The organism is Streptomyces sp. NPDC050439 (assembly GCF_040655335.1).
Taxonomy (GTDB): Bacteria; Actinomycetota; Actinomycetes; order Streptomycetales; family Streptomycetaceae; genus Streptomyces.
The window spans coordinates 1-55,324 of record NZ_JBFAJT010000001.1 but is presented as its reverse complement, the minus strand read 5'-3'; the positions used below and the strand labels follow the sequence as shown (position 1 = coordinate 55,324).

At 69.1% G+C, this 55,324-nt stretch carries 56 protein-coding genes and 5 pseudogenes (1 of these 61 cut by a window edge); 21 read left to right on the top strand and 40 right to left on the bottom strand.

Translation table 11 applies throughout. The annotated features are described in order from the left end of the window. The 12 genes from AB0I66_RS00305 to AB0I66_RS00250 form a co-directional block, all read right to left on the bottom strand. Positions 1–903: the 5' portion of a hypothetical protein gene (locus tag AB0I66_RS00305; protein ID WP_363205413.1), read on the bottom strand. It extends 2,478 nt beyond the left edge of the window; the window shows 903 of its 3,381 coding nt (coding positions 1–903); it begins with the start codon at positions 901–903; the stop codon falls past the left edge of the window. Between the two features lie 36 nt (positions 904–939). Further along, positions 940–1,398 (bottom strand): pilus assembly protein TadG-related protein, encoded by a 459-nt coding sequence (locus AB0I66_RS00300; protein ID WP_363205412.1) that lies wholly within the window; start codon positions 1,396–1,398, stop codon positions 940–942. Continuing rightward, entirely contained in the window at positions 1,395–1,919 is a 525-nt protein-coding gene (locus tag AB0I66_RS00295) for a hypothetical protein (RefSeq protein WP_363205411.1), read from the bottom strand. The genes AB0I66_RS00300 and AB0I66_RS00295 overlap by 4 nt, the downstream gene beginning before the upstream one ends. After that, entirely contained in the window at positions 1,916–2,329 is a 414-nt protein-coding gene (locus tag AB0I66_RS00290) for a TadE family protein (RefSeq protein ID WP_363205410.1), read from the bottom strand. The genes AB0I66_RS00295 and AB0I66_RS00290 overlap by 4 nt, the downstream gene beginning before the upstream one ends. Continuing rightward, positions 2,326–2,547: a hypothetical protein gene (locus AB0I66_RS00285; protein ID WP_363205409.1), complete on the bottom strand. Its 222-nt coding sequence runs from the start codon at positions 2,545–2,547 to the stop codon at positions 2,326–2,328. Before AB0I66_RS00285 ends, AB0I66_RS00290 begins: the two co-directional genes overlap by 4 nt. A 50-nt stretch (positions 2,548–2,597) precedes the next feature. Then, positions 2,598–3,470 carry a hypothetical protein gene (locus AB0I66_RS00280; RefSeq protein ID WP_363205408.1) on the bottom strand — a complete coding sequence of 291 codons (873 nt, stop codon included), beginning with the start codon at positions 3,468–3,470 and terminating at the stop codon, positions 2,598–2,600. A 29-nt stretch (positions 3,471–3,499) separates the two neighbouring features. Beyond that, a complete protein-coding gene (locus AB0I66_RS00275; RefSeq protein ID WP_363205407.1) occupies positions 3,500–4,474 on the bottom strand; it encodes a type II secretion system F family protein in 975 nt (324 codons plus the stop codon). Beyond that, positions 4,471–6,021, bottom strand: coding sequence for an ATPase, T2SS/T4P/T4SS family (locus AB0I66_RS00270; protein WP_363205406.1), 1,551 nt, complete (start codon positions 6,019–6,021; stop codon positions 4,471–4,473). Before AB0I66_RS00270 ends, AB0I66_RS00275 begins: the two co-directional genes overlap by 4 nt. Beyond that, positions 6,014–6,892 carry a hypothetical protein gene (locus tag AB0I66_RS00265; protein WP_363205405.1) on the bottom strand — a complete coding sequence of 293 codons (879 nt, stop codon included), beginning with the start codon at positions 6,890–6,892 and terminating at the stop codon, positions 6,014–6,016. Before AB0I66_RS00265 ends, AB0I66_RS00270 begins: the two co-directional genes overlap by 8 nt. Before the next feature lie 52 nt (positions 6,893–6,944). Beyond that, the gene (locus tag AB0I66_RS00260) at positions 6,945–7,496 is read right to left on the bottom strand and encodes an SAF domain-containing protein (protein ID WP_363205404.1); all 552 of its coding nucleotides are present in this window, start codon (positions 7,494–7,496) and stop codon (positions 6,945–6,947) included. A gap of 154 nt (positions 7,497–7,650) precedes the next feature. After that, entirely contained in the window at positions 7,651–8,481 is an 831-nt protein-coding gene (locus AB0I66_RS00255; protein ID WP_363205403.1) for an ATP/GTP-binding protein, read from the bottom strand. A gap of 38 nt (positions 8,482–8,519) precedes the next feature. Then, positions 8,520–9,140 (bottom strand): hypothetical protein, encoded by a 621-nt coding sequence (locus AB0I66_RS00250; protein ID WP_363205402.1) that lies wholly within the window; start codon positions 9,138–9,140, stop codon positions 8,520–8,522. 1,191 nt (positions 9,141–10,331) lie between these two features. Here AB0I66_RS00250 and cutA point away from each other — a divergent pair. Next, complete coding sequence (gene cutA / locus AB0I66_RS00245; RefSeq protein ID WP_363205401.1) at positions 10,332–10,661, top strand: divalent-cation tolerance protein CutA; 330 nt, start codon at positions 10,332–10,334, stop codon at positions 10,659–10,661. Here cutA and AB0I66_RS00240 read toward each other — a convergent pair. Beyond that, complete coding sequence (locus tag AB0I66_RS00240; protein ID WP_363205400.1) at positions 10,658–11,953, bottom strand: XRE family transcriptional regulator; 1,296 nt, start codon at positions 11,951–11,953, stop codon at positions 10,658–10,660. The two genes, cutA and AB0I66_RS00240, sit on opposite strands and share 4 nt — an antisense overlap. A gap of 154 nt (positions 11,954–12,107) precedes the next feature. On the opposite strand from AB0I66_RS00240, the gene AB0I66_RS00235 reads away from it, so the two are divergent. Both AB0I66_RS00235 and AB0I66_RS00230 read left to right on the top strand, forming a co-directional pair. Continuing rightward, positions 12,108–12,458 carry a DUF6415 family natural product biosynthesis protein gene (locus AB0I66_RS00235; protein ID WP_363205399.1) on the top strand — a complete coding sequence of 117 codons (351 nt, stop codon included), beginning with the start codon at positions 12,108–12,110 and terminating at the stop codon, positions 12,456–12,458. After that, positions 12,455–12,652 carry a hypothetical protein gene (locus AB0I66_RS00230; RefSeq protein WP_363205398.1) on the top strand — a complete coding sequence of 66 codons (198 nt, stop codon included), beginning with the start codon at positions 12,455–12,457 and terminating at the stop codon, positions 12,650–12,652. The genes AB0I66_RS00235 and AB0I66_RS00230 overlap by 4 nt, the downstream gene beginning before the upstream one ends. Here the strand turns inward: AB0I66_RS00230 and AB0I66_RS00225 are convergent. From AB0I66_RS00225 to AB0I66_RS00215, 3 genes are all read right to left on the bottom strand, one after another. Further along, positions 12,583–13,026, bottom strand: a complete 444-nt coding sequence (locus tag AB0I66_RS00225) for a phosphotransferase (RefSeq protein ID WP_363206631.1) — start codon at positions 13,024–13,026, stop codon at positions 12,583–12,585. The genes AB0I66_RS00230 and AB0I66_RS00225 overlap by 70 nt on opposite strands. A gap of 45 nt (positions 13,027–13,071) precedes the next feature. Beyond that, positions 13,072–13,416, bottom strand: a complete 345-nt coding sequence (locus AB0I66_RS00220) for a hypothetical protein (protein WP_363205397.1) — start codon at positions 13,414–13,416, stop codon at positions 13,072–13,074. A gap of 496 nt (positions 13,417–13,912) precedes the next feature. Next, the gene (locus AB0I66_RS00215) at positions 13,913–14,500 is read right to left on the bottom strand and encodes a GNAT family N-acetyltransferase (protein ID WP_363205396.1); all 588 of its coding nucleotides are present in this window, start codon (positions 14,498–14,500) and stop codon (positions 13,913–13,915) included. An 81-nt stretch (positions 14,501–14,581) separates the two neighbouring features. Here AB0I66_RS00215 and AB0I66_RS00210 point away from each other — a divergent pair. Beyond that, positions 14,582–15,150, top strand: a pseudogene (locus AB0I66_RS00210) (winged helix-turn-helix domain-containing protein). Positions 15,151–15,191: 41 nt separating this feature from the next. Here the strand turns inward: AB0I66_RS00210 and AB0I66_RS00205 are convergent. After that, positions 15,192–16,436: a helix-turn-helix transcriptional regulator gene (locus AB0I66_RS00205; protein WP_363205395.1), complete on the bottom strand. Its 1,245-nt coding sequence runs from the start codon at positions 16,434–16,436 to the stop codon at positions 15,192–15,194. A gap of 135 nt (positions 16,437–16,571) precedes the next feature. Here AB0I66_RS00205 and AB0I66_RS00200 point away from each other — a divergent pair, with 135 nt between their 5' ends. After that, on the top strand, positions 16,572–16,871 hold the full coding sequence (locus AB0I66_RS00200; RefSeq protein ID WP_363205394.1) for a hypothetical protein: 300 nt from the start codon (positions 16,572–16,574) through the stop codon (positions 16,869–16,871). Next, complete coding sequence (locus tag AB0I66_RS00195) at positions 16,868–17,218, top strand: hypothetical protein (protein ID WP_363205393.1); 351 nt, start codon at positions 16,868–16,870, stop codon at positions 17,216–17,218. The genes AB0I66_RS00200 and AB0I66_RS00195 overlap by 4 nt, the downstream gene beginning before the upstream one ends. Before the next feature lie 657 nt (positions 17,219–17,875). On the opposite strand, the gene AB0I66_RS00190 is transcribed toward AB0I66_RS00195, so the two are convergent. From AB0I66_RS00190 to AB0I66_RS00140, 11 genes are all read right to left on the bottom strand, one after another. Beyond that, positions 17,876–18,796, bottom strand: coding sequence for a replication-relaxation family protein (locus AB0I66_RS00190; protein ID WP_363205392.1), 921 nt, complete (start codon positions 18,794–18,796; stop codon positions 17,876–17,878). After that, entirely contained in the window at positions 18,793–21,300 is a 2,508-nt protein-coding gene (locus tag AB0I66_RS00185) for an ATP/GTP-binding protein (protein ID WP_363205391.1), read from the bottom strand. The genes AB0I66_RS00190 and AB0I66_RS00185 overlap by 4 nt, the downstream gene beginning before the upstream one ends. Before the next feature lie 104 nt (positions 21,301–21,404). Next, positions 21,405–22,025, bottom strand: coding sequence for a hypothetical protein (locus AB0I66_RS00180; RefSeq protein ID WP_363205390.1), 621 nt, complete (start codon positions 22,023–22,025; stop codon positions 21,405–21,407). Then, positions 22,022–23,191, bottom strand: coding sequence for a bifunctional lytic transglycosylase/C40 family peptidase (locus AB0I66_RS00175; protein ID WP_363205389.1), 1,170 nt, complete (start codon positions 23,189–23,191; stop codon positions 22,022–22,024). The genes AB0I66_RS00180 and AB0I66_RS00175 overlap by 4 nt, the downstream gene beginning before the upstream one ends. After that, the gene (locus AB0I66_RS00170) at positions 23,191–25,992 is read right to left on the bottom strand and encodes a hypothetical protein (protein ID WP_363205388.1); all 2,802 of its coding nucleotides are present in this window, start codon (positions 25,990–25,992) and stop codon (positions 23,191–23,193) included. The genes AB0I66_RS00175 and AB0I66_RS00170 overlap by 1 nt, the downstream gene beginning before the upstream one ends. After that, the gene (locus AB0I66_RS00165; protein WP_363205387.1) at positions 25,986–26,312 is read right to left on the bottom strand and encodes a hypothetical protein; all 327 of its coding nucleotides are present in this window, start codon (positions 26,310–26,312) and stop codon (positions 25,986–25,988) included. The genes AB0I66_RS00170 and AB0I66_RS00165 overlap by 7 nt, the downstream gene beginning before the upstream one ends. After that, positions 26,309–29,023: an ATP-binding protein gene (locus AB0I66_RS00160; protein ID WP_363205386.1), complete on the bottom strand. Its 2,715-nt coding sequence runs from the start codon at positions 29,021–29,023 to the stop codon at positions 26,309–26,311. Before AB0I66_RS00160 ends, AB0I66_RS00165 begins: the two co-directional genes overlap by 4 nt. Continuing rightward, positions 29,023–29,670, bottom strand: coding sequence for a hypothetical protein (locus AB0I66_RS00155; protein ID WP_363205385.1), 648 nt, complete (start codon positions 29,668–29,670; stop codon positions 29,023–29,025). Before AB0I66_RS00155 ends, AB0I66_RS00160 begins: the two co-directional genes overlap by 1 nt. Then, on the bottom strand, positions 29,667–29,999 hold the full coding sequence (locus AB0I66_RS00150; protein WP_363205384.1) for a hypothetical protein: 333 nt from the start codon (positions 29,997–29,999) through the stop codon (positions 29,667–29,669). Before AB0I66_RS00150 ends, AB0I66_RS00155 begins: the two co-directional genes overlap by 4 nt. Beyond that, the gene (locus AB0I66_RS00145) at positions 29,996–30,880 is read right to left on the bottom strand and encodes a conjugal transfer protein (protein WP_363205383.1); all 885 of its coding nucleotides are present in this window, start codon (positions 30,878–30,880) and stop codon (positions 29,996–29,998) included. The genes AB0I66_RS00150 and AB0I66_RS00145 overlap by 4 nt, the downstream gene beginning before the upstream one ends. Before the next feature lie 1,331 nt (positions 30,881–32,211). Then, on the bottom strand, positions 32,212–32,373 hold the full coding sequence (locus tag AB0I66_RS00140) for a hypothetical protein (protein ID WP_363205382.1): 162 nt from the start codon (positions 32,371–32,373) through the stop codon (positions 32,212–32,214). 212 nt (positions 32,374–32,585) lie between these two features. Between AB0I66_RS00140 and AB0I66_RS00135 the strand changes: the two genes are divergently transcribed. The 4 genes and pseudogenes from AB0I66_RS00135 to AB0I66_RS00120 form a co-directional block, all read left to right on the top strand. After that, entirely contained in the window at positions 32,586–33,632 is a 1,047-nt protein-coding gene (locus tag AB0I66_RS00135; protein ID WP_363205381.1) for a hypothetical protein, read from the top strand. Positions 33,633–33,993: 361 nt separating this feature from the next. Next, complete coding sequence (locus AB0I66_RS00130) at positions 33,994–34,434, top strand: hypothetical protein (RefSeq protein WP_363205380.1); 441 nt, start codon at positions 33,994–33,996, stop codon at positions 34,432–34,434. Between the two features lie 73 nt (positions 34,435–34,507). After that, a complete protein-coding gene (locus AB0I66_RS00125; protein ID WP_363205379.1) occupies positions 34,508–35,020 on the top strand; it encodes a hypothetical protein in 513 nt (170 codons plus the stop codon). Positions 35,021–35,044: 24 nt separating this feature from the next. After that, positions 35,045–35,254, top strand: a pseudogene (locus AB0I66_RS00120) (IS630 family transposase); the annotation flags it as partial. A 21-nt stretch (positions 35,255–35,275) separates the two neighbouring features. Here AB0I66_RS00120 and AB0I66_RS00115 read toward each other — a convergent pair. After that, positions 35,276–36,040, bottom strand: coding sequence for an alpha/beta hydrolase (locus AB0I66_RS00115; RefSeq protein ID WP_363205378.1), 765 nt, complete (start codon positions 36,038–36,040; stop codon positions 35,276–35,278). Positions 36,041–36,230: 190 nt separating this feature from the next. Here AB0I66_RS00115 and AB0I66_RS00110 point away from each other — a divergent pair, with 190 nt between their 5' ends. Then, positions 36,231–37,184 carry a S41 family peptidase gene (locus AB0I66_RS00110; protein ID WP_363205377.1) on the top strand — a complete coding sequence of 318 codons (954 nt, stop codon included), beginning with the start codon at positions 36,231–36,233 and terminating at the stop codon, positions 37,182–37,184. 981 nt (positions 37,185–38,165) lie between these two features. Here AB0I66_RS00110 and AB0I66_RS00105 read toward each other — a convergent pair. Next, on the bottom strand, positions 38,166–38,540 hold the full coding sequence (locus tag AB0I66_RS00105; protein WP_363205376.1) for a hypothetical protein: 375 nt from the start codon (positions 38,538–38,540) through the stop codon (positions 38,166–38,168). 3,065 nt (positions 38,541–41,605) lie between these two features. On the opposite strand from AB0I66_RS00105, the pseudogene AB0I66_RS00100 reads away from it, so the two are divergent. Further along, positions 41,606–41,740: pseudogene (locus AB0I66_RS00100) on the top strand (IS5/IS1182 family transposase); the annotation flags it as partial. Here AB0I66_RS00100 and AB0I66_RS00095 read toward each other — a convergent pair. Beyond that, positions 41,732–42,106 carry a helix-turn-helix domain-containing protein gene (locus AB0I66_RS00095; protein WP_363205375.1) on the bottom strand — a complete coding sequence of 125 codons (375 nt, stop codon included), beginning with the start codon at positions 42,104–42,106 and terminating at the stop codon, positions 41,732–41,734. The pseudogene AB0I66_RS00100 and the gene AB0I66_RS00095 overlap by 9 nt on opposite strands. Before the next feature lie 74 nt (positions 42,107–42,180). Here AB0I66_RS00095 and AB0I66_RS00090 point away from each other — a divergent pair, with 74 nt between their 5' ends. Beyond that, positions 42,181–42,864, top strand: a complete 684-nt coding sequence (locus tag AB0I66_RS00090) for an NAD(P)-binding domain-containing protein (protein WP_363205374.1) — start codon at positions 42,181–42,183, stop codon at positions 42,862–42,864. 143 nt (positions 42,865–43,007) lie between these two features. On the opposite strand, the gene AB0I66_RS00085 is transcribed toward AB0I66_RS00090, so the two are convergent. From AB0I66_RS00085 to AB0I66_RS00070, 4 genes are all read right to left on the bottom strand, one after another. Next, positions 43,008–43,337 (bottom strand): hypothetical protein, encoded by a 330-nt coding sequence (locus AB0I66_RS00085; protein WP_363205373.1) that lies wholly within the window; start codon positions 43,335–43,337, stop codon positions 43,008–43,010. Between the two features lie 121 nt (positions 43,338–43,458). Further along, positions 43,459–44,016, bottom strand: a complete 558-nt coding sequence (locus AB0I66_RS00080; RefSeq protein ID WP_363206630.1) for a transposase — start codon at positions 44,014–44,016, stop codon at positions 43,459–43,461. Between the two features lie 53 nt (positions 44,017–44,069). Continuing rightward, positions 44,070–44,210, bottom strand: a complete 141-nt coding sequence (locus AB0I66_RS00075) for a winged helix-turn-helix domain-containing protein (RefSeq protein ID WP_363206629.1) — start codon at positions 44,208–44,210, stop codon at positions 44,070–44,072. 48 nt (positions 44,211–44,258) lie between these two features. Further along, positions 44,259–44,552 carry a helix-turn-helix domain-containing protein gene (locus AB0I66_RS00070; protein WP_363205372.1) on the bottom strand — a complete coding sequence of 98 codons (294 nt, stop codon included), beginning with the start codon at positions 44,550–44,552 and terminating at the stop codon, positions 44,259–44,261. Between the two features lie 1,421 nt (positions 44,553–45,973). Between AB0I66_RS00070 and AB0I66_RS00065 the strand changes: the two genes are divergently transcribed. Next, the gene (locus tag AB0I66_RS00065) at positions 45,974–46,546 is read left to right on the top strand and encodes a hypothetical protein (protein WP_363205371.1); all 573 of its coding nucleotides are present in this window, start codon (positions 45,974–45,976) and stop codon (positions 46,544–46,546) included. 82 nt (positions 46,547–46,628) lie between these two features. Here AB0I66_RS00065 and AB0I66_RS00060 read toward each other — a convergent pair whose 3' ends face one another. Next, positions 46,629–46,847 (bottom strand): hypothetical protein, encoded by a 219-nt coding sequence (locus AB0I66_RS00060; protein ID WP_363205370.1) that lies wholly within the window; start codon positions 46,845–46,847, stop codon positions 46,629–46,631. On the opposite strand from AB0I66_RS00060, the pseudogene AB0I66_RS00055 reads away from it, so the two are divergent. Beyond that, positions 46,848–46,958, top strand: a pseudogene (locus AB0I66_RS00055) (IS5/IS1182 family transposase); the annotation flags it as partial. 64 nt (positions 46,959–47,022) lie between these two features. On the opposite strand, the gene AB0I66_RS00050 reads toward AB0I66_RS00055, so the two are convergent. After that, the gene (locus tag AB0I66_RS00050; RefSeq protein WP_363205369.1) at positions 47,023–47,196 is read right to left on the bottom strand and encodes a hypothetical protein; all 174 of its coding nucleotides are present in this window, start codon (positions 47,194–47,196) and stop codon (positions 47,023–47,025) included. 135 nt (positions 47,197–47,331) lie between these two features. Between AB0I66_RS00050 and AB0I66_RS00045 the strand changes: the two genes are divergently transcribed. The 5 genes and pseudogenes from AB0I66_RS00045 to AB0I66_RS00025 all read left to right on the top strand — a co-directional run bounded on the left by AB0I66_RS00045 (position 47,332) and on the right by AB0I66_RS00025 (position 51,862). After that, the gene (locus AB0I66_RS00045) at positions 47,332–48,348 is read left to right on the top strand and encodes a WYL domain-containing protein (RefSeq protein ID WP_363205368.1); all 1,017 of its coding nucleotides are present in this window, start codon (positions 47,332–47,334) and stop codon (positions 48,346–48,348) included. 28 nt (positions 48,349–48,376) lie between these two features. Beyond that, on the top strand, positions 48,377–48,505 hold the full coding sequence (locus AB0I66_RS00040) for a hypothetical protein (RefSeq protein WP_363205367.1): 129 nt from the start codon (positions 48,377–48,379) through the stop codon (positions 48,503–48,505). A gap of 868 nt (positions 48,506–49,373) precedes the next feature. Continuing rightward, positions 49,374–49,650 (top strand): annotated as a pseudogene (locus tag AB0I66_RS00035) (IS3 family transposase); the annotation flags it as partial. A 515-nt stretch (positions 49,651–50,165) separates the two neighbouring features. Then, positions 50,166–50,426, top strand: coding sequence for a hypothetical protein (locus AB0I66_RS00030; RefSeq protein ID WP_363205366.1), 261 nt, complete (start codon positions 50,166–50,168; stop codon positions 50,424–50,426). Positions 50,427–50,956: 530 nt separating this feature from the next. Continuing rightward, the gene (locus tag AB0I66_RS00025) at positions 50,957–51,862 is read left to right on the top strand and encodes an arylamine N-acetyltransferase (protein ID WP_363205365.1); all 906 of its coding nucleotides are present in this window, start codon (positions 50,957–50,959) and stop codon (positions 51,860–51,862) included. A 585-nt stretch (positions 51,863–52,447) separates the two neighbouring features. On the opposite strand, the gene AB0I66_RS00020 is transcribed toward AB0I66_RS00025, so the two are convergent. Then, positions 52,448–53,938, bottom strand: a complete 1,491-nt coding sequence (locus AB0I66_RS00020) for a carboxylesterase family protein (protein ID WP_363205364.1) — start codon at positions 53,936–53,938, stop codon at positions 52,448–52,450. A 102-nt stretch (positions 53,939–54,040) separates the two neighbouring features. Between AB0I66_RS00020 and AB0I66_RS00015 the strand changes: the two genes are divergently transcribed. Further along, positions 54,041–54,670 (top strand): TetR family transcriptional regulator C-terminal domain-containing protein, encoded by a 630-nt coding sequence (locus tag AB0I66_RS00015; RefSeq protein ID WP_363205363.1) that lies wholly within the window; start codon positions 54,041–54,043, stop codon positions 54,668–54,670. Between the two features lie 213 nt (positions 54,671–54,883). On the opposite strand, the gene AB0I66_RS00010 is transcribed toward AB0I66_RS00015, so the two are convergent. Together AB0I66_RS00010 and AB0I66_RS00005 are read right to left on the bottom strand one after the other, a co-directional pair. Further along, on the bottom strand, positions 54,884–55,147 hold the full coding sequence (locus tag AB0I66_RS00010; RefSeq protein ID WP_363205362.1) for a hypothetical protein: 264 nt from the start codon (positions 55,145–55,147) through the stop codon (positions 54,884–54,886). Then, the coding region (locus tag AB0I66_RS00005; RefSeq protein WP_363205361.1) for a hypothetical protein at positions 55,144–55,324 on the bottom strand (181 nt) is incomplete at its 5' end. The genes AB0I66_RS00005 and AB0I66_RS00010, both read right to left, overlap by 4 nt.

Below are 55,324 nucleotides of genomic sequence, written 5' to 3'. Positions count from 1 at the left end.
CTGGCCGGGGAAGATCAGGTTGGGGTTGCTCACCCGAGGCAGGTCGCCCGGTTGATCCTGGTTCCTGCTCGCCTCATACAGCTGGGGCCAGCGCGCGGCGTCACCGGTCTCGTCCTCGGCGATGCCGGACAGGGACTCACCGGCTCGCACGGTGTGCGTGCGCTCTTGGCGCGGCCCGCTGTCATCGCCGGCACGGATCGGCTGACCGCTGGCGGCGAGTTGCACCTGTGGGTCGGAGCTGGCCGCAGTGCTGGCGGCGTGCTCCGGCTGCGGGAGGCGTGCATCGGCGGGCAGCTGCACGGCTGTTGTGGCGGGCAGGAGCGCCGTGTCGGGCAGGTGCGGGTTCAGGGCGCGGATTTCCTGAGCGCGGGGGCCGGATCCGAGATACTCCACGGCCAGGTCCCACACCGTTTCACCGGTCTCGCCCACCACGTGCACCGGCCCGCCAGCGGAGGCCGCGGTCTGGCCGGCGTCTGCGCCTTGTGCGGGGGCGGCGGTCTCTGTGGCTGGTTGCACGGGTGCCGTGGCGGCGATGGCCGGAGCAGGTGCGGCCATCGCGGTTCCCGCGGGCAAGACCAGCAGACCGCCCAGGAGGAAACCCGCCAGCCGCTGGGGAGCACCCAGCACGCGCCGTTGCGGTTTCGGCGCGCGCCGATGTCGCCGTAGCAAGTGGGGGAGCTCGGTGAGGACACCCAGGGCGAACCAGACCCACAACGCCCACGCGACCACGGTCAGCACGGTGAACAGGATGTGGCCGTCGTCGGGGGACATCAGCGCATCGGGGATATCCGAACCGCTGGGCACACCGCCTGGCAGAGTGCCCGCTTTGGCCAGCACCCCCGGCACCCCCACCAGGAGCAACAGGAGCGCGGCGAGGCTGCCTGCCGCACGCACCAGACGCACGGCAAGAGGAGGAGGGCTGGGGGAGTGGGGCATCTTTTAGGCTCCGGGGTCGGTGCGTTCGAGCGTGACGTCGACGTGCGCGGTGACCTGCATGCTGGGGTAGCCGAACCCGCCCAGCAGCAGCGTCTGGTAGGTGTCGTTCACGGTGATGTCGATGCTCTGTCCGTCCTCCGCGACCGTGACCGTGCCCGTAACTCCGGCGTCGGCCAGGAAGGTCTGCGCGGCAGCCACGGCCTTGTGCGGGTCGGCGCGGGTGCCCTCACCGAGGATGGCGTCGGGTCCGTTGATTTCCTGCCCGGCGCTGCGGGCTGCCTCGGCGGCGACGTCCTCGGCATCCGCGGACGCCATGAGCAGGCGGCCACCGTCGACCAGCAGCGCCAGCAGGCCAATCATGAGGATGGCGAAGCCGAGGAAGTACAGCGTCACCGAACCCCGCTCCCTGTCCACGCGACCGTTCAGGCCCAGGGCGCAGGCCAGACGCTCTCTGGGGCTCACGGGCCGCCCCCATCGCCAGTTCGGTCGACGTACCGGTCCACGGCACTGTGCCGGGTTGCCGTGAGGGTCTTTGATCCCGGAAGGCCGGGAACTGCGAGCTTGGCCAGGGGGATCGTGCAGTCCACGCGGACCGTGACCGAGCCCGGCTGACCCGGATCCGCGGGGAAGCTGCTGGTGTCCACCACGATGTCCGAGCTCGCGCAGGTGCGCTGCGCCTGCCCCAAGGAGTCCAACGCGGCCTGGCGGCCGCGGGTTTGCGCTGTGTCGGGGTTATCCGACTCGCTGGCTGCGCGGGCGGCGGCCGCGGCCGCGTTGGCGGCGGTGCTGTCGCCCAGTCCTGCCAGCCCGAACGCGGCGATGATGCTCAGGATCGGCACCAGCACGGTCAGGCACAGAATGGCTTCCAGCGTGTAGGAGCCCCGGTCGCCGCCCCTGTCCGTGGCCCGGGCGGTGACGGCGTCCCGGATACGGTGGGCCAGCCGGTGCTGGCCAGGGCTGGCGTGCATCCTTTTCGTCGTCATTGGTTTCTCTCCATGGTGTCCTCGGCGCTGCGCTCGATTCGCAGATCCCACGGCAGAAAGTTCATGACCTCCCCGGTCACGGTCACCCGCACCCGCTCGCCCGTGGATCCCGCGGTGCTGACCTGCGCCTGCTGCACCACGCCGACCTGACCGAGCCAGGACTGGGCACGCTCCGCCCCCGCCCCGGGGGAGGACTCGAACTCGGCACCCGTCTGTGCGCCCTTACGGGCCGCAGTGTGGGCGGCGGTGCTGGCCAGGAAGAACACCCCCAACTGCAGGACGAGCAGGGAGATGAACAGTAGAATGGGCGCGATGATCAGGAACTCCAGGGTGGCAATCCCGCTGTCACGCCGCCCTGAGTGGGCGGCCTGCACCCGGTGTCGCCACCACCGCTCGATGGCCTGCCTCATGCGCCGACGGCGGCCTTGAACCGGTCGATCAGCGTGGTGGAGGTGTCCTTGAAGACGGTGCCGAACGCGACAGCCACACCCAGCACCACCGCCCCCAGGATCAGTTTCTCCAAGGTCTCCATCCCGGCGTCACGCCGGTGCCCAGTCATCTTGTCCACGCGCGTCAGCCATGCGGTGTGCAGTCGCACGGCGGCCCGGTCGAGCACGTTGAACCTCATCTTTGTGTCCCCTCGTTTCCGCTACGCCCCACAGCGCCACGGGTTGATCGTCAGATGTTGGTCAGGGCACTGAAGGCCGGGTAGGCGAACATCACCAGCACGACGGTGAACAGCACCGTGCCGGGCACCACCAACCGCTCGGAGGCAGAGTTCGCCTCCGCCTCCCGGTCCGTCAGCAGCCGCTGGCGCAGCAGCAAGGCTTGGGTGGCCAGCGTCTTTTGGATCGAGGCGCCCGCCCCTGCCAACGAAAACGACTCTGCAGGCGCGGAGAGTTCGGGAATGTCGAGTTGATCCCCGAGCTGCTTGAGGGCCTCCCACTGCGGGATGCCCGCCAGTTCGGCGCGTTTGAGGGCGGCGCCGATGCGGGTCAGGATCCAGTGGTCGCCGACCTCGGCGGTGCGCTGCACCGCCGCCTCGGGGCCCACGTTCGCGCCCCGCTCCAGCTGCGCGCGCTCGAGGAAGGAAGCGATGGCGTAGCGGACCTCCAGGCGCGCCGCCTTCGCCTGGCGGCGCACCGTGGCATCCGCGTCGAACCAGATGAACGCCGCGAAGGCGAGCGAGGCCAGCAGCGGCGGCGCCCATGACAGTCCAAGCAGCAGGCCGCCGACCTGCACCATGACCAAGGCCAGCAGCGAGCCGAGGACCTTCGTGCCGACGTGGTGGGCCACCGACTTGTTCAGCAGCTCCAGATCGGCGCGCGGCACGCTCAGCCGGTGCCCGTGCGAGGCCAGGATCTGCTCCCCGGCCTGCTCCCATACCGACCCCTCCGGCCGGCGACGTCGCGCACCTCCGGAGGGGGAGGCGGTGCTGGTGGTGCGGCCAGGGGCCGGGGTGGTGTTCTCCAGGCGGTCCAGGACCGCGTCCATGTCGGGGCGCGAGGGCAAGAATTCGCGCACCAGCAGGAAGAGCCCGCCGCCGACCACCGCACCGCATGCAAGTGCTCCAGGCGAGATCACAGCACTGCCCCCTTCGCCTTCTGCTTCGCTTCCCGTGCCGCCGCGGCCTGGGCGCTGGGCGGCCCTGCACCGACACCGGCAGCCGTCGGCAGCGCGGCCAGCAGCCGCGGCGCCGGCCGCGACCGGGCAAGCCTGCGCATCCCCATCAACGCGCCGGCGAACATCGCCCCCAGGACCAGCATCACCAGCTGTCCCGAGGCGGTGCGGTAGATCTCGCCCCAGGAAGGGTTGGTGAGGATGTACGCGGCGATGGCCAGAGAAATGATGGACACCCAGCGGGTTCCGGTGCGGACCTGGGCGCGCTTGGCGTCCAGGCTGCGCAGGGAGATCGCTTCCTGCTCGGTGAGGCTGGCCATGGACTGCAGGGCCCGGCTCAAACCGGGGCCGTGGTCCTGGGCGTGGGTGAGGAAGAGCATCACCGCGTTGTCCACGGCGCCATCGGCGAAGGCGTCGGCGAACTGCCGATACGCCAGGCTGGGGTTGCCGCCCACGCGCAGGCGTGCGGCCAGCAGCCGCACCTGCGGACGGATGACGTGCGGGGCGCGGGTAGCGGAGGCGGTGATCGCGCTGTCCAGGGTGCCGCCGGACTCGTGCACACCGGCCAGCTGCTGCATCCACTCGGCAAGGGCTTCCAGGCGAACGATCTGCCGACTGCTGGTCCCGGCCGGGTTCCAGATCCAGGGAATCCCCAGCACCGCCACTCCCGCCAGCAGCCCGTGCACGGGGCGGGCCCAGATCAGCCAGGATCCCACCGTGGCCAGCGCCGCGGCCAGGACGATGAATCTATAGCGGCGCGCCCACGCCTCAGGCAGCGCGGTCTGCGCGGCCTGCCACCGCACGACCCAGGCAGAGGGCGGCCGGTCCGCCGCGACCACGGGCACACGGGTCGCGCCTCGCAGGGCCACGAGCAGACCGCCCACGATCAGCGCGCGGCACAGGGCGGCCAGCAGACTCCACTGATCGCTGCTCATGCGGCGCTCTCCTTGCCGTGGACCAGACCCAGCGGCGCGGGCCAGGCCCCGTACTGGGGCACGGTCAGCCAGCGCCGGTCGAACCCGGCCAGGCCTTCCAGTTCAGCGATGCAGGACGGCGCGAGCTGCGGCACCCCACGTGGATCGGAGCCGCTGGGGGCGAAGATCTCCTGAATGGCGGGGTGGCCGCCCTCGCCGGTCTGGACCTCCAAAACGTGAGAGACGAACCGGTGCCGGCGCCCGCCGATGCGGGTCTGGTTGATCTGCTTCAGATAGACGACGAAGTTGATGGAGGTGCCCACCAGTTCGTGGACGTCGTCGCGGTGCATGCCCCGGCACAGGGTGACCAGGCGGGGCAGCACCAGGTTGGGGTAGGCGGCGTGCAGCGTGCACATGGAACCGGCGCCACCCGCGCTCATCGCCTGCAGCATCGCAATCGCCTCACGGTCACGGACCTCACCCACGATCACGCGCGTAGAGAGCATGCGCAGCGCGTGCGGGAACATCTGCTCCACACTGATCTCCCCGACCGGGTGCCCGTCCACGAGCTCGCCGTTGGACTCACGCGACTCCATCGCCAGGAACTGGGCGCCCCCTTGGTGCTGGTCCAGGAAGAGCTCGCGATCGGATTCGAGGGTCACCACGCGTTCCTCCACGGGGATCTTCTGCGCCAGGGCGCGCAGCAGGGAAGTCTTGCCGGTGCCCATGTCCCCGGCGAACAGGACGTTCTTCCTTGCCAGCACCAGGGCGTGCAGGAAGGCGGACAGCGCGGGGGAGAGGGTGCCCCATTCCTGCAACTGCTCCAGGCTGGATGTCAGCACACGGTGGCGGCGGACACCTAAAAACGGAACCGGGGTCAGCGTGGTGGCCTCAGCACGCGAACCGTCCGGCAGCCGGAAGCTGACCATCGGCGACGAGGCCGACAACCGGCGTTCACGGTGCCCGGAGTTGGAGGCCAGCCGGTTGATCAGCGCGATCAGCTCGTCGTCATTCTGCGCCACCGGCGCCACCTTCGTGGTGGGCCGGTTGTAGTAGTCGACCTGCACGTCATCACCCAGGACAACCACGTTTTCCACGTCCGGGTCATCCAGGTACTTCTGCAGCGGACCAGCGTGGAAGAGCGCGTCGTAGACGGCCTGGCAGAGCGTGTCGACCTGCGTCGGTGTCAGCGCGGTGTGGAGACGGGCCTGATCGACAGCCCAGCGGGCGACCCGCATGGCCACCAGGGAACGCGCCCGCTCGCGACGGGCACTCTCGTTGGGCAGCGGCTCTTGATCGTCGGCCGCGACGATGTCATCACTGACCGCATCCCGCAGACCAGAGATGTCCTGCGGGGAGGCCGGCAGCGCCCCGCCCCCGGTGACCTCCACGGCCGCGGGAGCCGCAGACGTCAGCGCGACCGCGGAGTGCAGAGCGTGTGACGCCGCGCCTTGGGTGCTTGATGCGCCGGGCGCGGTGGGCCGCAGCGCCTGACTCAGCACGTCCTGCAACCGCGGTGTGCCGTTCGTAGCGGGGTGGGCGGGCGATACGCCGTACCGTTCAGCCACGGACACTCACCCCCAAACGCGGATCCTGCGGCGGCACCGGTGGGACCGCCCGAGTGGAAGACAGCCGTTGCAGCACCCCGGCCACCACCGGCGAACTCACCGGAGCCGCAGGCATGTCCAGTGCGCGACGGCGCGTGTGGACCTCCACACCAATGGACTGCATCGTCTTGCGGGCCTGCTTGATCAGGCGAAGTTTCATGAGCTTCAAAGGACGCTGCGAGCCGTGCGTGAAGAGGGTGCCTGCCGCCGTATCCCACGGCAGCAGATCCACCACCGGCACAGCGAACCGCCTGGCGATGGCATCGGTGCGCAACCCGCCCGCTGACGTGTGCAGTTCGTGGACGACCAGCAGCCGCAGCGCATCCGCGCCGCTGCCCCGCCGCTCCAGCTCGCCCTGCAGCACTCGGACGACGGGAAGGCTTTGCGCCACCGAGGTGAGGGAGTTGCGCACCACCAACAGCACCACATCCGCCCGGTGCGCGAGCACCGCCGGGAACAGCGTGGGATGGAGTCCGCCGCCATCGACGACGACTTGCCCGCCATCCACGACCACGTCATACCCGGCGTGTTGGTCCATCGCCTGCAGCAGCAACGACAACGGTTCCCACGTCCCGGCCAGCGCGGAGGCCTGGGTGGGATCGGTCAGCCCCGGCAGCAGCAGCCGATTGCCGTCAGCATCCAAAGGGCGCAGGTGCGCCTCGAATGCTTCGGCCAGCTGGTTTTGCAGGTGGGCCTGGGCCAGGTGCCACAGCCCTACATCACCGCCCCAAGCTCCCTGCCGGTAACCGGTACGGATCGAGGCCTGCTTCGCCGCAGCCTCCACCAACAGGGAAGGGCGGGCGCTGGCAAGGGCCAGCGCCAGCGAGGACACAGTGACACCGCACCCATGGCCGCCGACCAGCACTATCACGGACATCGCGGCCTCAGCCCCCGGTCTTCAGCACGATCGCCACCCGGCCCGCGCTGGCATCCGAAGCAACCAGGGCGCTGTCCGCATCCGGCACGGCGACCTGGACGACGGCGTCACCACTGCTGGCGGGCGCACCGACCTTGACGACACGGCCCCGAACCTCGGCGAGTTCGGGCTCCTTGGCGATGGCCTCACCCTCCTTGGGGCGGGTGACCAGGCTGACCGTGGCTCCGGGCCGCAGCGCATCGACCGGCGCCATGCCCCGCTTGACCTCGACGGCGACCAGCGACTCTCCCGGCTTGAGACCGCCCCGGCCGGTGAGCTGAGCAGACGTCAGCAGTGATCCCTGGGAAAGCGCGGCCGAGGCACGGCGACCCAGGATCGTGTCCTTCTGCGCGGCGGACACCGGCTTGAGACCCGGGTCCTTTGGCAGGGCGACCACTCGCAGGTCCTCGGCGGTGATCCTTTGCCCGGCGGGCACGTCACGGGCCAGCGCCAGCACGTCAGTGCGCTCACCTGAGGCGTTCAGCAGCCCGGCGAACCCGATCGCCCCTGCCAGCACCATTACCGAACCGACCACTATGAACGAGCGACGCCTGCGACGCGGTGGCTCCGGATCGATGACCTCCAGGTCTGGGCGCATCACCTCCCCGCCAGGCGGGGCAGGCACCGACGCCCTGTTCTTCGTCATGCTCTTCAACACGTCCCTGCCATCCCGCCTAGTCGAGGACTCTCATCGAACCCACGGACACCTCAAAGTTGCTCTCCCGGACCTCGGTGAATGCGCCCTGCTCACCGGCGCCCCCGGTGACCTGCCAGTCCACCGCCCACGTCGCGGTCGCGGTGCCCTTGAAGTGGCCACCCGCATGGTCCTTGGATGAGGTGCGGTAAAGGTGGCCGCAGTCGGGGGACTTGGTCATCCCGTACGACGCCTTGTACTTGGTGCCCGCGCCCTGACAGGTGACGCTCTTCTCGTCACCCATCGACCAGCGGATCGAGGCGACCTTCGCTGTGGCCGACACCGTCACGTTTCCAGCGGTAGCAGTCGCCGTGTTGGGGCCGAACGTGGTGGGAGAAGTGTCCACCCACATCCACATCGGCACCCCGACCGTGTACCTGCCCGCCGTACGAGGACTGGCGATGTCAGGGCCGACCAGGTTCATTTTGTCCACGGCCTCTTGTGCCAAGACTTCCGGGTCAATAGCGGGTGGTGCCTCTGCAGCCCAAAAGGGCATGGGGATGGTTCCGATACCCCCGTCTGTAGAGAAGCGGCACTCACGTTCATAGACTGCGCCGCCGCTGTGGCCTTCCCACAGTGCACTGCCCTTGGGGGGTTGTGGATCCATCTTCTTGACCTTGCAGTCCTGTCGCTCGTTCTTCTTCTTGCCGTGGGTGCTTCCCTTTCCAGGCCCGGATTGGCGAAAGTTTCCGCCGTTCTTACCTTGCGGACTGCCTTCCTGTCCGGCCTTGCACATGATGTACGTGACCGGCCCATTCACACATTTGCCGGTCTCGGGAGGCTTGGCCTGGGCGGTCTTGGCTGCAGTCACGGCCAGGCCGGTGACAGACGCCAGGGTGACGACCCTGGTCAGCAGGCGCGCTGCTCGGGTTCGATTTCTAAGACCATCCACTTCTTCCCCCACTTTTCGGCTTTGACAGTGGTCACGTATCGGCTGAGGTTCCCCTCGGGCAGGGGCACCGGCTTGCCCGTTTTGCGGTAGAAGTACTTCCAGGTGGAGGTGTCGAGGCAGTCTGTGAGCTCGGCCCGGGGGACCTGGCGCTCGAGATCGGTGCTGGTCACCTTCGTTTCGTGTCCAGGCTTGCCCTTGGCGAAAATGCCCTTCCTCTGTAAGCCCTCGACGTCGAATTTGGCGCGCGAGTAGGCACTTGCCGTGGCGTACTTTTTCAGTTCGGTCCCCTTGAGATCCGCAGCTGCGTAAGCCTTGACCTGTTCCTCCCACATTCGCTTGTACACCTCGAGGACGGCCTGTTTGTCTTTGGCCTGCGGGTCCACGCTCATGGCGGGCGTGTCCATGGCCGCCGACGTGCTGGGCGGCGCGGAATCCTTGTTGGAGTCCGTGTCCGAGTCGCCGCTGGTGCAGGAGGTGAGTACGCCTGCGGTGCACAGGGCGAGGACCAGAGTGATCGACTGGGCCTTTTTCCTGGTGCGAACGTCGAAATATGCCCGCTGGTGTGCTGCTCGTGTCACTGAGTCTCCCTGCTCTGCGTGATGGTGAGCCGGTCACCTCCCATGGCCATGGTCAATGCACTTGGGGAGCGTGCGGCAGGTACAAGCTGCGGTGATGCATTCTTTGGCGGTCACACTATGGCTCGACGTACTCGTAGGTCACCCTGTTCCCGCCGCTCCACTACGGAAGTTGGTGGAAATTCAGTCACAACAGGTGACGCACTACGGGTAGTTGAAGCGCTGGGCTATCTAGGTCTGTGGCAAACCAGAAGCTCGAGGAAGTGCAAAGGTGAACGTTGAGGCAGGGTGCGAATCCGGAGGATGGCGCCCCGTTCTGATCTTGTCTGGATCCCCCCGGCGCAGGCGGTGCGTGGCGGCACGAACGGTTGAGACGAGCTGCCGTGAGGCCATGGTGCTGGAGACGGATGGCATCGTGCGTCACTCATGGGCTGCGCGGGTCGCCTCCTGGGGGAGGGCCTCGGCTGTTGTTCTTCCCGCGGACAGCGTTTCGCCTGCACAGGACGAGGACGCACGGACGCCGTTGGCTTCAGGGCGTCGTGCGCCTCAATTGCGACGCAGTTGCGTATCCCGCTACCTGTGTTCGCGCCAATGGCATGGGGATGTACCGCTGTACACGATTGGGGAGGCGAGGCTCACGCCGTGGAGGGTGGCCGAGGGGGACGTAGAGGCATGCATGGAGCGACGTGGATCAAGTAAAGCGGAACCTTCCATTGCTTCGTTCCGCCGTTCAGGGCTCTTCTCGATCGGCAGCTACCGCTTGCCGTGGCGACAGTCAGCGCCTGGGGGTGGCGGGCCAATTCCCGAGCAAAGTAGGGGCTACCGCTGTGAGATGGCGGGAAAAAGTGGCGTGATTCTGACGCGGGCCGGGTGCGGGGAGTGTGCGTGTTCGCAAGCCTGGAGACGGCGTTGAGGACTGGCCCCGCGATGCACGCCGTCGCTATGCAGCACACGGTGCATAGACGAGGCGCTGCGTCTCAGGCCGTCCAGGATGCTCACTGAGGCCAACGCGTGCTGCAGGGCGGATCGAAGGCGGCCCGTCCGGGCTCGCCAATGACAGTTCGTGCGACGTCTGTGCGGGTCGGATCGAGGGCGGGGCGCTGAACCGTGCTGGTGGATCTTCCCTAGTGCGCCTGCAGGCGGCTCCTGAGACTCCCTCCTCAAGAGATACTGCTTCCGGCTAAGGTCGCGCCCATGAGTGACTTCCAAAGCTCCTACCTGCAAGTAGCCACCGCAACCGAAACTCGTAGCCAGGCCGTCGAGTTGGCCCGCCACCTCGTCCGGCAGCGGTTAGCGGCCGGTGCCCAGATCATCGGCCCCGTCACCTCGGCGTTCTGGCACGACGGCGAGTTCGGCACCGGCGAGGAGTACCAGTTGCTGCTGAAGACCCGCTCCGATCTCTACCCGCGTCTGGAGGCGGCTGTGCTGGAGCACCATCCCTGGCAGAGCCCCGAGCTGACCGCCACGGCGTACGTGGACTCCTCGCCGGGCTTCCGGGCGTGGGTGGACAAGACGCTGAGCTAGGCGCGGGCTTGCTCCAGCACTCCATCGACTTCCGGCAGGCCCCGGTGCGCGGCGAGCGCGTTCAGTGTGGAGCTGATGCGCTGGCGGGGGCGTACGGAGTTGACGCCGTGGCACAGGTGGAGGACGCGGCCGGTGATGGTCGCCGCGTGCTCCACCTCTCCGGCCGCGAGGTAGGACTCCGCGAGCCAGGACAGGTAGAGGCTCTTGTCGCGGGCGTGAGTGTCGTCGAATCGCTCCAGAACGGCTTCCAGGATCGGGACAGCCCGCAGAGGGCGGCGCAGTTCGGTCCAGCAGCGGCCCTTCATGATCTCCAGCTCGTCGGCGTCAACCCAGGCCGCCCAGTCCACGGGCCGCTCCCGGTCCCGCTCGTGGACGGCCTGTTCGGCGTCGGCCAGCGCGCGTTCGGTGTCGGCGGGCTGCCCGCTGACCGCATACGCCCAGGCGAGGCGTTCGTTCAGAAGTGCCCGCACGGCGGGCGGAGCTGACCTCCCGGCGGTCACGGTGGCCTGGACCGCTATGTCCAGCGCCTTCTCGGGGCGAGCGTCGAGTTGCTGGTAAGCAAGGAACGCCAGCGCGTTACCGGCCAGGGCGGCATCGTCGGCTTCGCAGGCGGCCTGGCGGCTGTCTCGGTAGAGACCGGCGGCGTCTGCGTGCTGGCCCGCGTCGAAGGCGGCCCAGCCTGCCTGTTGGGACTGTTCGGCGAGCACTGCGTGCAGATCCTTGCCCGTTACCTGGCTGTAGGTGTGGTCGCGCAGAAGGGTCTTGGTGGTCTGGTATTCGCGCAGGTAGAGGCGGTAGGTGTCGCCGCCGCCCAAGACGTCGTCCAGGCGGCGCAGGCGTGCAGTGCGCTCCCGCAACTGCACCGGCACTGCTGGGCTCAGGCGGGACGTGGCAGACAGCGGCGGAGCCAGCGCGGTCAGCGCGGACAGGGTCAGTCCTGCGGTTGCCGAGGTCTTGAAAAAGTCGCGCCGTCGCACGTGCTCTCCACCTTGCTCAGTGCCGGTTTCCCAGGCGCGCGGGGCCAGACCGAGCAGATGACCGGGGATACGTAACGCATCAGCAATGACGCAGATCTTCCCGAACGACGTGATGCTGCCCGTGCCGCGTGCCAGTTGGCCCACGCGCTCGGGCTTAATGTCGCACTCGACGGCGATCTTCGCAAAGCTGATGCGGGCGACCGCGCGGGCCAGAGAGAACACCTTGCCGAAATCGTGGGCACGGATCGCGGCCTGCATGTCCTCTCGCTGTAACACGGCAGCCGGGAGAGCGGTCGGCGGTACGTAGGTGGTCATGAGTCGGGGCCTCTATTGAGCCTGCATTGATCACCCTGAGGGTGCGGCATGAGCAGAGGGCAGAGCCTACCCATCGTGGGGATACCCATCGACGGGAAGCCACATTCCCAACCTCCCGAGAAGCATGGGCACTACCGCTCGGGAGGAGACCCGGATGACGATCACCGACGACACGAGACAACCCGCGCCCGGTGCGCCGGTGAACGCGGACGCGGTCCGCGAGACGGTCGCGGCCGCGCTCGCCCCCACGCTTGCCATCCCTCCCCGCCCTGACCTGGATCAGATGGTCAGTCTCCTGCGCGGTCATCTCAGCCAACTTCTCGCCCAGTCGGCCGGCGCGCTGGGCGAACAGGACGCTCAGGCGGTCCGCGGTGAGGCCGCCGCACTTCTGGACCAGACGTGCGAGAGGCTGACCGACTTCCAGCTGTGGGAGCGCACGCGCCTGGTGGCACGCGTCACCGGCGCCGTCCTGACCCTGCACCAAGAGAGCGGGACCGGGCGGTGATCGCCGCGCTGTGTTGGGCGGAGCACACTCTCGACGACCACGGCGCGAGCATCGTGGTGCACTGCACCCTGCCCCCGCACGAACGCGGCGAGCACTTCCACGCCTACACCCGCACCGCGTGGCCTCAAGACCCCGGCGAGGCACCCCGGACCCCGGTGTCCTCGCCGGTCAGACACTGGGGGCGGATCACGTGAGCCGCTGGGATCGCTATCGCACCCGGCGCCCGAACCGCTCCCCCGTCGTGGAGACCGCCGTGATCACCACGCTCGTGGCCCTGGTGGTCATCTCCTTCGGCGCCGTCCTGTACGCCGTGATCTCCAAGCGGGCACACATCGCTCCGCTCGAAGTCGATCAACGCACAGCGGCGGCCGTTCCACAGCAGGTTGCGCTCCCAGAAGTCCCCATGCCGCCACCCGGAGGGGAGGATGCCAAGTTCGGGCAGCGCGCTCAGTAGGCGGTGCAGCGTGGCGGCTTCCGCGGCCGACAGGAGGTCGTCTTCCTGCTCGATGTGCTGGTCCAGCCCGGCCACAGTGCTCTGGATGACGTTCGTCGCTGCCTTCTGGGCCAGGTGGTCGGGGCACGCATCGTGGAAGCGACGCAGAAGCTGGCCAGCCTACCGGTGGGCGGCGCGCCGTCGCTCGGGTGCTTCCTCGGATTTCAGTGGCTCACCATGCGCCGCGGTCAACATGAGTGCGAGCAGGTCGGCCGAACTGTCCACCAGCTGAGGGGCGTTGTCACAGCCGAGGATGGGCACCGCCTTGCGATAGGCGCGGGTCTCACGGCTGTACAGGACCGGCTCGGGCGCCACCTTCAGGTAGTGCAGCCCGGCGCGCGACACGACCTGCCACACTTGCGAATTCTCGCGGTTGTGCGAGGCGTTGTACACAGCATTCACGGGGCCCGGAACCTGCTCCGCCCAGGAGGCGAGAGGAGTGGGAAGTTGTACGGAGTCCGTCATGCCAGGCACCTCGTATCCGATCGTGCCCCGTAAGCGAGAAGGGCCGTGCGGCAAGCAGCCGCACGAGCGGACACAACCGAGGAAGCCGCGAGCGTTTCGAACGCAGGATGAACAAGCGCAGGACGGCGTACGGGATGCATGAGGGCTCCAGGGGCTGGTGTGCGGGGTGATCGGGTAATAGGGCGCCCGCTGTCCCCGTCACGGGCGCACGGGGGCGAAATCTAGAACTCAATTTCGAAAACCGGGGACTGTCCGCGTGTAGTCCGGTGCGGCGTGCCGTGATGCTGTGTTCGATCACTCGGGTGGGTTCCGGTACTTCCCCTGGCGGATTGCAGGACGCCGCTGGGTGCTCGTCGCGATGTCGATTTCGGCTGCGGTGTGACGGCTCCGCACGGCCCGGGGCGGCATCGAGCGCGACATCACACCAGCTGGGAGCGGCCGGAGCCAACTCGACTATGAAGGCGTCATGGTAGGGACGGGCACTTTCTGCCGGTGCTCAGGCGTTGGGCGGCGGCTCGGGCGCGTGGGCGGTGGGCGGTGCCAAGAGGGCCGCGGGGTCCTGTGTGCGAATGGCGGCAGTGACCTCGGTCAGCCTCTCGGCTTTGCGGGCCAGGAGGTAGACGAGATGGTGGGTGCGTTGCACTTGGTGGATCAGCGCGAAGCCCTGGGTCTCGTAGTAGCGGACCAGGCTGGGGAACATACACCCCCGCCGTACCCACGCGTGCCCTTCACGAGACGCGCGGTTCACCGCCCAGAGCGCGAGGAGTGTTCCTGGGCGCTGTGCCCGATCGGCCGGGTCCGTCACCGTCGTGTAGAGGTAGCTGGCAGGCTCGGCGAGTTCCTGTTCTGTCCATCCCCAGGGCGGGGTCTCCTGCTGGATCGTGGTGCACCCGATGACCCGCCCGGAAGTCTCCTCCGTGAGGAGCCACATCGACCCGTCCGGATTCTCGGCCTGCCCAGCCACGGCGTCCGCGCTCGCCCGCCAGGAGGGCATCTGCCGTTCCTCCAGCCACGCCGAGCGGGCCAGGACAAGTGTGCGGACGGCGGGGATATCGACGGTTGTGGCCGGGCGGACGATGTACATGGGCTCTCCGTAAGTTGTTACTGAGCTTTTCGGGGTGTCTTCGGTGGCGACAACGTTTGGTCCCTGCGGTATGCCGGTTCTATGAGATATGCGGCGGGTGGGGGCCTGACCGATGATCGGCGGGCTGCGCGTGAGGTGCTGCTACTGGAGGCAGGGGCAAGGTTCGCTCGAGGGGACAAGACCTCCTTGATCGCTGCGGACCTGCGGGTCAGTGAACGGTCAGTTGAGCTGTGGCGTCGAGCATGGCGCGAGGGCGGCCTGGAGGGCTGAGGTCGAAAGGTCCGCCACAGCTGCCCAAGGTCTGCGATGAACGGTTTGCCGTCTTGGAGGACGAACTGGCCAAAGGACCCGCCGAGCACGGCTGGGAAGACCAGCGCTGGACCCTGGAGCGGGTCGGGGTGGTGATCGAGCGTCGGTTCCAGATCAGCTGCTCGATCGCCGGCGTGTGATGGTTGCTGCACCGACACGGCTGGTCCTGGCAGAGCCCGGCCCGCCGCGCACTCGAGCGGGACGAACACGCCGTCGAACCCTGGAAGAAGGACGTATGGCCGCAGGTGGAAGCACCGCGGCGGCGCTCGGGGCCTACATCGTCTTCGAGGACGAGGCCGGATTTCCGATCTCGTCCACTACACCGGAGGTCTTCGCCATGATCAGGCGCTATGGCTGTCAGCACCGTTCCTGATCAATCCATCTAGCCGTTGAGCAGGTGACCGTGATCGTGCAACAGATCGCGGACTTCGGGTACTTGCTGGAAATCCTGTAGGCGTCGGAGAACGATGCGGGAGCGCTCGGCGGTGCGCTCGCTGGCGACGTTGGAGGACAGCGATACGACTTGTTGGGCTTCCTGTGCGGCCTGCTCGGGTTCATTGGCGTCGGCCAGAGCGATGGAGAGCCATGACCGGTACAGGGCGACTTCACGGGCATGCGTGGCGTCGTACCGGCCAAGAACGTCCGTCAGGAACGGGACAGCTCGCAGCGGGCGACGCAACTCGGTGAAGACCCGGGCGTCCATCACCTCCAGCTCTTCACGGCTCACCCAGTAGGCCCATTGTGGCGCTGCGTCATCGCGCGCTTCTGAGAGGGCATCGTGTGCCTCACCAAGGGCGCGCACGGCAGGTTGGGCCTCGCCTGCACGCGTGTGCGCCCATGCAAGGCGATCGAAGAACAAGGCGCGGGTCTCGGGCGGTGCGTCCGGTCCCGCCTCGTCTAGTGCAGCGCGGGCGAGGTCGACGCCCGCGCGCTCCTGCCCGGTGTTGCTGAGCTGGTAGGCGAGGCTGCCTGCGAGATTGCCGACCAAGGTAGTGTCGCCGGCCTGCCTAGCCGCTGTGATCCCTATGCGATAGGCCCGTTCGGCTTGGCCGTGCTGCCCGGCGTCGCTGGCGATCCATCCAGCGATCTGGGCCAGTTCGCCGACCTGCACGAGCAGGGAACGGCCGATGACCTCGGTGTGTGTGCTCTCCCGGTACAACTGCAACGCCGAGTTGAGTTCCCGGAAAGCGGCGCCCATCAGGTCGCCCCCGGCCAGCACATCATCGGCGAGTCGTAGGCCGTGGACGCGTGCAGCGAGAGTTGATACCTCGTCGGCGCCGATGTTGCGGCCCGTGCTCGCCGAGAGTGGATCCAAAGGGTTGCCTGGCGGGAGGAGTTCGGCGAGGGTGGCGGCAGGGCCCAAGGGAGGTCCCTCGGTATCTCCGCGTGCGTAGGCGGCGGCCCGTTCCAGGTCGCCCGGTGGGATCTTCAGGACTTCGGCGATGAAGGAGAGCCACAATTCTGGGAGGCGTTCTCCGCGCTCCCACCGTGAGACCTCGTTCCGTGTCACGGACTGGACTCCAGACAGCGCGCAGAGTGTCGCGGCGAGTTGCCGCTGACTTTTGTGAGCGTCCCGTCGCAGCCGTGCCAAGTATGCGCCGAACTGCTGTCGCCTGTCACCACTCATCCGCTGGCCCCTCCCTCCCCTCAGTGTGGCCCCTCCCTGGCCCCCTGTCCGGCTCCTCCGCCAGGTCTGCCCCAAACGGTTCGATGAGGTTTCTGTCTTCGACGGACCCCCGCGACCGCGCTAACGGCCGGGGGCATGGACAACCTGAAAGAGCAGGTCGACATGAATGACGGTATCGGCCACTTCATCGAGCCGCTGAAGCGGCTGTTGCTTCCCGCTCCGGGTCGCCATTGCTTCCCCAAACCGCCCTCACCAATGTCATCCGTCGACGCGCCAATCGGGCCTCTGCAGCGCGTGCCGGTGCTGCGGGGTGACGACATCGGGCTCGTACGCCCGTGCTTGGCCGCCTTCGAGCGGCGACAGGAGGAGCGTCGGCAGAGGAGACGGCGGCGTGCGCTGTGGCTGACTGTGCACGGCGTGGTGATGACGGCATGATCTCTCACATGCAGGTGGCGCGGCGGTTGCCGTGGTCGACGCTGGAAGGCAAGCCCTGCTACCTGGTTAGCAGTGCAACCGGGTTCCTGTCGAAGGTGGCTGACAACATCGAGAGCGTCCAGCTCGGGATGGCGGGTGACCTTTTGGCGCACGCGGGCGACCTGCTCGCCGACCCTAAGACCACGCCCCAGGAAGTCCGCTTTGTGGCCACTCGGCTGACCGAGTCGCTCCGTGAAGTTCACCGGATTGCAGAGAGCCGAGGAGACCGCCTGTCCGAATTCGACTGGGACGACGCGGACGAGGGTGACGACGATGGACCGCACCTTCCGGCGGAGTCGTTCGGATGAGCGAGGGCAGCTTGCCGCGGGGCCGCTACCTACCGCTCTAATGGACTCTGGGGCCATGGCCGGGGTGAGCGTGCGGCACGTCGGCAAGCGCCTCGTCTGTAGTCATCACTCGCTGGATACGGCTGACCCGGATGCGGCGCAGTTGTGGTGTCTCCAACATGCGGGCACGACGCGAGATACCAGGTCTGAGCTGTCGGCGTTTCAGTTCTTCAGCGCCGCGATCACTGATCGTGTGGTGGGTGAGGCTGGCTCGCTGACGTAGTGCAGAGCGGGGCTGGCGTGGCCTCACTCCGTCAGTCCCGCTCGCTCGACTCCCCTGGCCTGGAAGGGGAGAGTGGTAGGCGCTGGTTCCCCCGGCCTGCCGCTGCGACCCCGGTTCCTTCTTGCCTGTGGGAGAGCCGGGGTCGTGCCATGCCCGGCGCCTCGCTGGCCTCTTCCGCCGGGTCGGAGTGTTGGCCTGAGTTGGGGTAATGGTGCGCGCTGATCGCGCCGTTGACCGTAGAGGCTTTGGGCGGGAGCTGCCATGGGGCGAGTGAACAGGGGCCTTTTGCTCGCCAGCGGATCGGGCAGCTGTCCTGCTTGGAGGGGCGCTGATGCGGTGGAGCGTCACGCCCTCGGTTGCAGGATGCCGCGCGCGGGGCGGCTGGGGCGGTCGGGTCACAGTTGGGTCCATGAGCGCGGGGTGCTGTGCCCGGCGAGGGGTGTCCACACCGGGCCGGAGGGGCCGACGGTTTCGAGGTCGTCGAGGAGGGCGGCGCCGAGGGGCACGTTGAGGGCCAGTTGGGTGACGGCGGGGTGTTCGGCGGCCATGGCCTGCAGGTCTTGGATGCGGTGGGTCAGGGTGCGGGGTGCGGCGCCGGTGAGGATGAACAGGATGCGGGGGAAGACGGGGTACCAGCGCTGCCATCCGGGCGCGGGGCTGTTGTGGGTTTTGCGCCGGCCGGTGGCGGGGGGTGTGTGGGTGTGCAGGCGGGCGTAGTCGATGAGTTTGGTGGCCAGCCGTTCGGAGCTCATGGTGGCGCGGTCGACTTCGATGAGGGCGCGGAGTTTGGTGCGGGTGCCGTCGTCCCGGTGCAGGACGTAGTGCATGAGGGCGTCGGCGATCAGGCGTTGGCCCTCGCCGATGGGGTGGGCGGTTTCGGGGGTCCAGTCCAGGTGGCTGTGGTCGTCGCCGCGGTGGCGGGCGTCGGTGACGAAGGCGAGGTGGGCGCGGAGCACGGTGAGGGTGTGGGGGGTCTTGAGTGAGGCGGCCGAGGTGGAGGTGATGGGGTAGGGCGGGCGTCCGCGCTGGTGCGGGAAGTCGCGGGCCAGTCGGGCTCCGTGGGGGGTGAGGTACCAGGCGCGGGTGCGGTGGGAGCTGGGCAGCACGGTGAAGTCGACGAGGTTCTGCCGGCGCAGCCGGGTCAGGGGCGCGGAGAGGCTCTGGCGGCTCGCGTGGGGGCGCAGCAGTTGGTGCAGTTGGGCGGTGGTGGCCATCCGGTGTTGGGCGAGGGCTGCCAGCAGCTGGTGGGGCAGCGGCTCGCGGGGACTGGGGGTGAAGGGGGAGGGGGTTTGTTTCCTGGGGGTGGTGGCGGTCATTGGTAGTCCTTGTTCTTGGTGGTTGTGAGGGCTGCGGTGGTGGGGGTGTGGTCGGTGAGGAAGGCGTTCACGCGCGTCAGTTGGGTGTCGGCGGTTGCGGTGAGCTGGTCGAGGGGACGTGCTTGCGCGTTGTGGTCGGCGGCCCGTTCCAGGTTTTCGATGTGGTGTCGGCCCTGGCGGTGCTGGTCGGCGAAGACCTCCTCCAGGCGGGGGCCGTGGATCAGCACGGGTCCGACCTGGCGGCCGTCGATGGTGAAGGAGCTGTAGTGGTCGTACTGGTCAAGGGCTGCTACCTGGGCGGGGCTGGGCCGCTCTCCCCATTCCTCGGTGAGGGGGGTGACGGCGGCGCGGGAGCCGTGGGTGGTGGAGAGGGTGGAGGCGTTTTGGACCAGGGAGTGGCGTACCGCGGTGGGCAGGCGTGACAGGAGCTGGGTCAGCGCAAGCAGGTGGATCTTGTATTTGCGGAAGTCCTCGAACATGGCGGCGATGGAGTCGCCTCCGGCGCTGGCCAGCGTGATCAGCTCGTCGAAGTAGCCGCGGAAGGGTTTGCGCTGCTGTTCGGGGACATCCACGCGGGAGCGTCCGGCGCGCAGCAGGTCGCGGTTGATCAGGGTGACGAGCAGCCGGTCGGTGGGTCCGTTGCCCGCCGTGCTCACCCACACGATCATGCTGCGGTCCATGGCCGCGCGAATGTTGTAGACGCCTTGCGGCTGGCCGAGGAAGGCGCGGGTGATGGGGTTGGCGGCCAGTCGGGCGAGGGGGTTGAGCAGCACGTTGAACGATTCGGGCGGGAACGTGGGGAAGGTGCTGTGCCACCAGGCGCGTGTCTCGTCGCCCAGGACGGGCGTCAGGGCGGCCAGGGTGCTGGCGCGGAATTCGGGGTCGGTCAGCAGGGCCCGGACATGGAAGAGGGTGGCCTGGTCTTCGCCGCGTCCGGTGCGGCAGGCCTGCTGGTTGAGGGTGGTCAGCATGGTGAGCGCTTCGGTGAAGATGGCGATGGCCCTCGGCGCGTTGGCATCGTCCCAGCCGAAGGCGGTGGCGAAAGCGTCGACCACATCCTCGACGACTTCATAGGTCTGCCGGGTGCCCTGGTGCATGCCGATCGGGTTCCAGGCGCTGAGTGCGGGGTTGGGGCCGCGGCCTGCGGCGCGCAGGTCGATCCGCGCGATGCGCTGCATGATCGGCTCGTGGGCGAGGAAGGGCGCCACTCGGCGCCAGGAGTCGTGATGCGGGTCGATGAACAGCAGGCCGCCTCCGGCATGGGCGTAGCCGACCGCTTGAGCGGCTGCGCGTTCGGTTTTGCCCCCACCGGCCTTGCCGACGCCGATTTCGAAGAGCGTCTGGTCGGCGTGGGTGGCCACCAGGCGCCGTCGCCCGTCGGGGCTGCGATACCAGCCCTGCAGCAGCAGTCGGGGATCTCCGTGGACGAAGGTGGGCAGATCGGCGGCAAGCAGCGGGATGCGGCACCAGGTGGTGGGCGGCTTGAGCAGTCCCAGCAGTTCTTCCAGCCGCAGCCAGTTCACGGCCGGGGGCAGGCACTGTCCGGTGCGCCAGCGCAGGTCGAAGCGCCCCCGGTGCGGCCACCGGTCGGCACCCAGCCGCCAGGGCCCGATCCGCAGGCCTTTCATCGCCCAGCGGGCGGAGCCGCCGAAGACATCAAGTCCTGCCTGCACCCGGGCGAGCCGGGCCTGGGCGCGGCCTTCGATGCCGGAGGCGCAGCGCACCAGGATCTGTACCCGGACCAGATGGGAGTCCTCGGCGAGTTTGCCCAGGGCCTCGGCGCGGTCGACGCGGACCGGGGGAGCGGACATCACCAGGCGCCCGCCCGCGCGCCCCGCGTCAGGGCTGGGGGTGATCAGCTGGCGCAGCTGGCCGATGAGTGAATCGTCCAGGTGGGCACTGTCGCGGTTGATCCACCGTGCCGTGCGCGCCGCCTGGCGCTGCTCGGTGCGGCGCGCCTGGTGCACCAGGAGCCAGCGGCGGTGGCGCAGCGCCCACTTGGGGGCCCGCTGCAGGTCGATGCAGATTTCGGCGACGTCGCCCAGGTCGGCGCGCAGGTCGGCGACCGCGTCGACCAGCGGCTGCAGCGGGTCGGGCTGCAAGGGCACCTCGCGCAGGGCGGCGACGGGGTTGCCGCGCAGGAGGAACTCGGCGCGCACCTCGTGGGCGCGGGGTGTGTCGGTCAGCGGGGCGGCCTTGGTCACGCGTACCCCCGGCCCGAACGGGGTGGTCGTCAGCAGGCGTTCGGCGCCGGCCGGACCCTCCAGCCGGTAGGCGAAGGAGGAGCGGCCATCGGACCGCAGCCGGATGCGTACGCTCTTGGCGCGGCGCGGCGCCCACCAGGGCAGCGCGGTGCACGCACGGGTCAGCTCCACGCCCCGGCGGAAGATCTCCTCGTGCGAGGGGTCGAAGTGCCGGGCCGGGGTGCACTCCAGGGCCATGCGCTCCTGGGAGGCCTTCGCGGCCAGGCGGCGCACCACGTAGGCGCCTGCCACGTAGGCCACGAGGAGCAGCAGGGTAAACAGATGCCAGTGGACGGCCAGCCACCGCAGTCCGTCCACCGCACTCTGGAGGGCTGATGGGACGAGAGCCAAGGCCCGGGGGGTGGTCAGGTCCGGAGGTGGGGAAGCGGAGTCCACGAGCGGTGTCCCTTCGGTCGGTGGAAGGTGAAGTCGCTGATACGGCCCTCGCTGTAGGTGCCGCCCCGGTCGGCGGCGGCCCACACCAGATGCACCACCGCTTGGCCACCGCTCTTTTTGCGGGCGATGGCGGCCTGGATGCGCAGGCGGCTGAAGGCGGGCGCGACCGCTGTGGCCGGCCGGTCGGCGAACACGGTGGGGAAGCGGTCGCGGCCCAGGCCGGTGGCATCCGCGCGTAGCAGCTCCGCTGCGTCGTGGCGTAGTTGGTTTTCCTGTGGTGCGGGCAGATCGGCGGGCCAGGCCTCTTCGATCAGACGCTGGATCTGGCGATCCGCGACCCGGCCCTCGCCGGGCGGCGGCAGCATCGACGGTGGTGGCGGGGACGGCGAGGGGGAAGGACCGGCGGCGGGGGGCGGGCTGCCGGTGCCGGGCGGGCTGGGCCGGCTTGCGTTTCCGCCACCGGCCGGGGCGGGCGGCGGCGCTGGGGGACTGAGGAGCAGATAGCCGACGGCAGCCAGAACCACGGTGCTGGCCAGCAGCAGCCAGGGGCCTCGCGGCCGTGAACGGGGTGCGGCAGGTGTCGGTTTCACAGGACTCTCGCCCCTCCCGCGAAGCCGGGCATGGCCTCCACGGGGTCCAGACGGACCGTCGTTCCCGGCCGGGCCGCATGGACCATCTGTCCGCCGCCCGTGTAGAGGCCGACGTGGTAGATGGTGGCGTCCGCCCCTGGTGCGTAGGCGTAGAACACCAAGTCACCGGGTTGGAGCGCCTTCTTGGTGATGCGCTGGCCGCGGCCGGCCTGGGCGGAGGCGACGCGGGGCAGGTTGATTTTGGCCTGGGCGAAGGCGTACTGGGTCAGACCTGAGCAGTCGAAGCCGGTGATGTGGGCGCCGCTCTTGCCGCTGGGCGAGCAGCACACACCGGTGCTGGGGCCCTGGGTGTTGCCGCCGCCCCACGAATAGGGAGTGCCGCGCTGGGCGAGCGCCGCGGCAAGCACCTTCTTCGCCCTGCCCGCAACCCCGTCCAGGCCCATGCCCTTGGTCGAGCCCGTCGCTGCGGCCCGGTACCGGGCGATCCAGTTGCTGACATGGGCGACGTAGGCGCGGGAGCGGTTGTACTGAAAGATCGCCGCCTTGAGCTGGCGGGGCTTGCTGAGATCGCGCCCGTTGCCGCACAGGTAGACGGCCGCGCCCAGCGCCGCGTCGAAGGCGTTGTGCGGATCGCGTTCTTTGTCGCCGTTGCCGTCGCGGCCGTTGCTCTGCCAGGTCGAGGGCAGGAACTGAAACGGGCCTATCGCCCGTTCGCCCTGGGCGGTGCCATCCCACTTGCCGCCGTCGGTGTCGGGGAAGGTGGTGGTGTTGCCGCCCTGTCCGGAGCCGTTGAGCAGCACGCCCAAGATCCGGGGCTGGTGGATGTCGCCGTTGGCGGCGATGGTACGCCCGGCCGCATGGTTGGACTCGACTTTTGCGATGGCCGCGAGGATCGGCCAGGACATGCCCTGACAGGTGGGCACATGGCGTCCGATCAGCTTCGAGGCTGTCTTGTAGGCGGCGCGCATGGTGGGCGCGATGCCCGCGGCGCTGCCGCCTTGGGTGGTGGCGATGTCGCTCTCCTTCTCCTGGTCTGCGAGTTGCCCGGCGGCGGACAGCATGCTGGCGAAGGGCAGGGCGCAGACGAGCACCGTCGACAGGGCGATCAGCAGGCACCCCCACGTCGCGCGCCGCCGGCGCGGCCGTTTGAGGCGGGTGGGGCGCATCAACTTTCACCGTCGGCATCAGCATCGGCGTCGGTGTCTTCGCTGTAGCGGTGTTGCAGCTCCTGGCGTATGCGCTGGCGTTCGCTCTCGCCCGAGGCTCCGCCGAAGCGCTCGATGAAGCGGCGGCGCAGCTCGGCGGGGTCGGTCTCGGCGCGGCGCCGCATGTCGGCGGGATCGGTGGACGCCGGGCCTGGTGCGGCGGTCGGCGACCCGGGCCCGGCGCCCCGGCCGCTGCGGGGGTAGAGCATGGGCCCGGCCGATCCCAGGTTCAGATCGCTGGCACGGCGATCGGGCCCGGCGTCGGGAGAGGATCCGCCCGCGGCGGGCCCCCTGGCTGCCCCGGAGGGGTCGGTGCGAGGCCGGCGCGCCGGGTCAGCGTGGGGCACAGGGGCGGTGCGCAGCGCCCGCGTGGAGGGCGACAGGGCGGCGCCGTCGCGGCCACCTGGTGCGGGCGGCTGGCCGTGGGGCCGCCACGAGCGTCCGTCCTCGCGCAGGGTGTTGCCCCACACCTGCAGCTGCTGCTTGGCGTCCTGGGTGTGTTCGGAGGCTTGCTGACGCGCCCGGCGGGTCGTGGTGGGCAGCCCGACACTGGCGCCGTAGGCGATGCGTCCGCCGCGGTGCAAGAGGCGGTAACCGCGCAGCCTCACCAGGCGGTTATGGGCGCGCGTGGACAGCAGCGTGCGGTCACTGTGCTGGTCATGCAGGACCTCCCCGGACCTCTGGTTGGTGATCGTGCCGTCGGTGTCCCGGTAGCGGTCCGGGGGTCCGTCGCGGCGCGGACCGTGCGGTCCTGCGGGGCCGTTGGTGCCGCCACCGGGACCGGAGCCAGTGGCGTCTGGCGGGCCGCTGCCCGGGGCATCGCCCTGTGCGGTGGGCTTGCGCAGCCGCTGAAGGACTGGGCCGTCGGGTCGTTTCCCGACCAGGAGGCCCCACGCGCCGCGCGCGCCGATGCCGGCGCCGGTGGCGGCCAGTGCGAAGGGGGCCAGCCCGCGAGAGGCCTCGGCGCCCGCATCCGCCAGGAGCCGTCCCGTGTCCAGGGGCATGCCGGTGCCATCGGCCATCGCGGCCAGCGAACGCATGATGCGCTGACGCGTCCCGAGCCGCTCATACCCCGCGCCCAGTGCCCGCAGACCGTACCCGCCCCCCGTCCCCATAGCGCCGCTGCCATGCACGGCCAGGGCGGCACCGATCTCGGAGGCGTCGCCGGGCAGATGGGTGCCGCCGATCTTCGCGTAGCGCATCCGCAGCGAGAGCCGTTGCCCGGCCGACGTGATGCCCGCCAGCAGTCTGCGGTGGAAGGCGAGCGCGGCCAGGGCCAGCGCGTTGAGCGCCAACAGCCGTTCGGCCGGCACGTCGGGGCCGTCGGTGAGGACCACATCGATGCCGATGGCGTAGGAGGGCAAGAACGTGCAGATCGCGAACATCCCGGCCACCGAAATGCCCAGCAGGGCCAGCCACTTGAAGGCGGCCTGCCGGTTGGGCCCCGGGAGCATCGCCCACACCAGCAGCACCGAGCCGACCGCCGCCGCCGCTGCGTCGGCGGCCTGCAGGCCCAGCAGCACGAACGCCGCCGACAAGGGGATCGCGGAGATCAGCAGCGCGGCCGCGAACAGCAGCAGTACACCCGCGGTGCGCCAGCCGGTGGGTTCCTTGGCATACGCGGCAGCCGACTTTCCCACCGCGCCGGCCTTCTCCAACTCCTTGAGGAACGCGGCGAACTGCTGGTCCTGGGAGTCGAGGACGGGAGTGGCCGCGTCCAACAGCGCATCACCGGGAGTGAGCGCGACGCCCTTCGTCGGGGGTTGATCGGGCGCAGGGTTCTTCAGTTTGCCCTTCACGCAGTACTTGTGAGCGGGCCCTTTGATCTTGCTGCACGCGTCGTTGGCCTGCTTGCGGTCTGCTTTACTGGCCGCTGAGGTGGGCTTGTAGCCGCCAGAGACCCACTTGAGGTGCAGCGCGTAGGCCTTGCGGTCCGAAGCCTTGGCCGGGTCAAGGATGCGTCCGTACTGCACGAGCATGTATCCCTTGACCACGCTCACGTTGGTCAGAGAGTCCTGAATGGGCTTGGTGATGCGGGACGCCGAATGCGACTTCTTGTTCTCTTCTTGGTAGCACTTCTCCAGCGCCGGACCGGACAGGCCTCCGCCACAGGGCCCCGCGTCGCCGCTGGCGATCTTTCCGCCCCAGTCGTAGGAGTCCACGGTCAGCTGGGCGACTTCCGAGGCGGACCGCTTGCCTTGGGCCAACGGCCCGTCCTGTCCCAGCAGGTAGTCCGGGCGCACGAACGCCGAGGCCGCGAACGCGGCGATCACCAAGGTGAGGACGATTTCCCCCAGGCCCTTGCCGCCCTTGCCGCGCACCAGCAGGATCCCGCCGAAGATGAACGCCCAGGACAGCAGGAGGCCTTTGAGGCCCAGGGTGTCGACGACGATGGCGTCGTAGGTGTCGGAAAGCTTCTGTGCCGGATCGGCCAGCATCGTGATCAGGGGAAAACGCAGCGCGAAGTCGATGGCCCAGCAGGCGAGGCCCACCACCAGCCGCAGCAGCGTGAACAGCCCGTTCATGATGAATGCGTACGCATGGGTCTTCACGGAAAAGATCGAGCCGCCCTGGGCGGAGAGCTCGTAGCCGTTGATCGGCACCCCTTCGGAGCTGTCCACGTTCAGCGGGCCCATCATGTCGCCGCCGCCATCGGCCGCGTAGGCGACCTGGGCGTTGACCAGGAGGAACACCACGGCCAGGGCCAGCGCATGCAGCGCTGTGCGCCACCTGCCGCGCCCACTGCCCCACGCGATCACCATCGCTTGGCCCACCCCCAAGGACGCAGGGCGACGGCGGCCGGCAGCGCGGCCGCCGTCGGCAGCAGCAGCCACCGTCCCGTCGGCGCCTGCACCTGCGGCCTGGTGGCGGCGGGCCCGGCGCGCTCGCACGCACCCTGAGCGGGGCCGGTGATGCGTGCACAGACCCCGCCCCGCCCGCCGCCGTCGGGCGCACACCGTGCGCCAGATGCCGCACACACACCGAGGAAGACCGCGCACACAACGGCCAAGGCGAGCACCAGGGGGGTGCGCCGCACCGTGGTGCGACGGCGCGGTGTGCGCGGACCTGCACGGCGGCTCATCGGCGCTCCTTGGGTGCGGCGGCCGCCGACTCCTTTGCGGCCGGGGCGCTCGTGGCCAGGTCGCCTCCGGCCGGGCGGGCGCGCGGGGAAGGGCGCATGCCGGGGGTGGTGGTGATGCGGGACTTGATGCGGGGAATCTCGGGGATGGCGACCTTGATGCGACCAGTGTTCTGCCGAGGACCGGTCAGCAGGATTTCGCCGGCGCGGTCCTTATGGCCGACGGGGGACAGGCCGGAGGTGACCCTCCGCACGAGCTCGCTGTCTGCTGCGTCCAGGCCGATGAAGTCCAGGCCACGGCAGGCCCGCTCACGCTCGGTGGTGCGGGCCAGGATGCGATAGGCCATCAGCCCACGGTCGGGGCCCAGTTCGCTGGCATCGTGGGCGCCTGCGGCCAGTCCGGCGCCGTGCTTGCGGCCATCGTGCAGGATCTCGTGGACCAGGGCGGTGCCCTCGGCGGAGGAGGTCAGCCAATACAGCTCGTCCAGGGCGACGATGCAGAACCGTTCGGGTAGGGAGAAGGCTGCCTGGCGGGCTATCGCCGCGATCAGATACAGCACGGCGCGGCCGATCAGTGCCTCCAAAGGTTGCTGGTGCAGGATCTCGGCGTGCTCAAAGGCCTGCTTGGGCGGCAGCTTCAACCCGGTCGTGGTGATGACGATGAAATCGGAAGCGCCGCTGCCATCCAGGCTCACCGGCGCAAGCGCAGGATCGAACACCATCCGCGCCAGCGGGTTTTGTTCCACCAGGCGCAACAGTCCAGCCAGCGTGGCGGCGGCATCCTGACGTCTGCCGCTGTGCGCGGTGGCCATCTGGCGCAGGACCTCCACGACGCCGCTCATCGAAGGGGAGGTCGAGAGGGCGGCCTGTTCGATGGCGTGGTGCAGGACCTCACCGGAGGTAGACATCGGCCCGATACCCAGCTGCAAGGTCAAATAGCTGAGCGCGTAGTGGCGTCCCTCGGCGCCGGGAAAGAGGCGCAGCGGGTCGATGGACAAGGCGGCCTGCGCGGCGTCGATGATCTGGCAACGGCCCGGGGACGCAGCCTTGGCGAAGGACGCCCACTCACGGACCGGGGTGCGGTCGATGCAGATGGCACGCCCGCCCCGGTCCACGACCGACTGGCAGACGTACTTCAGCAGCACACTCTTGCCCGAGCCCAGATCACCCACCACGCCCAGCGAGGCGGAGGCGTCCTGCTTGGGTGCGTCGGCCACGTTGATCAGGACGGGGCGGGTGGTGCCGCAGTCCAGGTCGAAGCCCAGCAGCATCCCGGTGGGATCACCGACCTCACAGTGGGTGAAGGCACCCGACAACGCCCAGTCCTCACTGACCTGATGCTGGGTGAACTCCTTGAGCCGATGCGTACGCACGGCACCGGGCAGCCCCAACGTGAACAGATCAACCTGTAACCCGGCGGGCCGCACCGCCCGGTAGTCAGCGCCCGCCAGGAGCTTTTCCAGGGCCCGGGCGCGTGCGTCACACAGCTGCGCGGTGGGCCCCCACACGGTCAACGCGGTGATGGCCTGCACCTCCACTTCCACCGACGTCCGAGACAGGCGCGCGTCGAGCTCGCCCAAGTCGCGGGCGGCATCGGGCAGGGAGGCGGGCATGCCGGTGGGACGCGCCGCGTACTGATCGGCCTGGTCGACCAGCTCGGTCTTCTTGCGCTGCACCTGGGCGCGGGCCTTCTCCGCGGGCAGCAGGGCCAGATCGATGGTGAAGTCGACGGGGAAATCCAGGACTTCCAGCTGCGCGAACAGGTCCGCGGCCTCCCACGAGACGGCGGGCGGGCACTCGGCCAGCGCCAGGTGGGCCTGGTAGCCGATGCCACTCTCGCTTTCGACCTGCAGCCAGCGCCGTCGCAGCGGCGATGGTGACCGCGTCTTCCACCACCGGCCCCGGCCGGCCGTGCCGCCGCGCCCGCGTGCCCCTCCTGCCGGCTCCTGGGGACCCGCCCCGACGGCTGCCTGGGTGCCACCCTCCTGGAGGCGGACCTGGCCGAGATCGGCGTAGCTGGGGGAGCGGAGCAGCCCGCCGCGGACCTGACCGCCAAACAGGTCGCTGAGTACCGCCTCGCCCAGCAGCGGTTCGGCCAGGCCCCGGTGCACCGCGTGCTGGATCATCCACACGATCTCCGCGGGACGGGCCGGGCGAAAGGAAGCACCGCCGGCCAGCTGCGCCTGAACCTGCCCGGCCTGTTCACGGCAGGCCCTCACCTCCGCGCGGGTCACCGCAGCGGCCCGCAGGCCGAAGGTGTCGGCAACCTCCGCCCACAGTGCGCCCGCGGCCTTCATGCCCTGGTTGTCTGCGTCCAGGGGGACGGCCAGCCACCAGGTGCGCTGGTGCATCTCCTGGCCCTGCAGAAGATCGAGTGCGGCATCAAGGTGGTCCACCCAGGGGCGAGCTGCGGGCGTCAGGCCCTCTTCCGCGCCGATGTCTTCCAGGCCCTCGGCCATCTTCCAGGCGATCTCGGCGGGGTCGACCTGCGCGCACAGCCCGAACAGGCGGGGGGCGCCGGACAGGGACCGCACCAAATGTGTGATCTTGGCCAGGAGTTCATCGCGGACGGCCGGGGGCACATAGGTGCCCGGGATGGTCTCCTGGCTGCGGCCCTGGGCATCCGGGCCGGGGTGCAGACGGTAGAGCGCCCACACGTGGCCGTGGGTCGACCACAGCAGATGCCCGGCGATGTGCCGGATGGGAACGCGCATCACGCACCCCTTAGTTGGCTCTGTGCCTGGAGGCGGGCTTGGGCCAGGAGCGTTGCCGCAGGAGCTGCAGCCGCTGCCGGCGCGGCCCCTTGCGGGGCCCGGGCGGGTCGGGTCGGTCGGGATCCCTCCATGCGCACTGGGCCGACGCGCCGTGCGGGCCGGGCGCCAAGTGCCCCAACGGTTCGGCTGCGTGAGCGTCTCGGCGCCGCGACGGGCCGCGTGGGAGCCGGGCCGGAGCCGGGGGCGGGGGCGGGGGCGGGGGTGGCGAAGTCTTCGAGGGTGAACCCGCCGCCCAGGCGGGAGGCGCGGGGATCACGTGCCGCGTGCTGGCCGATCCGCCCCCCGCGGGGCTGCACGAACAGCGCCACCATCCCCAGCGCGGCCGCCATCGGGTGCCGGCCACCGATCTTGGGGCGGCGCAGCAGCCAGATCCCCACCAGCCACGCGGCGACGGGGAGGGGCGCCAGCACACTCCACACCGAGAGCGTCTTGACCAGGACGAAACCGCCCACGACGGCCAGGCCGATCTGCGCGGCGTTGTACGGTCCCAGCGGCAGGCGCCAGTCGGCGAGCTTGCCCAGCACCCAGGGATGGCGCCGCGCGGCGGTGTAGAAGCGCGCCGTCCGGGGCGCGGCGGATGCGCTCACCTCCGCTCCTCCCCACCGCGCGTCGTGAGCAGATCACCGTCGCGGTAGGGGCGGTCGAAGGCCGGTGCCCCCTTGGCGGGGTTCTTCACCTCGTCCTCGAACATGTCCGCCAGGTCATTACGGGAGGAATAGAGGCCCAGCGCGATCACCATGAGGATCAATGCGCCGATCCCGGCCTTCAGCGAGAACCGCTGAACCATGATCACGACGACGATCACGATGAGAGCCGCCTGCAGTCCCTTGGTGCCCCAGTCCTGTGCGGTGCCGATCCAGGAGTCCCCCAGCTCATCCAACTTCCCCGCCAACACCATCTGGTGGAGGCCGCTCACCGCTGCTCACCGCCCGACGCCACCTTCGTGACTGCCACGGGCGCGGCAATCTCCCACCGGCCGCCCCGCGAGGACAGCGTGAGCTCGTAAGCCAGGGGCCAGCGGCCGGATGCGTCGCGCGCCTCGACCGTCACGAGCACATGCGCCCGCGTGCCCTCCCGTGCCGCTTTGTCGCCGGCCGCGCTCTGCTCACGAGCGGCGACCTCCTGCACCTCCACAGAGGCGGCGGCCGCGGGGGAGGGGGCGGACAGTTTCACGCCCGGCGCGAGATACCGGCCGACTTCCCCGCGGCCGGCCAGATACGCCGACAGGAACTCACCGACCGTCCTTGTCAGCGCCCCCTGCCCGACGGTGACGCCATAGGCGGACTCGGGCAGCGGATGCGGGCCAGGCGCGGCGACCAGAGCCGGTGCCGCGGTCACGGCGAACGAGCCGCCGCCGGCAGCCAAGATTGCGGGCACGGCGAAGTAGCGCACTACGTCCGCGTATTGCGCGGCCACCGTCACCGACCACATCCCGCCCGTGCCCGGTGTGGCGCGCACGGGGGTGACCCGTCGCGGCACCGGCGCATCGTCCTTGAGCGTGGGCAGGGTGACGCCGGGGGCCATCGACTGCGCCCGGCGGGAGGCCGGGCTGCTTTCGTCGTCGCTGCTGCGCAGCCACGCGTCGATGAACTCGGCCACGTAGCCCGAGGGATCAGCTACCGACGTCATCTGCTCGGTGCGCTCGGGCTTGGCGGCGGGGGGAGCGGCGATGGTGGGGGTGGGCTGGTTGACGGCGAGGGCCAGGGCAAGGGGGCCGGCGGCCAATGCCGCCCAGACACCGGTGCGGCCGACCTGAACACGCCGCCGCATCTGGGTCAGCGCGACCCCGGCGGCCACCGGGTGCTTCCTCCCGCCAGTTGGGCGCGGTGCGGATCGGAACATGCGGCATCTCCCGGAAGCAGTCGTGGAGTTGGCAGATGCCTTTAGGTAATCCGCTCACCCCGACCGTTTGGTCGACCAGGAACCCCCGACCACGGTGACGAAAGGGTCACGAATGCCGTGGTCGGGGTGTGGGCCGCCGCTCCACCGCCCCGACCACTGTTGCCGGGCAGGGGCAGGGGCAGGGGCAGGGGCAGGGGCAGGGGCAGGGGCAGGGGCAGGGGCAGAGGAGAGCTGTGGGCAGCAGCCGATACGGGTGCGTGGGTGGGGCGCGGAGTCCGCACGCGCCACGGACCACCGCAGGCATGGCGCGTGCTGGGGCGGCGGCGTACGCCCGTGATGTCATGGTGGGCTGCAGCTCTGCACATGGGGCGCTGGCCTGGGGTGGTCGGGGCTGACAGCGTGGTGGTCGGGGTACAGCCGAGAGGGGTGGTCGGTATCTACCACCACCACGCCGTCGCGGGGAAGCCGCCCGCGAGGGCCCCTGCGGGACCGCGGCGATCGGCGGCGAGCGTGTGCGCTCTGAAGCGATGGCCAAGGGTGTTGGTTCAGAGCGCACGCTCATCGCTTGTTGCTCATCGCGTCGGTCATCGTCCGTCGGTGTCGGCCGTCACGCATCGGTCATCGGTCATCGATCGCTCAGCGCCGTCGAGTCGCTGATGGCGCGCGGGCCGTATGCGAGGGCGGCACGCGGGCTGGGCAACGAGTGGCTGCGTACGCCGGGCTCACCGCTCGCCCCAGCGGCGTGCGCATAGGGTGGCACGGAGGGTTGAAGCTGTCTGCGTGGGACGCTGACCTGCTGTGGTCGAGGCTGACGGACTGATGGTCGGGGCGATGCCGAGCGCGATGGTCGGTATCTACCACCGCTCCGGCGCAGGCGGTCATCACCCTTACACGGCTCGTCGCGCAGCGCTGATGGGCATGGCCATCGCCCGTGCGATCAGGCGGCCCTCTGCGCGCGATGGTGACGGCTGCGCAGTCCGTCGGCGATGACTGCGCCATGGGGTGCCTTTCGCCACCGCTGCCATCGGCCGACGGTCATCGTTCCCGTCGGCGGCCCATCGCGGATCGCTGTGACCCTATCTGTCCGTTTGCCCATCACGGTCGGTCATCGCTGCCGTCGTGTGATCGGTCCTCGCTCGCGGTGGCGATGGACAGGGGTGTGGAGTGTGCGGATGCGGTGACGGGTTGGCGCTGTGTTCGACGGCGCTTGCGGGACATGCGACCACACCATCGACATGGGGCTGCTGAGTTCGGGCGGCGAGAAAGAGATGCGTCGAAAAGGCGGTTCAGCGGGCGCCGGACTCGGGGGCGGCTGTGCGGGAGACGGCGACGTCCTCGGCGTCGATCTCGACCATGGTGCGGCGGACGCCGTCTTTGTCGCCGATGGAGCGCTGGGCTGGTCCTTGGGCGGCTCCGACCACCGTCTCCCGAGGCCATTGTGACGTCATCGATACCGTGGTCGGGGGTCGGTGGTCGACGGCGCGGTCGGGGTTGGCCGGTTGCCTCAGGGCATGACTCACGGATACCCCCATCCCCACACCCTCTGGCCTGACGCTGCCTCCGCGCCGCATAGTGCCGCCCACTGTCCTGCACGCATCTGTGTCGCTATGCCCAAAGGACCCCGGTGAGTGGGTATGGCGTCGGGGTCCGGCGCGGTGAGATGGCGGGAGACCGTTTCACGCAGATCGCTCACGCCCTGTTTCGTGATCCGCGGATCTCGTTCAAGGCCAAGGGGATCTTCGGGCTGATCTCGACGCACCGCGACGGGTGGCGGATCACGCTGTCCGAGCTGGCCCGGTGCGGTCCTGATGGCAGCAGCGCGGTGCGCTCCGGGCTCAAGGAGCTTCAGACATTTGGCTACCTCATCCGCGAGCGCGAGCGGCGTGAGGACGGCACGCTGGGCGAGGTCGTCTACGCCATCACCGACGCGCCGGCCCATTTGTACGACCTGTTGGGCGAGGACGCCCCTGCAGCGGCTGCCATCGCGCAAAGCCGCAGGGCGCAACCAGGATGCGATTTCCCTACGTTGGGTCATCCAACGTTGGGTGATCGGCCTACAAAGAACACCAGTCTGAAGAAGACCATCCAGCAGAACACCAACTCCGTCCGTCCGTCCGTCCGTAACGCGCATGCGCGCGGGCCCGCCGGCGCAGCCCCCTCGCAGCGATCCGAGCAGCCCCAGGGACGCCAGCAGGTGCCCCCGGCAGGCAAGGGTGGGCGGCCGTCGGCTGGCGAGCGGCTGCTGAAGGCGATCGGTGCCCGGCAGCCTGAACTGCTGCTGACCGGCCAGGCACTCACCGATCAAGGCCGCGTCGTGCAGGGCCTGCTGGAGACGGGGTGGACGCCGCAGCAACTGCGTCAGGTCATCGCCGCCCGGCCGCTGCCCAAGCCGCTGCGCCACACGGTCGGCGCGATCATCGCCGCCCGCCTGCGATCCATCCAGGACACCACCCCACCCGACCACGCTGCCGCGCCGCCGCTCGAACCCACCCCGACACGCACAGATGCTGCGGCGGGATCGGTCGCCGATGCGGTTGCCCGCCGGGCGCTGGTCGAGTGCGCCGGTTGCGGCAGCCCCAGCCGCGCCCCGGGCCAGGACCTGTGCCCGGCCTGCCTCAACTGGCCGGCATGCACGGCGTGCACGGGCCCCACACCGCGCCGGGCCGATCCCCAGGGGGATGGCCGCTGCACCCTGTGCGCCACCTGACCCAAGCCCCCGGCCGCGTACGCCCACGTCCGCTGCACCACTCACCGGAACGAGGAAGCCGATGACCGCCCAGCCGCACCCGACACCAACTCCGCCCGACCGCTGGCCCGGCTTGCGAGGGCCCCGGTCACGTGAACGCACCCCCTGGGGCTGGCGGTGCTGGAGCGCGGCCACTCCCGACACTCCCAACGCTGCACCACGACAGGTGCTGCAGATCGCCATTCGGTCTCCCGAACCTTTCCTGCGCGACCGGTGCGCCCATCGCTGGCTCCTGCGCCGCCCGCCAATCCGCCTCTACCTCGACCACGGCGGATCAGTCACCAGCACCACCCTCCTGACAGCGGTAGCCGTCTTGCCGGGCATGGCGTGGGCGATCAGGCACGGCCTGCCGGTGCCCATCGGGCTACCGCTGGCGATTCTGCTGCCGCTGCTCGTCGACCAAGTACCCGCCCGTCTGGATGCCCGCGCCCGCGGCTATGCCTGCATCATCGACACCCCGCCTGCCCTGGAATACCTGCAGAAGCTGACCGCCCAGCACGCCTGCATCGTCCGCGCCGCCGCAGCGCACCCCTGCGCCGAACTCGACTACGCCGCACAGCTGGGCCACCGCGCGCTGTGGTCGATCGCCACGATCATCACGGCCCCCGACCGCACCCCCGACACCACCTGTCGGTGGCTCGCCCTGGAAAGCCTGCTCGCCCACCTCGCCTGCCAGGCCGACCACCTCACCCCCACCCGCAACGCCCCCGACACTCCGACCGATACGCCTACCGCCACCGCCGACCCCGAGCCACGCCGCTAGCCCGCGGCCGCCGCTGAAACCATAGTCCGCACCCCCGCATCGCCGCCCTGCGGCTCCCTTCGAAGGAGACAGCGTGCCTGAAGAGATCTACTTTCTGTTCGCCCACGCGCCCTACTACCCGCCCCATGGCTTGCGCGAGGTCAACACCACCATCGTCGCTGCCGACACCCTGCTCCACCCGCATGTGCGTCAGCCCGATGGCGCCCGGATGCACCGCCTCCTGCACACCGGGCGGCGCATTGACGGGCAGATCGTGCCGCTGGCGACCCTGACCCACGAACTCGACGGCGGCGCCGGATGGGAGCAGACCGCTCACTGGGAAAACGTCCTGGACGACCTGCTGACCCTGGCCCGCTTCGGTTCGTGCGACTCGGTGGACCTGGCGCTGCCCGCTCTGGAGCGGGCTCTGGTGTGCAGCAGCCCACAGGCCCGAGTGATCAACCTGAACCCGCAGACCGGACAGCGTGAGACCCACGGCCCCGAGCAGCGCGCGGCCGTCCTGGCCACGCTCAGCGAGAACCTGCGCACCAGGCAGGGCGGTCGCGCGCTCTGGCCCGGAGCAGGCCTTCTTCCGGCCCTCCGCTAGCCTTCTGGGTCAGCAATTCCGTTGCACTTCGGACCACTGCGGCAGTTCACTCTCGCCAACTCCCACCTCCCCAACCACACCGTCCAGACCCAGGAGTTGCACCGATACCTGCGCTGGCGCAACCAGAACGCCCGTCACCCCGACGTGCTGGCCGCGCAGCGACGCGAGCGGGCCCGCGTCCGCAGCGAGAAGGGCATCCGCTGGGGCGGACGACCACTCATCAACGCTGGGTGACAGAACATGCCACAAGCGGGCTCAACCGACAGGGATCGTCTGCCGCAGAAAGGCGATTAGTAGATCGGCGATGTCAGACGGCCGCTCCAGGCTGGGAAGGTGACCTGCCCACGTCAGTTCACCATGGTCGGCGTTCACGAGCAGATCTGGCAGCCGGGCAGCGATCTGTCGGAAATCCGCCACATCGTGCCTGCCCGACACGGCGAGACAACGAGCCCTAATCGCCGCCAGATCAACCTGGGCCTCAAGCGGCTCGAACTCCTCACCAGCGGCCAGCTGCACCTCAAAGGCGTGCCGCTGCATCAGGCGTACCGCCTCGCGGGCGGTCTCGTCGGCGTCCGCACCCAGCCAGGTGTCAACCATCAGTTCCGTCGCGCCAGCGATGTCCCCCGCATCGAGCAGCGCCTCCTCGTGCTCGCCGAGCGCCCCCAGTTCGGCAGACGGTTCATGCCCCGGAACGGCAGAACAGAGCAACGCCAGGGCGTGCACCCGGTCTGGCCAACGCGCGGCGATCTCCAAGGCAACCTGCCCGCCGTACGAGGATCCCACCAACGCCGCCTGCGAGACACCAAGAGCGTCGAGGAGTTCCAGCACGTCCTCGGCGTCGCTGTGAGGCCGGTCGGGAGCAGGAGTCCCGCCGAAGCCCCGAAGATCACAGCGCACCAGCCGGTAGCCGGCATCAAGCAAGGTCGGCCACTGCACATCCCACATCCGCCGGTCACACACCCCGGAATGCAACAGCACCACCACAGGACCGTCTCCGGCCACGTCATGAGAGAGCGTCATCCGGCAGACCCTACGCAGCGACTATTCGAAACGCCTCCCAATATGACCGCCTGGCTACCCCATCAACCCGGCAAACCATTCCGGTCACGGCACTAGAGAGAGCTACTCGTCACGGGGGAACTGGTCCGTGATGTGTCGGCCGATGTTGTCGTATGGACGCTTTCGCGAGCGCGGTGATCTACTCCGTGGCATGACGACTGTGACGAAGCTGCAGCCCGGCCCTGTCATCGAGGAGTTGGTCCGGCTCCTGACCGAGCACTACGTCTTCCCAGAGATAGCCGGGCAGCTCGCGGACCTGCTGCAACGGCGCCACGCCGAGGGCGCCTACGCCGTTGAGGACGCCGAGGAGTTCGCCCGGCTGGTCACCGCGGACCTGCAGTCCGTCAACGGCGACCGGCATCTGAGCCTGCAGCACCATGCCGACCAAGTGCCCCAGAAGCAGGGGGCAGCGCTCCTGGAGTCCATACGCGGGGACTTCGACACCTCGCTGGGCGGCGTGCCCCGGGTGGCATCGCTCGACGCAGGTGTGGCCGTACTGGAGCTGGCACCGATGCTGTTTCCGCTGCAGTGGGCCGCCGAACCCCTGACGGCCGCGCTCGCCCTGGCCTCCCGCGCCGGGGCGCTGATCGTGGACCTGCGGGCCAACCGGGGCGGGGACCCGGACACGGTCGCCTTTATCTGCAGCCACCTGCTGGACAAGCGCACTCACCTCAACTCCATGTACTGGCGCGAGGGCGAACGCATCGAACAGTCCTGGAGCCAGCCGCACGTCCCCGGCGCCCGCTTCGGCGGCAGCAAGCCGGTGTATGTGCTGACCAGCAACCACACGTTCTCCGCCGCCGAGGAACTGGCCTACAACCTGCAGCAGCTCGGCCGCGCGGTCATCGTCGGCGAGCGCACCCGCGGCGGCGCCCACCCCCGGGAGGGCTGGACGGTGCACCCGCATCTGGAAGCCTCAATCCCTATCGGCCGTGCCATCAACCCTCTCTCCGGCACGAACTGGGAGGGCACCGGCGTACAGCCGGACATCCCTTGCGCTCCTGCCGTCGCACTGGAGCGCGCGCACACCCTGGCCCGCGCCGAGCTGGGACCGAGTAGCGGTGGTGGACCGGGACCTGTCCGTAACGGTCGACCCTGCGGGTGAAGAGCCGCCGGCCCGTCTCGAACGACACGTCGGACAGTGGCGTCAGCGGCGGCCGTTCGAGTGCGAAGTACTCCGCGACCGTCTTGGCCTGAAGCCGATGCGGCGGGCGTCGTCCTGCCGGTCCCACTGCTTGACCCTCTTGTTCAGCTCCGGCGAGCGCAAAGATCTCAGGGACAGGGGCGAAGCGGTTGCGGCGGAAGTAGCCGATCATCCCTTCGACTCCGACCTGCTCGTGGGCGCCTTCAATACCGGGCCGGCAATAAAGGCTCTCGATGCCGAAGTGCGAGCGGAAGGCGATCCACCGGTCGGCCTCGACTCTTCTCTGGCGCTGCCCCAGGCGGCGGACCAGCCGGCCGCCGGGGCGAGGTGTACGCATGTCCTGCGGCTGTATGGGAGGGGCGGGACAGAGGGGAGTGTCGAGCCGGTGACCGAACCCGGGTGCGGGGCGCATGTCGGATGCCGCGCCATTGGTTCGCCGCTGGTCGTCAGCCCTCTCGCACCAGATGCGTGGGCATCGCGAAGTCCTCCGCGTGGATCTATCGGATCTCCCTCCCTCTTGGATCCTCGGTCCTTGGCAGTGCCGATCCAGGAGTTGCCAAGGACGGCCAGCACGCCCGCCATCTCAACGTGGTGGAGGGCGTACCACCGCTGCGCACCGCCCACCGCGATCTTCATGCCGGCTTCGAGGGCGGCGATCTCCCAGGGGCCGCCGCGCGAGGAGAGGGCCAGCTCGTAGGCCAGGGGCCAGGGGGCAGCGGCCGGACACGTCGCGGGCCTCGATCCTCACCCACACATGCACCCGGGAGCCGTCCCGCGGCACCTTCTCGCCGGTCGCGCTCTCTTCCCGCGCGGCCAGATCCTGCACATCCACGGAGTCGGCGGCCGCGGGGGAGACGGCCAACAGTTTCACGCCCGGCGTGAGAATTCTGCTGACCTCACCGCGTCCGGCCAGATACGCGGCCAAGAACTCACCCGTCGTCGTTAACGGCCTCTCCTCAACGCTGACCTTGTAAGCGGACTCCGGCAACGGGGGTGGAGGTCCGGAGCGGCGACCAGGGCGGGTGCCGCGGTCACGACGAACGAGCCGCCGCCCGCAGGGGTGATCGCAGGTATGGCGAAGTAACGCACCGCATCCGCGTACGGCACGGCCGCCGTCACCCACCACTGCCCGCCCTTAACCGGCGTGCCGCGCGTCGGCGTCACCCGCCGGGGTGCGAGCGCATCCTCCGTCTGTGAGGGCAGCATGATGTCGGTGGCCAATGACCGCGCACGACGCGTCGCCGTGCTGCTCGCCTCGTAGCTGCGGCGCAGCAGCGCATCGACGAACTCGGCGACGTAGCACGAGGGAGCGGCCACCGACGTCGACTGCTCGCTGCGCTCCTTCTAGAAGCTCGGGGAGACCGTGGGGTGAGGGCCGCGCGGCGGCGACGGCCAGGGCGGGCGGTCCGTCCATCAGGTCCCAGACGCCGGCGCGGCTCAGCTGGATTCGCGCCGCATCTGGGTCAGCGCGACACCGGCCGCCCCCTCGGCGGGTTCTTCACATCAGTGGGGGCGGAGCGGATCGCAGCATGGGGCATCTCCCGGTAGAGCTCGTGGGCTGCCGCTTTGAGGAAACCCGCCGCCCCGACCAGACCGTCGACCACACCCCCCGACCACGGTGACGAACAGGTCACGAATCGCGTGGTCGGGGGTGGTCGGCTCGACCATCCCCGACCACGGACCCCGACCACCGCCGCGGGGGGCCCGCCGGGCGAGTGGGTCCGGGGACACGCGGACCGTGTGTGGGGTGCCTGCCGGCTCTACCGGCAGGCACCCGCACCGACCGGGTGCGACTGCCGCGACTTGCGCACTCACCGATGCCGCAGTTTGCGGAACCGCGGTGCGGTCATGCCACGTGCTCAACGTGTTGATGTGCGTGGTCGGGGTTGCCGGCCGGGTGGTCGGGGTGGTGGTGCGGACGGTGGTCGGTATCTACCACCGGCGCGCCTCACATGGGGCGCTGCCCACCCTTCCTCGTGTCGCCGTAGAGGAGCGGGTGCGGCGCCTGGCCTTTGCGGCTGGTGCTGGCCGATGTGCTGACCTGGGTGGTCGGGGCTGACGGCCACGTGGTCGGGTGGGCCCGAGGATGGTGGTCGGTATCTACCACCCCTCCAGGTCGCCTTCGGTATCTTCCCTCCCAGGCCACCTCCGGCGCGGGCAGCGGGTAGTGGCGATCGGGGTCGACGGATGCGCGCGCAGCGGCCCCAGGGTGGGGCGCCGGCATCGGTCATCGCGCGTTGGCCGCTCGTCGCTCGCGTATCGTCCGTTGCTCATCGCCATCGCTTCGCAACGTCCGTTGCTCGTCGCCGTCGCCGTCGCCGTCGTCCGCCGCTCGTGCGTCGGCCGACGGCCATCGCCGTGGCGGTCACTCCAAGGCAGAGGGCGATGGGGGCGCCGTGATGGGTAGGCGCTGTCGGCTACGCATTGTGCGGTGGACGGAGGCAGATGTGCCTTGGGTGGTCGCTGTGTGTGCAGTGTGCTGACCTGCGTGGTCGGGGCTGAGGATCCTGCTGGGCAGGGGTGGCGTTATGGGCGGTGGTCGGGAGCTACCACCGCCCCGGTCGGCTTGGTCGGGAGCGGGCCGCCGGATCTGCGCCGACGGATCGGGGTGCGCACCAGACCTCGTCAACGATGCCCGCGCAAGGCCATCGGGATGGGCGGGCGGTCATCGGTCACCGCCCAGGTCGCCCGTCGCTCATCGCCCAAGTCGCCGGTTGCTCACCGTTCATCGCTCATCGGTCACGTCTGGCCCTCGCCGTCACCGTTGCTCATCGCCATCGCCATCGCCATCGCCATCGCCATCGATGGCGATGAGCAACGGCGATGAGCAACGGCGACGGCGAGGGCGCGTAGATCGGTCGACAACGGGTGCTGTTTGCCCTGTCGTTGAGCGAGTTTGTGGCTTCCGCTGCCGGGGGTGGTCGGTGGTCGGGCCGACCACCGTGGCCGGGCGTGTTGTGACCTCTTCGTTGTTGGGGTCGGGGTCAGTGGTCGACAGTCTGGTCGGGTCTGGCGGGTTGCCTCCGAGCATGAACCCCGGGCACTCCCAGCTTCCCTCCAGCCCCTGGCATGCCGCAGTGGCTCCTCGTCTCGTACGCACCGGCGCCGTTCTGCCCGGAGTACGGCGGTGAACGGGTCCGGCGTGGGGATCAGGCGAGGTGAGATGGCGGGCGAGCGTTTCACGCAGATCGCCAACGCGCTGTTCCGGGATCCTCGGATCTCGTTCAAGGCCAAGGGGATCTTAGGGCTGCTCTCGACGCACCGCGACGGGTGGCGGATCACGCTGCCCGAGCTCGCCCGGTGCGGTCCAGAGGGACGCAGCGCGGTGCGCTCAGAACTCATCGAGCTGGAGGCGTTCGGCTACCTCATCCGCGAGGGGTGTGAGGACGGCACACTGGGCGAGGTCATCTACGCCCCTACTGACGTTCCGGCGCTTCGGTACGACTTGCGGGGTGAGGAGGCGCCCGCCGCGGCCGTCATCGCGCAAAGCCGCAGGTCGCAACCAGAGTCGGGTTTTCCTACGTTGGATTGTCCAACGTTGGCTGATCGCCCATCAAAGAACACCAGTCTTCAGAAGACCATCAACCAGAACACCAACTCCGTCCGTCCGTCCGTAACGCGCGCGAGCGCGCATTCGACGCGCCGCCGCCTCCCGAGCCGCCGCCATCCCGAGGCTGGGGTACAGGAGCTAACGCCCGCTGCGCACAGGCCCTTGAGGCCGTCGGAGGGTGAGCGGCTGCTGCGGGCGATCGGTGCCCGCCGGCCCGGACTGCTGCTGACCGGTCAGGCGCTGTCCGATCAGGGCCGCGTTGTGGGGGAGTGCTGGAGGCGACGGGCTGGACGGCCGGGCAACCGCGTCACGTCATCGCGGACCGGCCGTTGCCCGAGCCGATGCGTCACACGGCGGGCGCGATCGTCGCTGCCTGTCTGCGCGCCGCGAAGGCTACTGCTCCGCCCGATGACGCGGCCGCGCACCGGCCTGGAGCTGATCCGGCGGCTTCCTCAACGGGCGCCGCGGAGCGGTCGGTTGCCGATGTGCTCGCCCGCCGGCTGCTGGCCGAGTGCGCCGGCTGCGGCAGCCCCTCCCGTGCCGCAGGACAGGACCTGTGCCCGGCCTGCCTCGACTGGCCATTGTGCAGCGCGTGCACCGGACCCACATCGCGCCGCGCCGACCCCGCCGGCGACGGCCGCTGCACCTCGTGCTCTGACTGACCCGGCACCCTACCGCGCAAGCCCCTTGCGCCCGCCACCGCCCACCGGATCGAGGAATCGATGACTGCCCGACCCCGCCCCGGGTCATGTCCCGCCGAGTGGTGTAGTCATGGCAGCTGTTTCGATTCCGGTTGTGGCGTGATCTCCGGTTCGGAAGGGGCTGGGCGCATGTGGAGCGCGCGTTCGCCCACCTGCACTGGTTTCGCCGTCTGCGGATCCGCTGGGAGATCCGTGACGACATCCACGAAGCCTTCCTCACCCTTGGATGCGCCCTCATCTGCTGGCGGCGCCTGCGCTCACTCTGAGGAGGATTGGAGGGTGGCGGTGCATGTGGCTTCCTGGGCGGCCATGACCTCATCGCCATGCTCGAAGGCCCATGCTCCGAAAGCGTCGATGGGGGCCAGCAAAGTCTTCCCCAGTTCGGTGAGTTGGTACTCGACCCGCGCTACTGCCCCTGGGTGGGCCTGCCGGTCCACGAGTCCGTTGAACTGCAGGCGCCGCAGCGTCTCGGTGAGGACCTTGGAGCTGATACCCCCGATCTGCTCGCGTAGATCGACTGGGCGCTTGGGACCGTCACGCAGTGCCCAGAGCACCACGGCGTTCCAGGTGTTGGAGAGAAGGTCGAAGGCGAGGCGGGCACGGCAGTCGGCGAGTAAAGCGTCGGTCGTCATGTACCAAATGGTGCCTGACAGGCCCTCTAGCGTCGTTGTGAACAGTCCAAGCAGGTCCTGGGAGGGAATGCGTGATGAGAATCGGCGTACTGGGCACGGGCAACATGGCGGACGCGCTCGCCACCCACTGGGTGCGGGCCGGGCACGAAGTGGCCATCGGAGGCCGGGATGCACACAAGGCGGAGCGGCTCGCCACGCGCCTCGGGGGCAGCGCGAAGCCTGCCAGTCTGCGTGCGGCGGCCACCTTCGGCCAGGTGGTACTGGCCGCACTGCCCTTCGGCGAGGGGGCGGACGTGGCAGGGGAACTGCGGGCGGTCCTGGACGGCAAGGTGCTGATCGACTGTTCCAATCCGGTGGGGCCGGGCTTCCGGCTGCTGACACAGGACGGACCCTCGGCCGCGCAGCAACTGGCCGCGTCCGCACCGGAAGCTCACGTGATCAAGGCGTTCAACCTCTGCCACGAGGACGTGTGGCGCATGTCGCCGCCCATCTTCGACGGGCGGCGACTGGCCGTTCCGGTCTGCGGAGACAGCGAGACAGCACTGGCCTGTGTATGCGCGTTGGTGCGGGATGTCGGCTGCGAGCCCGTGGCCGGCGGCGGTCTCGAACGAGCGGGACTCCTTGAGGCGACCGCCACGCTCTTCATCGGGCTATGGGTGGGCGAGGGAGCCGATGCCCAAGCGATCGCACCTCCATTGGCGTATGCGGCCGGACCGAGGAACAAGGAAGCAGAAGGCGCCGAGAGGGCTATTTGTTAGGAGTTCTTAGCGCATAGCTGAAAGGCCCGCCGTCCGTACCAGGCGGCGGGCCTTCCGGGACAGGTCAGGATTGTGCTCGCCGGGATCCGTCTGCGGCCATGGCCTGCCAGGTTTTCCGGCCGTTCAGCATGTCACGGCGCAGCTCATCGGGTGCCGCCGAGGAGGTCGTCGAGGAGGCTGCCGAGGCCGAGAATGTCGCGGTTGCCGAGGTTGAGGCCGCGGTCGCCGAGGACGTTGTTGAGCGAGCAGGTCAGCGCCTGGAAGGTCTCCGTGGGGCACTCTGCCTCCTCTGCCTCCTCTGCCTCCTCTGCCTCGTCGGCCTCCTCTGCCTCGTCGTCGGTCGGCTGGAGGAGGGTGGTCAGGGCGGCAGGGTCGGATTCAGCGGCCTGGGCGGGAGCTGCCAGGGCGGCGCCGCCCATGGTCAAGAGGGCGGTTGCTCCGATGACGGCGGCGGAGCGGCGGATGGGGCGCATAAAAGTGCCTTCCTGGGGTGTGGGTGAGGACTTGGGGGCGGCAGGAGTGCCGGCTCCCAGGGCTTAACTCCCATGAAGACTTCGGGTGATCTTGCTGGGGGCAGAACCACCCGGGCGTCGCCTACTGACCTCTTCGGGGTGTTGTCGGGTGGTGGGTCAGTTGGAGTCCGGTGCCGGTGAGGCAGCCGTCGATCAGGTCGGGGCGGTGCTGGATGTGCCGCAGGCCGCGACGAAGGGTTCGTTCGAGGTGGTCGTCGTCGGTGATGGCGATGTTGGCCAGCGGGCCGCGCCGCAACAGCGACCACACACCCTCCACCGGGTTCAGATCCGGCGCATAGGAGGGCAGTTGCACGATGGTGAGCCAGTCATGTTCCTGTGCGTACTGACGCATCCCGGCAGCCAGGTGGGTGTTCAAATTGTCCCAGATGAGGACGATGGGGGCCTTGAGCTGGATGTGGGCACACACGATCAGGTCACGGTAATCGGTCCAGGCGAAGCTGTTACGGCCTGTTCCGCGGTGCTTGCGGTGCCGTCGCGGCCGGTAGATCAGCCGGGAGGGTTCGCCCGGCCGGTAGCAGCACAGGGCGGCGATCGAGTAGCGGCGCCAGGACCGGCTGCGCACCCGCACCACCGGCGTCTGCCCGCGCCGTCCCCAGGTGCGGGCCCGCGACGCGGTCATCCCAAAGCCCGCCTCGTCCTCAAAGACGAGGAAGGCACCCTGCGCCGCCGCGGTCATTCCGCCTGCGGCCACACGCCCTTCTTCCACAGATGAACCGCGTGTTCGTCGCGTTCGATGGCCCGGCGGGCGGGTGACTGCCAGGACCAGCCGTGCCGGTGCAGCAGCCGCCATACCGCCGCCGGCGAAACCTCCAGGCCGAACTGTCGAAGGATCAGTTCCCGGATCCGGGCCAGGGACCAGCGCTAGTCCTCCCAGCCGTGCACGGCCGGCCCCCGGGCCAGTTCCTTTTCCAGTTCGGCGAACCGGTCATCATCCAGCTTGGGCAGTTTCGGCGGTCCCGCCGAGGCCAGCGCGGCCCTCCCGCCCTCGCGCCAGGCCCGCCGCCAGCGCTCCACCGACCGCTCACTCACCCGCAGTTGTTTCGCGATCGCCGCGTTCTTCTCACCACGCGCGAACCGCTTACCGGCCTCGAACCGGATCTGTTCCCGAAAGCTTCGTCGCTCGGCGGTCAGCCCGCCGCCCTGTGCGTACCGCATACCACCGGCCTACCGCGAGGATCACCACCCGTCACCCCCTCCGACAACATCCCGAAGAGGTCAGTAAGTGGGCCAAGCCGATAAGCGGCCGATGCCCGCGAGCGCAGCGGACGGACCTCCGCGGGGCGGTCAGAACCCCGGGGCGGTCAGAACCCGTCGCTGAACCTACGGTCAGGTTCAGTGATCAATGTCCTGCAGAGGGGGGAGGTCCAGGCAGCACGCTGCAGAAGGCCGTTTCGGAGCGCAAGAGTTCACCCATCCTTTCTACGTGGATGGAAAAGGCGCTTCGATATCTCGGCTGTATCGCCGAGGGCAGCTTTCTGGGTGTTCGCGGCCCTCAATGCTCTCATCAGCCTGACTCTGAAGATGATCGCCGACCTCGGTGGGGATCGGTCTCATTCCCTACTACATGTTCAGTTTCGCGTTCATCATTCCCTCACTCGCGGTCGCGGTGCGGCGGCTGCGAGAGAGGGAACTCACCGTGTTTGCTTTCTTACTTATCCTTCCCTCATCGGCACCGTGATCCTGATCATCCTGTGGCTGCAGAAGAGCCAAGGATCCACCTGCGCCCCTCAAGATTGCTTGGCCTAAAGTGGCGGGCTAATGAATCAACTCTGGTCAGGGGCGTTCGGCAGCTGGTGGGGAGTCGCAAGCGGCTCCTGGACGAGGGCGGGAAAGTGCCGCGCCTCTTCCCCTTGCCCTGCCTGGTTCGCGGTGGACTGTCTAGGCCCGGGGGCTATTCGATGACTGTGATCAGTGTGGCTGCGGCGTCGTTGCTGCGGGTGGGATGGATGGGCTGTGGGGATCGGAGTACGGGGGCGTCCGCCGGTGAGGAGGCTCCGGGTTTCTTTGGTCGGGGGTGAGCCGGGCAGGATGAACTGGACGTAGTGCGGAAAAGCCGGGTGGCGGGCTTGAGTCGTGTTCCGGTGACGTCCTTGGCCCGTAGGCGGAACTCCCGTGCCGTCTTGTCGACTTCCTTTTTTGTGATGGTGATCCATACACCGTCGAAGCTGATGGATCCCTGTGCGCCTTGACGTGCATGTAGCCTCCTGAGTCTGCTCGCAGGGGCTATGCCAGCACCGTTGAAGAGCACCAACAAGGGGGCGGGGAATCGACGCGGGGCAGGGGGTATCGGACGTGGCCTGGTATCGAGGGCTGTCGGGCCCCCGGGGGACGAGTGTGGCTGAGTGCTTGGGCCTTGCTGCGCGTGAGGGACTGCCCGCCAAGCCAGGCGCCGATGGTTTCGCGCGGTGCGCATCCGGTGGTCGGCATCGTGGTATCCAAACTGCATGAGACGTGTCGTCGCAGCATCAGCCGCCTGTGTCGTTGCCGTGTTGATCGGTGGCTGTTCGGGGCCGCCATCGGTCTGCGCGGCGGAGAACAGGCCTGCCTCACCCGATGTCGAGGGGACGCGGCTTGCGGTGGAGATATCGCCGCGGACCGTGCCCCCGGGCCATTACCTCACCGACGAGCAGATCGAGGCTGCCCTGCCACCGAAAAAGTTGCGCCCCTCGCTGATGGAGCAGGTGATGCGCCGTCTGATGCGTGACACGGTACGCATGGCCGGGGCTGTCGGAGACGTCCGCCCCGGCACGTGCGAGACAGTCGGTTCCGACCGAGGCGAGAAGAGGTCGCAGCGCTGCCTGGTGTCGTACGAGGGAATCGATGTGGTGTGGAACGTCCGGTTCACGAAGATCGACGGGGGCCTGTGGACCACCGCCGAGTACCGGGCCGAACCGGTTACCGGAGTGCTCACGGCACGCAAAGTCTACGAGACGGCCGGCTGGCACTACGACAAGCTGAGCCCGCAGCGATGTGATCGGATGCCCAGGCTCATCCGCGTCGAGAGGGTCGGGGAGCCCACCCGCTACCAGTGTCAGTCACGGATTCACGAGTGCATCGACGACAAGGGATGGCGCTTTCGGTGGGTGAACAGCTTCGTATCGGTCGACGAGGACGGGAACGTGGATTACGTGGCCCAGAAGTCGGAGTGACACCTTGTCACCACGCCGCGCGACCCGACTGCTGAGCACCCACCCCCGACCACCTCGACGGCGAGCGAAAGCTACTGCTCGGCTAACTGGCCAGTGGCTGCCACAGATGCCGGCCCTCGAGGCCCGGATCCGCAGCTGTGCCGGCCTGCTCGACCTTGCACAGGTCAACGATCAGCCCCTGACCGACTGAATCACCAGAACTCGCGCAGCCGAACTGCTTCCTGCGCTCCTTCGGCGCGCCGGACACGCTGTCCGTCGCCGGTGCATCCCGCTCAACTGACCACAGGACCACGCCGGTCACCAGCTACGAAAATCTAGGACGATCCTGGGGGACTGCAGACTCAAGGCCAACGGTGTTCATCACGCAATGCTCGGCATCGCCCGCCTTCATAACTTGGCTTTCACGGGATAACGCCCACCCCATACGGGACACCCTTTAGAGACACGGCATGACTCTGCTGGTGATGTTGAGTAGCTCATGCGGTGGTTGAGCACAGAGTGCGGAAGTGTGTGGCCCGGCGTCGTGTTCTGGGTGCGGTGTCGATCCAGTCGGCGAGGCGGTCGACGTTGCAGGCCATCGCGGTGAGGACGTGCTGGACGTGGGCGCGGGCCAGGCCGCGGTACTTGCTGGCCCGGGACGCGAAGTACATCCAGCCCGCGCCGGCCCCGGCCTGACTGAGCTGGTTCTGCCCGACCCTCCCCTTCCACCGCCGCTCCCCGAACTCCAGTTACCCTGACACCGGTAGCGGACACCCGGTGGCCGCTACCGGTGCCACAGTGGGGCCATGGCGAACACCTCACACCGGGCCCTGCAGCTGTTGTCCCTGCTGGGATCAGGACGGCAGTGGACAGCGCGCGAGCTCGCCACCCGGCTGGAGACCAGCGCACGCACCATCCGCCGCGACATCGAAACCCTGCGCGCGCTCGACTACCCAATCACCGCCCTGCACGGCCCCGACGGCGGCTACCGCCTGGGATCCGATGACACCCTGCCGCCCCTGCAGTTCGACCACGACCAGGCCCTCGCCCTCGCTGTGGCCCTGCAGACCGCGCCCAGCACCCTGTTTGGCCTCGGCGACGACGCGGCACGTGCCCTGACCGCCCTGCACCAGGTCATGCCCCCCGCACTACGGGCCCTCATGGAATCGATGCGCCTGACCCGCCTGCACAATTACTGGGAATTTTCCGCGCCCCCTGCCGACCCGGCCGCCCTGACCGCTGTCGGCACCGCGATCCGTCACCATCACCTCCTCATCACCCACACACTGCGCCCCGACCACACCCTTCCCAAGCCCTCTGACCCCGACTACCGGCCCGCCCACCGCATCGAGCCCCACCACCTCATCGTCTGGGCCGCCCGCTGGTATCTGGTCGCCTACGACCTCACCGACCACGCATGGACCGTGCGCCGCGTCGATCGACTACACCCCCGCCCTACCCGGGAGCACTTCACTGCCCGCGCCCTACCCCACCCCGACCTCGCCCACTTCGTGATGAGCACTCACGACCGCGGCGACACCCTGGCCGCCTGGCCGTGCACCGGCTCCGCCCAACTCAACCTGCCCGCTCACGTCGTGGCCCGCTGGGCACCAGGCGGCTCCGTCGTGGAACATCTCGACACCGAGCACTGCCGCCTCACGCTCGGCGCCTGGTCTTGGGCCGGCATCGCCGGCATCCTCGCCACCTTCGACACCCACCTCGCCGACCTGCACCCACCCCAACTCCTTGACGCATGCCGCCGCCTCACCCACCGATGGGCCACCCTTACCGACACCAAGCACCTCGACCCCTCCCACACATGAGGTGCACCAGCGATCCACGGCCCCGCAGATGAAGCAGCCCAAGCCCCCGGGCGCCGCGCTCGAAATGGCGCAGCCCTGCCTCCTGGCCGCCATGCAGGTCAGGAATGTTCGCCTGCCCCCGCCGCCCGTGGCGGCGCACGCGCACACGCTCCTCTAAACGTCTGCCAGAAGGTGAGCACCAGCTCAACCCGCCACCCGCGTGCATCACACAGGCCCCCGGTCTGATCGTCAATGTCCCCTGCGCGCTCCTCTGTCCGGAACACGGCCCGCCAACCCCGCGCCTGCTCCGTTCGATTTCCCCACCGTCACACAGCCGAAAATCTATGTCGGCCAGAGTAGACATTGGGTGGCGGTGTGGTTATGGTTTCTCTCGTAACGGAGATCGAGCAGGGCCCGGCAGGGATGAACTGCCGGGCAGCAGTCCAGCAAGTGCAGGTGCAGGACGGTGCGGTGGTGGAGTTTCGAAGCCAGAGCGGTTGCAGGACGGCGACGGGGCTGACGACCGGACCGGGTGGCCCGCAGTGATCAGGGGCTGCCGTGAGCAGTACCGCAGGTAAGTGCAGTTCGCAGGACCGCAGTGAAGTCAGTGGGCAGTACCTCGGTGAAGGCGTCGGCTGCGGGCGCGCGTGCCGGGACGTTCGGCAGTGGGGTTCTAAGCCAGGGCTGATGCAGGAGAGGCGACGGGGCTGGCTGTCGAAGAGTGGCGCTATGAAAGGCCACCAGCAGTACGCAGTACCAGCGATATGCAGTTCCCTTTCGGTAAGAGGAATTGGTTCAGAGGGAAAGAACGGAGGAGCCAGGCGCCATCAGGATCGCCCGGGCGGAAGTCTTGGGCCCGGGTACCGCAGGACATCGATAGTGAGGTGGTCTCCGGTCAAGCAACCGCGATCCCCGCAACCCCGACGCCACTCAGGTCGGGTCAGCGGAAACAGAAGGCCGGCGCAGGACTAGGGTCGGCAGATGGTGTAGCAGTTCCTTCGGGGCCCGGGTGCAGACATAGCACCCGGGCCCCTCCACGCGTTCCACGCAGGATCGTCAGGGCGCTCAACGGCCACCAGATCACCGGTTCGATAGGGAGAGTTGGGGCGGCCGGCGACAACGCGGCCATGGACCTTCTTCAGCCTGCTGCAGAAGAACGTCCTCGACCGCCGGCAGTGGCCCACCCGTCGGGAACTGCGGATCGCGATCGTGACCTCAATCGAGAAGATCTACCACCGACGCCGCAGACAAGCCGCGCTCGGTCGGCTGACCCTCGTCGAATTCGAGACCGTCATGACCACACCGGCCCTCCGGACCGTATAACCACACCTGTCACCCACCCCTGCAGCAGACCCGGCGCCTGACATCCACGGCTGACATCCACAGTGTCGGACGCCAGCGGCGTAGCGCGGTCAGGGGCGGCGCCGCCAGCAGTCGTAGACCCTGCCCAAGAGAACTTCCATGGCGCAGGTGGAGAGTGTCCGGTGCGGGGCTGATCACGCGACGGCCCCCCTCTGGAGGGCCGGGCCGCGGTCTGTCGACGCGGGCCCCATCCCGGCACTCCTCTGTCGTGGCCGTGGTGGTCTGCCGGGCTCCCGTGATTGCTGCTGAGGAAACCAGCGAGGCTTGAGCAGAGTGCCGACCAGGAGACCGCGACCAGGGGCCGGGCATCGCCATGCCTGAGTAGTAGGGCTGTGGTCGGGGTGGGGCGGCGTAGGTCGGTTCGTCGGTGCCCTGGGCCGTGGTGGGCGCGGCCGGCGCTCGGTGCGGGACGGGCGCCGGGAGTGGTGCGGCGTTGAGCGGACCGAGGCTGCTGTGCCGGCTGTGTGGGTGGGGTGGTGAGCCGTGCGGTGCCGGTCATCAGGTGGGCGCCCGGCCCGGCCCGCCAGGGGCGTTCACGCGTGGCGGCGATCGTGTTCTGGACCGGCGCCGGTCTGACGCTCTTAGGGAGCCGAGAGCTTCGGCCTGTCCTGGACTCCACTACGGGCGCAGGCAAAGAAGACCAGCTGGGCATCGCGCCGTACTTCAGCGACGGGTATGTCGGCATCCTCCTCACGGACTCCGACCACACGGTGACGGCCTACCGTGCCGAGAACTGACCGGCGCCCCGCCCCGCGGGCACGCTGGCGGGGACGGCACCAAGGAGCTGATCGCCGTGAACGACGGCTACCGGGAATCGGCCGACGAGGACAGGGGCACGCGTCCCGCGCCGCTGACAGTCGCGGAGCTGGGATAGCCAGGTGCGTAGCATCGTCTCGGCGACGGCGAAGTAGAGTTCCCCGCCGTGGAGATGGGCGAGCGGCAGGAGACAGATCTCCATCCCGGTGACGATGCCGAAGTTGTCGCGACCGCCGAGCGGCGCACCAAATAGCTCGGGCTCCTCGGGGGGTGAGACCGCACGCGGAGCGGGCCTCGTTCGCCGAGGATCTCGGCCCGGGCCGAGATCCTTGGGCAACTGCAGCAGCTCACACCTCCCCGGGCACCGGCGGCACGATGCAGCGTGGGGCACCCAGTGACCCGGCACCGCCACATCACCGAAAGCAGGCTCCCGGTGGCGTGCGGCTGACCCTTTGGGTGCTGACCACTGCGGGGCGGAATAGCCACCACCGCCGCACCTGTTGACCTTCGCATGTGGAACAGCGAACAGCTTGACCTGGACGCCTACCTGACCCGCCTCGGATACCAAGGCGACTTGGCGCCCACCCTCGAGACACTGCGGGCCCTACAGCGCGCGCATGTGCTGACCTTGGGGTGGGACACCCTCGACAGTTTCCTGTACCGCGAGGTCCGCCTTGACGTGCCGTCGGTCCAAGACAAGCTGGTGCGCAGAGGCCGGGGTGGCTATTGCTACGAGCACGTCGTGCTCTTCGCCGCCACATTGGAGAGGCTCGGGTTCCGCTTTTCCGCCGTTTCGGGCCGGGTGCAGCTCGGGGCGGATTCCAGCAGGCCCCGCCCGGCGACGCACGCGATGCTGATCGTTGAACTGGAAGGGACGCGGTGGCTGACCGACGTCGGCTTCGGCGCCAGTCCGTTGGAGCCCATCGAGCTGGTCGACGGAGGCAGCAGCGACGGCGGGCCATGGCCGTATCTGCTGCGCCGACAGACCATCACTCACGGTTCGCCGGGATGGGCGATGCACCAACGCGGTGAGGGGCCGGAGGGGCCGGAAGGCTGGACCGTGCGACAGGTCTTCACCGAGAACCCGCAGTACGCCATCGACTATGCGGTGGGCAACCACTTCGTGGCCACGAACGACCGCTCCCCGTTCGTCACGCGACCATACATTCAGCGGCTACGCTCGGATCGGCACGACGCGCTCGACGCGTTGGTATGGACGACGGAGCGCCCAGGGCGCGCCCCGGTGACTGAAGAGGTCCGGCCGCCGGTGGTGCCTGAGTTGCTCAACGATGTCTTCGACATCCGCGTCGATCCGCAGGAGGCCAGCCTGCTGGTGGCCCGTCTGACGGATCTGGACGCTGCCCGCAAGCACGCCGCGTCGACCCCTCGCGCGGGCGTGATCGCTCGTGACGCGTGATCCATCGCCACTGACCCCTTTCAGCTGAGACGGATCAGGCAGGTCAGTGCGGTGGTGACCGACGTGCTGAGGGTCGAACCCGTGAAAGGTTTCTTGACGTCCCCGGGCCGGAGATGCGCCTGATGGTCGCAGGGCCCTCGGTAGCAGTGGCAGTTGGTGAACTGGCACTGCAACGACCACAGGACTCTGCAGTACGACCCTCCTCGGTCAGCACATGGGCGGCATCGTCGGCGATGCCGGGGAAATGCGTGCAGATGGAGTTGCGGCTGAGGGACGCCCCGGCCGCTAGAGCGGGCACTGGGCACGGCCGGACATCGCCTATCCGCCGGTTACCGATGTGGAGCCGGAGGCGCGGGCTGGTGGGGCGGAGGGAGGCGGAGAGCGAGCCCCTCGGGGCCCCGGCCGGGTCATCCGTGGCTCCGGGCTCCTTCCCGTCGGCCTTCCCGGCTCTGGATGTCGGCCGTCGCCGTTGGGTGGGACCTGACGTCAGGTGGGCCGGGTGTGGTGTGGCTGTTCGCGGATTCGCGCTGTCCCCGACAGGCAGGTGAGTGGCGGCGTCGCAGCCGCTGGAGCCGACCGGGACGGTTACGAGTGATCGAAGGGGGCGGGGGAGTGGCCTTCCCAAATGTGGCGGGATGCCTGTTCGGGGTAGGGCAGAGTTTTCGACTCGACGTCCAGGACGCGGGTGAGGTGCCCGTCGGCCCGGTGGGCGGACCAGCCCGCGTCGCCTGTGGTGACGAAGCGAACCCATGCCTCCCGGAGTTCGCCGGAGAGCGCGACGGCCTGGGGAGGAGGCTCCTCACCGATGAGCTGGGTGCCGACAGGGCTGTCCAGCGTGCCGAAGGCCAGGGGCACGTCGAGGCTGTGGCAGGCGCCCAGGATGCCGCCGAGGGCCGGGGTAACCCAGCACAGTTCGAACAGGTACGAGGTGCCGCCAGCTGCGGCGTTCGCCTCGGCCAGCTTCTGTGACGGCATGCGAAAGAGGGCGTCGGAGTACACCGTCTCCACCAGCTCCTCCGGGCCTGCCTGCGGGAACGCGGCACGGTAGGCCCGCGCGCCGTCCGGTTGCGGGGCGTGCAGTTCCAGGGCTGCGTGAGCGTCCTCCTCGGTGAAGGTGCCGTACCGTCCGCTCATGACGCTGAAGTACCGGAACTCGTCGCGGGTGTGGCCGACGAGCAGTTCGGTCCCGCTCGCGCGCGCGCCGGTCAGCGCGGGCCAGGGGGTTTCCGGGAGGACGTCGCCGTCGACCACGGGGCACAGCGCGGTGCCGGTCTCCGTGAGACGTCCCCAGCTCTCCCGGTGCGCGTGCAGGCCGGCGTTGAAGGAGGTGAGCTCGGCGGCCAGGCGCCATGGGTCGATGTCGCGCATGGCCTCCGCGGTGGGGGCCGCCGCGCCGAGCCGGTCCGCGAACGCGGCGGTGACCTGCCGTGCCAGCGCGGGGGTGCTGTGCAGCCCCGGCACCGAATGGGCGATGGCCCGCCGGAACAGGCCGCGCGCGGACTTCATCGTCAGCAGGGCGGCGACCGAGCCCGCCCCGGCGGACGTCCCGCCCACGGTGACCCGGCCGGGGTCGCCTCCGAAGGCGGCGATGTTGCGCTGTACCCACTCCAGCGCCGCGATCTGGTCGAGGAATCCCCGGTTGGGCGGCACGTCGTCGAGGAACGCGAATCCCTCCGCGCCCACGCGGCAGTTGATGGTCACCACGACGACTCCCGCCTCGGTCAGCGCTGCCGGGTCGTACATCGGGTCGCTTGACGCCGCCGAGAGGTAGCCGCCCACGGGGATCCACACCAGCACCGGCAGTCCCGCCGCGCCGGGATCCGGAGTGCCGACGTTGAGCGTCAGCCAGTCGGTGCCCTGCGGGGGCACGTCGATCGGCAGGGACAGGGGAACCACGGGGCCGAACTCGACCGCCTGCCTCGTCCCCTCCCAGCGGTGCGGCGGCGCGGGCGCGGCGAAGCGGAGCGCTCCGACCGGGGGCTGGGCGTAGGGGATGCCGCGGAACACCGCGTGCCCCTGCCGCCGGCGCCCCTGCACCACACCTTCCGTGGTCCGTACCTTTGGCTGCTCGAACATGACGCTTCCTTCCCCCGAGTGGAACCCAGGATTATGGGTCAGATGTATTATGTCGACTGTATTGAAACAGTGACAGTCCTCGGGTACGAGTGAAGGCCGGCGATGCCCAAACAGGTGGATCACCGCGGACGCCGCGAAGCGATCGCCCGCGCACTGTGGCGGGTGGTGGAGCAGCGCGGCGTCACACAGCTGACGATGCGCGTGGTGGCGCAGGAGGCGGGCATGTCACTCGGGCAGCTGCAGCACTACTTCGCCTCCCGGACCGCCATGCTCTCTTTCGCCATGGAATTCGCCTCCGAGCAGACCTCGGTGCGCGTAGAGCAGGGGCTCGAAAAGCTTGGTGACCGTCCGCACCCCCGTGACGTGCTGCGACTGACGCTCGCGGAAATGCTCCCCCTGCATGCCGACGCCCGCGCGACAAGCCGGATGAGCGCCGCCTACGTCCTGGAGGCGCTGCACGACCAGGCCGTGCACGAGCAGGCGCGCAACGGCCTCGTCCAAGGGCGGGCCCTCGTCGAGCAGTTGGTCCGTCAGGCGATCGCCGACGGGCACATCGACTCCGGCCGCGACCCGGCGACCGAGACCAACCTGCTTCTCGCCCTCACCGGCTTCACCTCCTTGATCGAACTCGACGTGATCGAGCCCCGGGACGCGCTCGCTGCGATCGACGTGCATCTGGGCCGGCTGTTCAGAAGCGCCATCGCTCGGGCATCTTTTCCGCCCGCCGGCTGACCTCCGGTGCGGTGGCCCGGACACCGTCGACCGGGTGGCGACCGGGGGTGAGGCGGTCTGGGTCACTGTCTGGGGCCGGGCGGTCGAACGACGCCTCAGCATGTTCGCCGCGACCGCCGCCAATGACGCAAGCCACGGCGCCATGCTGCCCGGCTACCTGGCCCAACGCACCCGCGTTTCCCTCGACCAAAGACATAGGGGCACCCCCCGCGTTCAGGCTTCGACGTCTGGCCCGATGACGGCGACCAGGTTGATGCGCCCGGCTTCGTCGCTGATGAGCAGGACGGTGATGGCGCCGGGGAGGGTGGTTTGCCGCATCCGCACGGGTCCTTCGACGTCGAGGCCGTAGGGCTGGGTGTCGGCGTCGGGGTCTGCTTCGAGGCGCGGGAGGAGGTTGAAGAATGCGAACTGGGCTTCGTGGGGCAGTGAGGAGATGAGGTCAAGGGCGAGCGGGTCGCGCTCGAAGTGCCAGCTCACGCCGCGCTGTGTCCTTGGTGTTGCCGCATGCTCTGCTCCCACTGGCCCCAGGCTGCCCGCGATTCGGGTGTTTCACGGTACCGGGGCGGCAACTGCCCGTTGTGGGTTTTGGCGTACTCGAGGAGTGCTTCCGCTTCGGGCCGGGCCGCTTCGTGGCGTTCGGCGAGGCGGGCCCAC

Bases quoted from the DNA above. Each gene is read 5' to 3' on its own strand.
- AB0I66_RS00295 (WP_363205411.1), bottom strand. From the start codon at position 1,919: ATGACGACGAAAAGGATGCACGCCAGCCCTGGCCAGCACCGGCTGGCC.
- AB0I66_RS00290 (WP_363205410.1), bottom strand. From the start codon at position 2,329: ATGAGGCAGGCCATCGAGCGGTGGTGGCGACACCGGGTGCAGGCCGCC.
- AB0I66_RS00285 (WP_363205409.1), bottom strand. From the start codon at position 2,547: ATGAGGTTCAACGTGCTCGACCGGGCCGCCGTGCGACTGCACACCGCA.
- AB0I66_RS00275 (WP_363205407.1), bottom strand. From the start codon at position 4,474: ATGAGCAGCGATCAGTGGAGTCTGCTGGCCGCCCTGTGCCGCGCGCTG.
- AB0I66_RS00260 (WP_363205404.1), bottom strand. From the start codon at position 7,496: ATGGTGCTGGCAGGGGCGATCGGGTTCGCCGGGCTGCTGAACGCCTCA.
- cutA (WP_363205401.1), top strand. From the start codon at position 10,332: ATGAGTGACTTCCAAAGCTCCTACCTGCAAGTAGCCACCGCAACCGAA.
- AB0I66_RS00240 (WP_363205400.1), bottom strand. From the start codon at position 11,953: ATGACCACCTACGTACCGCCGACCGCTCTCCCGGCTGCCGTGTTACAG.
- AB0I66_RS00235 (WP_363205399.1), top strand. From the start codon at position 12,108: ATGACGATCACCGACGACACGAGACAACCCGCGCCCGGTGCGCCGGTG.
- AB0I66_RS00220 (WP_363205397.1), bottom strand. From the start codon at position 13,416: ATGACGGACTCCGTACAACTTCCCACTCCTCTCGCCTCCTGGGCGGAG.
- AB0I66_RS00215 (WP_363205396.1), bottom strand. From the start codon at position 14,500: ATGTACATCGTCCGCCCGGCCACAACCGTCGATATCCCCGCCGTCCGC.
- AB0I66_RS00205 (WP_363205395.1), bottom strand. From the start codon at position 16,436: ATGAGTGGTGACAGGCGACAGCAGTTCGGCGCATACTTGGCACGGCTG.
- AB0I66_RS00200 (WP_363205394.1), top strand. From the start codon at position 16,572: ATGGACAACCTGAAAGAGCAGGTCGACATGAATGACGGTATCGGCCAC.
- AB0I66_RS00195 (WP_363205393.1), top strand. From the start codon at position 16,868: ATGATCTCTCACATGCAGGTGGCGCGGCGGTTGCCGTGGTCGACGCTG.
- AB0I66_RS00190 (WP_363205392.1), bottom strand. From the start codon at position 18,796: ATGACCGCCACCACCCCCAGGAAACAAACCCCCTCCCCCTTCACCCCC.
- AB0I66_RS00175 (WP_363205389.1), bottom strand. From the start codon at position 23,191: ATGCGCCCCACCCGCCTCAAACGGCCGCGCCGGCGGCGCGCGACGTGG.
- AB0I66_RS00170 (WP_363205388.1), bottom strand. From the start codon at position 25,992: ATGGTGATCGCGTGGGGCAGTGGGCGCGGCAGGTGGCGCACAGCGCTG.
- AB0I66_RS00165 (WP_363205387.1), bottom strand. From the start codon at position 26,312: ATGAGCCGCCGTGCAGGTCCGCGCACACCGCGCCGTCGCACCACGGTG.
- AB0I66_RS00160 (WP_363205386.1), bottom strand. From the start codon at position 29,023: ATGCGCGTTCCCATCCGGCACATCGCCGGGCATCTGCTGTGGTCGACC.
- AB0I66_RS00140 (WP_363205382.1), bottom strand. From the start codon at position 32,373: ATGACGTCACAATGGCCTCGGGAGACGGTGGTCGGAGCCGCCCAAGGA.
- AB0I66_RS00135 (WP_363205381.1), top strand. From the start codon at position 32,586: ATGGCGGGAGACCGTTTCACGCAGATCGCTCACGCCCTGTTTCGTGAT.
- AB0I66_RS00130 (WP_363205380.1), top strand. From the start codon at position 33,994: ATGGCGTGGGCGATCAGGCACGGCCTGCCGGTGCCCATCGGGCTACCG.
- AB0I66_RS00115 (WP_363205378.1), bottom strand. From the start codon at position 36,040: ATGACGCTCTCTCATGACGTGGCCGGAGACGGTCCTGTGGTGGTGCTG.
- AB0I66_RS00110 (WP_363205377.1), top strand. From the start codon at position 36,231: ATGACGACTGTGACGAAGCTGCAGCCCGGCCCTGTCATCGAGGAGTTG.
- AB0I66_RS00095 (WP_363205375.1), bottom strand. From the start codon at position 42,106: ATGACGACCGACGCTTTACTCGCCGACTGCCGTGCCCGCCTCGCCTTC.
- AB0I66_RS00090 (WP_363205374.1), top strand. From the start codon at position 42,181: ATGAGAATCGGCGTACTGGGCACGGGCAACATGGCGGACGCGCTCGCC.
- AB0I66_RS00085 (WP_363205373.1), bottom strand. From the start codon at position 43,337: ATGCGCCCCATCCGCCGCTCCGCCGCCGTCATCGGAGCAACCGCCCTC.
- AB0I66_RS00080 (WP_363206630.1), bottom strand. From the start codon at position 44,016: ATGACCGCGTCGCGGGCCCGCACCTGGGGACGGCGCGGGCAGACGCCG.
- AB0I66_RS00070 (WP_363205372.1), bottom strand. From the start codon at position 44,552: ATGCGGTACGCACAGGGCGGCGGGCTGACCGCCGAGCGACGAAGCTTT.
- AB0I66_RS00050 (WP_363205369.1), bottom strand. From the start codon at position 47,196: ATGTACTTCGCGTCCCGGGCCAGCAAGTACCGCGGCCTGGCCCGCGCC.
- AB0I66_RS00045 (WP_363205368.1), top strand. From the start codon at position 47,332: ATGGCGAACACCTCACACCGGGCCCTGCAGCTGTTGTCCCTGCTGGGA.
- AB0I66_RS00040 (WP_363205367.1), top strand. From the start codon at position 48,377: ATGAAGCAGCCCAAGCCCCCGGGCGCCGCGCTCGAAATGGCGCAGCCC.
- AB0I66_RS00025 (WP_363205365.1), top strand. From the start codon at position 50,957: ATGTGGAACAGCGAACAGCTTGACCTGGACGCCTACCTGACCCGCCTC.
- AB0I66_RS00020 (WP_363205364.1), bottom strand. From the start codon at position 53,938: ATGTTCGAGCAGCCAAAGGTACGGACCACGGAAGGTGTGGTGCAGGGG.
- AB0I66_RS00015 (WP_363205363.1), top strand. From the start codon at position 54,041: ATGCCCAAACAGGTGGATCACCGCGGACGCCGCGAAGCGATCGCCCGC.